49 protein-coding genes (1 of these 49 only partly in view) are annotated in these 57,081 nt (G+C 64.2%); 32 read left to right on the plus strand and 17 right to left on the minus strand.

What is annotated here, in order from left to right; translation table 11 throughout:
• Nucleotides 1-67 precede the first annotated feature (67 nt).
• Nucleotides 68-3,880, plus strand: coding sequence for a hypothetical protein (locus DTX69_RS12855; RefSeq protein ID WP_162917122.1), 3,813 nt, complete (start codon nt 68-70; stop codon nt 3,878-3,880).
• Between the two features lie 23 nt (nt 3,881-3,903).
• Here the strand turns inward: DTX69_RS12855 and DTX69_RS12860 are convergent, their stop codons facing one another.
• Nucleotides 3,904-4,836, minus strand: coding sequence for a Gfo/Idh/MocA family protein (locus tag DTX69_RS12860; RefSeq protein ID WP_119301945.1), 933 nt, complete (start codon nt 4,834-4,836; stop codon nt 3,904-3,906).
• Between the two features lie 247 nt (nt 4,837-5,083).
• On the opposite strand from DTX69_RS12860, the gene DTX69_RS12865 reads away from it, so the two are divergent.
• From DTX69_RS12865 to DTX69_RS12875, 3 genes are read left to right on the plus strand one after another with little or no spacing between them, the layout of a single operon-like run.
• Entirely contained in the window at nt 5,084-6,070 is a 987-nt protein-coding gene (locus DTX69_RS12865) for a sialic acid TRAP transporter substrate-binding protein SiaP (protein ID WP_119301946.1), read from the plus strand.
• Nucleotides 6,071-6,085: 15 nt separating this feature from the next.
• The gene (locus tag DTX69_RS12870; RefSeq protein WP_119301947.1) at nt 6,086-6,643 is read left to right on the plus strand and encodes a TRAP transporter small permease; all 558 of its coding nucleotides are present in this window, start codon (nt 6,086-6,088) and stop codon (nt 6,641-6,643) included.
• A 10-nt stretch (nt 6,644-6,653) separates the two neighbouring features.
• Nucleotides 6,654-7,934 carry a TRAP transporter large permease gene (locus tag DTX69_RS12875; protein ID WP_119301948.1) on the plus strand — a complete coding sequence of 427 codons (1,281 nt, stop codon included), beginning with the start codon at nt 6,654-6,656 and terminating at the stop codon, nt 7,932-7,934.
• A gap of 4 nt (nt 7,935-7,938) precedes the next feature.
• Here the strand turns inward: DTX69_RS12875 and DTX69_RS12880 are convergent, their stop codons facing one another.
• The 7 genes from DTX69_RS12880 to DTX69_RS12910 all read right to left on the minus strand — a co-directional run bounded on the left by DTX69_RS12880 (nt 7,939) and on the right by DTX69_RS12910 (nt 12,491).
• The gene (locus tag DTX69_RS12880; RefSeq protein WP_119302078.1) at nt 7,939-8,610 is read right to left on the minus strand and encodes a phosphoribosyltransferase; all 672 of its coding nucleotides are present in this window, start codon (nt 8,608-8,610) and stop codon (nt 7,939-7,941) included.
• Nucleotides 8,610-9,266: a dienelactone hydrolase family protein gene (locus DTX69_RS12885; RefSeq protein WP_119301949.1), complete on the minus strand. Its 657-nt coding sequence runs from the start codon at nt 9,264-9,266 to the stop codon at nt 8,610-8,612. The genes DTX69_RS12880 and DTX69_RS12885 overlap by 1 nt, the downstream gene beginning before the upstream one ends.
• Nucleotides 9,267-9,268: 2 nt before the next feature.
• Nucleotides 9,269-10,612 carry an erythromycin esterase family protein gene (locus DTX69_RS12890; RefSeq protein WP_119301950.1) on the minus strand — a complete coding sequence of 448 codons (1,344 nt, stop codon included), beginning with the start codon at nt 10,610-10,612 and terminating at the stop codon, nt 9,269-9,271.
• A gap of 99 nt (nt 10,613-10,711) precedes the next feature.
• On the minus strand, nt 10,712-11,464 hold the full coding sequence (fliP, locus tag DTX69_RS12895; protein ID WP_119301951.1) for a flagellar type III secretion system pore protein FliP: 753 nt from the start codon (nt 11,462-11,464) through the stop codon (nt 10,712-10,714).
• Entirely contained in the window at nt 11,461-11,763 is a 303-nt protein-coding gene (locus tag DTX69_RS12900; RefSeq protein WP_119301952.1) for a FliO/MopB family protein, read from the minus strand. The genes fliP and DTX69_RS12900 overlap by 4 nt, the downstream gene beginning before the upstream one ends.
• A gap of 18 nt (nt 11,764-11,781) precedes the next feature.
• Entirely contained in the window at nt 11,782-12,105 is a 324-nt protein-coding gene (locus DTX69_RS12905) for a hypothetical protein (RefSeq protein ID WP_119301953.1), read from the minus strand.
• A complete protein-coding gene (locus tag DTX69_RS12910; protein ID WP_119301954.1) occupies nt 12,102-12,491 on the minus strand; it encodes an EscU/YscU/HrcU family type III secretion system export apparatus switch protein in 390 nt (129 codons plus the stop codon). The genes DTX69_RS12905 and DTX69_RS12910 overlap by 4 nt, the downstream gene beginning before the upstream one ends.
• 221 nt (nt 12,492-12,712) lie before the next feature.
• Here DTX69_RS12910 and DTX69_RS12915 point away from each other — a divergent pair, with 221 nt between their 5' ends.
• The 10 genes from DTX69_RS12915 to DTX69_RS12960 all read left to right on the plus strand — a co-directional run bounded on the left by DTX69_RS12915 (nt 12,713) and on the right by DTX69_RS12960 (nt 23,610).
• Nucleotides 12,713-13,117 carry a flagellar basal body rod protein FlgB gene (locus DTX69_RS12915; protein WP_119301955.1) on the plus strand — a complete coding sequence of 135 codons (405 nt, stop codon included), beginning with the start codon at nt 12,713-12,715 and terminating at the stop codon, nt 13,115-13,117.
• 40 nt (nt 13,118-13,157) lie between these two features.
• The gene (gene flgC / locus DTX69_RS12920; RefSeq protein ID WP_119301956.1) at nt 13,158-13,565 is read left to right on the plus strand and encodes a flagellar basal body rod protein FlgC; all 408 of its coding nucleotides are present in this window, start codon (nt 13,158-13,160) and stop codon (nt 13,563-13,565) included.
• Between the two features lie 14 nt (nt 13,566-13,579).
• On the plus strand, nt 13,580-13,900 hold the full coding sequence (locus DTX69_RS12925; RefSeq protein WP_284735734.1) for a flagellar hook-basal body complex protein FliE: 321 nt from the start codon (nt 13,580-13,582) through the stop codon (nt 13,898-13,900).
• A gap of 15 nt (nt 13,901-13,915) precedes the next feature.
• Complete coding sequence (fliQ, locus tag DTX69_RS12930; protein ID WP_119301957.1) at nt 13,916-14,176, plus strand: flagellar biosynthesis protein FliQ; 261 nt, start codon at nt 13,916-13,918, stop codon at nt 14,174-14,176.
• Entirely contained in the window at nt 14,173-14,940 is a 768-nt protein-coding gene (locus DTX69_RS12935) for a flagellar biosynthetic protein FliR (protein WP_119301958.1), read from the plus strand. The genes fliQ and DTX69_RS12935 overlap by 4 nt, the downstream gene beginning before the upstream one ends.
• Nucleotides 14,941-14,955: 15 nt before the next feature.
• Nucleotides 14,956-16,026, plus strand: coding sequence for a flagellar biosynthesis protein FlhB (gene flhB, locus DTX69_RS12940; RefSeq protein WP_119301959.1), 1,071 nt, complete (start codon nt 14,956-14,958; stop codon nt 16,024-16,026).
• A gap of 127 nt (nt 16,027-16,153) precedes the next feature.
• Nucleotides 16,154-18,529 (plus strand): hybrid sensor histidine kinase/response regulator, encoded by a 2,376-nt coding sequence (locus tag DTX69_RS12945; protein ID WP_119301960.1) that lies wholly within the window; start codon nt 16,154-16,156, stop codon nt 18,527-18,529.
• Nucleotides 18,530-18,692: 163 nt separating this feature from the next.
• Nucleotides 18,693-19,766, plus strand: coding sequence for a recombinase RecA (gene recA / locus DTX69_RS12950; RefSeq protein WP_119301961.1), 1,074 nt, complete (start codon nt 18,693-18,695; stop codon nt 19,764-19,766).
• A gap of 250 nt (nt 19,767-20,016) precedes the next feature.
• Nucleotides 20,017-22,692 (plus strand): alanine--tRNA ligase, encoded by a 2,676-nt coding sequence (alaS, locus tag DTX69_RS12955; RefSeq protein ID WP_119301962.1) that lies wholly within the window; start codon nt 20,017-20,019, stop codon nt 22,690-22,692.
• Nucleotides 22,693-22,755: 63 nt separating this feature from the next.
• Nucleotides 22,756-23,610 (plus strand): hypothetical protein, encoded by an 855-nt coding sequence (locus tag DTX69_RS12960; RefSeq protein ID WP_119301963.1) that lies wholly within the window; start codon nt 22,756-22,758, stop codon nt 23,608-23,610.
• A 31-nt stretch (nt 23,611-23,641) separates the two neighbouring features.
• Here the strand turns inward: DTX69_RS12960 and DTX69_RS12965 are convergent, their stop codons facing one another.
• The 4 genes from DTX69_RS12965 to DTX69_RS12980 all read right to left on the minus strand — a co-directional run bounded on the left by DTX69_RS12965 (nt 23,642) and on the right by DTX69_RS12980 (nt 29,779).
• Nucleotides 23,642-24,457 (minus strand): isocitrate lyase/PEP mutase family protein, encoded by an 816-nt coding sequence (locus tag DTX69_RS12965; protein ID WP_119301964.1) that lies wholly within the window; start codon nt 24,455-24,457, stop codon nt 23,642-23,644.
• The gene (gene ogt / locus DTX69_RS12970) at nt 24,454-24,996 is read right to left on the minus strand and encodes a methylated-DNA--[protein]-cysteine S-methyltransferase (protein WP_119301965.1); all 543 of its coding nucleotides are present in this window, start codon (nt 24,994-24,996) and stop codon (nt 24,454-24,456) included. The genes DTX69_RS12965 and ogt overlap by 4 nt, the downstream gene beginning before the upstream one ends.
• Nucleotides 24,989-26,530, minus strand: coding sequence for a DNA-3-methyladenine glycosylase 2 family protein (locus tag DTX69_RS12975; protein WP_284735735.1), 1,542 nt, complete (start codon nt 26,528-26,530; stop codon nt 24,989-24,991). The genes ogt and DTX69_RS12975 overlap by 8 nt, the downstream gene beginning before the upstream one ends.
• A 90-nt stretch (nt 26,531-26,620) precedes the next feature.
• The gene (locus DTX69_RS12980; RefSeq protein ID WP_284735736.1) at nt 26,621-29,779 is read right to left on the minus strand and encodes an Rne/Rng family ribonuclease; all 3,159 of its coding nucleotides are present in this window, start codon (nt 29,777-29,779) and stop codon (nt 26,621-26,623) included.
• A gap of 467 nt (nt 29,780-30,246) precedes the next feature.
• On the opposite strand from DTX69_RS12980, the gene DTX69_RS12990 reads away from it, so the two are divergent.
• The 6 genes from DTX69_RS12990 (at nt 30,247) to DTX69_RS13015 (ending at nt 38,078) form a co-directional block, all read left to right on the plus strand.
• Entirely contained in the window at nt 30,247-31,518 is a 1,272-nt protein-coding gene (locus tag DTX69_RS12990) for an N-acetylmuramoyl-L-alanine amidase (protein WP_119301966.1), read from the plus strand.
• 215 nt (nt 31,519-31,733) lie between these two features.
• Complete coding sequence (locus DTX69_RS12995) at nt 31,734-34,439, plus strand: penicillin-binding protein 1A (RefSeq protein WP_119301967.1); 2,706 nt, start codon at nt 31,734-31,736, stop codon at nt 34,437-34,439.
• A gap of 101 nt (nt 34,440-34,540) precedes the next feature.
• A protein-coding gene (gene prfB / locus DTX69_RS13000) for a peptide chain release factor 2 (protein ID WP_119301968.1) occupies nt 34,541-35,657 on the plus strand; the annotation gives its coding sequence in 2 pieces (ribosomal slippage) (nt 34,541-34,609 and nt 34,611-35,657; 1,116 coding nt in all).
• Nucleotides 35,658-35,826: 169 nt separating this feature from the next.
• Entirely contained in the window at nt 35,827-37,134 is a 1,308-nt protein-coding gene (locus tag DTX69_RS13005; protein ID WP_162917123.1) for an ammonium transporter, read from the plus strand.
• Nucleotides 37,135-37,250: 116 nt separating this feature from the next.
• The gene (locus DTX69_RS13010; RefSeq protein ID WP_162917124.1) at nt 37,251-37,445 is read left to right on the plus strand and encodes a hypothetical protein; all 195 of its coding nucleotides are present in this window, start codon (nt 37,251-37,253) and stop codon (nt 37,443-37,445) included.
• Nucleotides 37,446-37,541: 96 nt separating this feature from the next.
• Nucleotides 37,542-38,078 carry a CPBP family intramembrane glutamic endopeptidase gene (locus tag DTX69_RS13015; RefSeq protein WP_119301970.1) on the plus strand — a complete coding sequence of 179 codons (537 nt, stop codon included), beginning with the start codon at nt 37,542-37,544 and terminating at the stop codon, nt 38,076-38,078.
• A gap of 11 nt (nt 38,079-38,089) precedes the next feature.
• Here the strand turns inward: DTX69_RS13015 and DTX69_RS13020 are convergent, their stop codons facing one another.
• Both DTX69_RS13020 and bcp read right to left on the minus strand, forming a co-directional pair.
• Nucleotides 38,090-38,884 carry a ferritin-like domain-containing protein gene (locus tag DTX69_RS13020; protein ID WP_119301971.1) on the minus strand — a complete coding sequence of 265 codons (795 nt, stop codon included), beginning with the start codon at nt 38,882-38,884 and terminating at the stop codon, nt 38,090-38,092.
• Nucleotides 38,881-39,363, minus strand: a complete 483-nt coding sequence (gene bcp, locus DTX69_RS13025; protein WP_119301972.1) for a thioredoxin-dependent thiol peroxidase — start codon at nt 39,361-39,363, stop codon at nt 38,881-38,883. Before bcp ends, DTX69_RS13020 begins: the two co-directional genes overlap by 4 nt.
• Nucleotides 39,364-39,482: 119 nt before the next feature.
• Between bcp and DTX69_RS13030 the strand changes: the two genes are divergently transcribed.
• Nucleotides 39,483-40,076, plus strand: a complete 594-nt coding sequence (locus DTX69_RS13030; protein WP_119301973.1) for a LysE family translocator — start codon at nt 39,483-39,485, stop codon at nt 40,074-40,076.
• On the opposite strand, the gene DTX69_RS13035 is transcribed toward DTX69_RS13030, so the two are convergent.
• Entirely contained in the window at nt 40,065-43,004 is a 2,940-nt protein-coding gene (locus tag DTX69_RS13035) for a bifunctional [glutamine synthetase] adenylyltransferase/[glutamine synthetase]-adenylyl-L-tyrosine phosphorylase (protein WP_162917125.1), read from the minus strand. The genes DTX69_RS13030 and DTX69_RS13035 overlap by 12 nt on opposite strands.
• Before the next feature lie 92 nt (nt 43,005-43,096).
• On the opposite strand from DTX69_RS13035, the gene DTX69_RS13040 reads away from it, so the two are divergent.
• On the plus strand, nt 43,097-46,303 hold the full coding sequence (locus tag DTX69_RS13040; RefSeq protein WP_119301975.1) for a YhdP family protein: 3,207 nt from the start codon (nt 43,097-43,099) through the stop codon (nt 46,301-46,303).
• Between the two features lie 8 nt (nt 46,304-46,311).
• Here the strand turns inward: DTX69_RS13040 and tyrS are convergent, their stop codons facing one another.
• Complete coding sequence (gene tyrS / locus DTX69_RS13045; RefSeq protein ID WP_119301976.1) at nt 46,312-47,565, minus strand: tyrosine--tRNA ligase; 1,254 nt, start codon at nt 47,563-47,565, stop codon at nt 46,312-46,314.
• Between the two features lie 84 nt (nt 47,566-47,649).
• On the opposite strand from tyrS, the gene DTX69_RS13050 reads away from it, so the two are divergent.
• Both DTX69_RS13050 and DTX69_RS13055 read left to right on the plus strand, forming a co-directional pair.
• Entirely contained in the window at nt 47,650-48,750 is a 1,101-nt protein-coding gene (locus DTX69_RS13050; protein ID WP_119301977.1) for an anhydro-N-acetylmuramic acid kinase, read from the plus strand.
• 73 nt (nt 48,751-48,823) lie between these two features.
• On the plus strand, nt 48,824-49,204 hold the full coding sequence (locus DTX69_RS13055) for a VOC family protein (protein WP_119301978.1): 381 nt from the start codon (nt 48,824-48,826) through the stop codon (nt 49,202-49,204).
• Here DTX69_RS13055 and DTX69_RS13060 read toward each other — a convergent pair.
• The gene (locus DTX69_RS13060) at nt 49,201-49,869 is read right to left on the minus strand and encodes an alpha/beta hydrolase (protein ID WP_119301979.1); all 669 of its coding nucleotides are present in this window, start codon (nt 49,867-49,869) and stop codon (nt 49,201-49,203) included. The two genes, DTX69_RS13055 and DTX69_RS13060, sit on opposite strands and share 4 nt — an antisense overlap.
• Nucleotides 49,870-50,079: 210 nt before the next feature.
• On the opposite strand from DTX69_RS13060, the gene cysE reads away from it, so the two are divergent.
• The 8 genes in view from cysE to hscA are tightly spaced (at most 38 nt apart) and all read left to right on the plus strand, a layout consistent with a single transcriptional unit that may run on beyond the window.
• Entirely contained in the window at nt 50,080-50,841 is a 762-nt protein-coding gene (gene cysE, locus DTX69_RS13065) for a serine O-acetyltransferase (RefSeq protein ID WP_119302083.1), read from the plus strand.
• Between the two features lie 36 nt (nt 50,842-50,877).
• The gene (locus DTX69_RS13070) at nt 50,878-51,396 is read left to right on the plus strand and encodes an Rrf2 family transcriptional regulator (RefSeq protein ID WP_119302084.1); all 519 of its coding nucleotides are present in this window, start codon (nt 50,878-50,880) and stop codon (nt 51,394-51,396) included.
• A gap of 38 nt (nt 51,397-51,434) precedes the next feature.
• On the plus strand, nt 51,435-52,562 hold the full coding sequence (locus tag DTX69_RS13075) for a cysteine desulfurase family protein (RefSeq protein ID WP_119301980.1): 1,128 nt from the start codon (nt 51,435-51,437) through the stop codon (nt 52,560-52,562).
• Nucleotides 52,563-52,580: 18 nt separating this feature from the next.
• Complete coding sequence (locus DTX69_RS13080) at nt 52,581-53,840, plus strand: IscS subfamily cysteine desulfurase (RefSeq protein ID WP_284735737.1); 1,260 nt, start codon at nt 52,581-52,583, stop codon at nt 53,838-53,840.
• A 36-nt stretch (nt 53,841-53,876) separates the two neighbouring features.
• A complete protein-coding gene (gene iscU / locus DTX69_RS13085) occupies nt 53,877-54,284 on the plus strand; it encodes a Fe-S cluster assembly scaffold IscU (protein WP_119301982.1) in 408 nt (135 codons plus the stop codon).
• Between the two features lies 1 nt (nt 54,285).
• Complete coding sequence (locus DTX69_RS13090; protein WP_407643982.1) at nt 54,286-54,708, plus strand: HesB/IscA family protein; 423 nt, start codon at nt 54,286-54,288, stop codon at nt 54,706-54,708.
• Nucleotides 54,709-54,720: 12 nt separating this feature from the next.
• Complete coding sequence (hscB, locus tag DTX69_RS13095; RefSeq protein ID WP_119301984.1) at nt 54,721-55,371, plus strand: Fe-S protein assembly co-chaperone HscB; 651 nt, start codon at nt 54,721-54,723, stop codon at nt 55,369-55,371.
• A protein-coding gene (gene hscA, locus DTX69_RS13100) for a Fe-S protein assembly chaperone HscA (RefSeq protein WP_119301985.1) crosses the window boundary here: on the plus strand, nt 55,368-57,081 show its 5' portion. The gene runs 218 nt beyond the window's last position; only the first 1,714 of its 1,932 coding nucleotides appear in the window; it begins with the start codon at nt 55,368-55,370; its stop codon lies beyond the right edge, outside the window. The genes hscB and hscA overlap by 4 nt, the downstream gene beginning before the upstream one ends.

A 57,081-nucleotide genomic window follows, 5' to 3' on the forward strand; every position in this document is an offset into this window, starting at 1 on the left:
ATTGTAATCTACGCTCAAGGGCGCTCGATTCTCCATGGGATCGGCGCCGCCACAATGTCGGGTGCGTATGAGCCGAACTCCTCGGCATCGTCTTCTGGCGGGCGTCGGCGCGGCCATAGCATTGGCGGGCCTGCCGCTGTTCGCCTTTGCCGAGGCCGAGATCTCCGCGCGCGGCTGGACCCATGACCGATTCGGCCGGCTCGTGTTCGATCGCGCCGCGCGATTGGCGACCAGCGCCGAGATCAAAGACCAGAAGCTGATCATCACTTTTTCCGAACCGGTCTCAGTCGACCTGTCCGGCGCGCTGCGCTTCCTGAACACCTACGTTGAAGGACCTAAGACCGCGCAGGGACGCAGGATTGAGCTGGACCTCGCGCAACCCGTGACGCTCTATCAGTGGATCGAAGAGGGTAAGTTTGTGCTCGATCTGCGGCCCACGGACGCGTCATCCGCAGAAGGGTTCCAGACTGGCGCTGGCACGGCGGCCAGCGAGGCGCCGACGGCCGAAGCCCCCAAGGCAGAAGCCCCCAAGACTGAAGCACCGCCGGCGCAAGAGCCAGGAATCATAAAGCCTGGTGTCGGCAAGACAGGGCCGGCGGCGACCAGTACGGGTTTGCCCCCGAAAATCATAGCTCGGCACGGCGATCACGGCACCTTCGTGCGTCTGGCAATCGACTGGCCGAGCCGGATCGGCTACCGCGTCATTCGCGAGGGCGATCGTATCGAGGTGGCGTTCACGGCTCCGGCAGACATCGACCTCGCGCGCGCGCGCAAGACTCTGCCGACGGAACTGGCCCAGATTGCCGCGGTCAACGATAACGTCGCGCGCATCTATTTGACTCTCGCGTCCGGGGCCAGCCTGCGCGATTTCCGGCTGGGCCGCACGGTCGTGCTCGACATTATGCGGCCGGTGAAGCAGGCGGGCGCCGCGCCGGCCTTACGCCTGCCGGAGACGGGATCCGAAGGGGAACAAGCCGCAGCTGTGCCGAGCCTCCCTGCGGCGCCGGAACCTGCACCCGAGACGCCGAAGAGCCCCGGCGCGATCGCGGTGCCGCCGGTTGCCGAGGCGCCTGCTGCCCAGCCGCCAAGGCAACAGCCCTTGGCAGAGAGTCCAGCGCCACCATCCTTGGCCGAGCCGCCGCAAGCGGAACCGTCGCCTCAGTTCGCATTGCGGACCTTGCCGGCGATGCCGGAGGCGGCGCCTCAGCCCGAGCCTGCGCCCGCAGCCCAGACCGGTCAAACGAGCCAGGCGGCAGAAGCCACGCAGCCGGCGCCGCCACCGATGCCTGCGATCGAACAGGCGACGCTGCCGCCGCGCGCACCGGTCGATGTCCAGATCAGGGTCGCGCCGACTGAGAACGGCACCAAGATCATGTTCGCTTGGCCCCAGGCCGTGGCCGCGGCCGCTTTCCGCCGCAACGGCGCACTCTGGCTTGCGTTCGATATGCCGTCGAACGACGTCAAGAACCTATTCGAGGATGCGCGTGTGGCGAGGCTTGGCAAGACAAGCAAGCTCGACATACCTGACGTCACCATCATCCGGATCGCGGAAACCTCGCCGCTCGGCGTCAGCATGACCGCGTCCGGCAAGTCCTGGATCGTCGACCTCACGCCCGGCGGGAAGCACGCACCGACTCAGACGATCGAGCAGCGGCGGGAAAGCCTCGCTGACGGCGCATCCAGCTTCTTGCTGCAGACCAACGGCCCCGGTCGCGTAGCGAGTGTGACCGATCCCGCCGGCGGCAATATCCATATCGTGCCGGTTCGCCCGTCAGGCCTCGGGATTGGCGAGCAAGTGAGCTGGCCGGAATTCCAACTCTTACCGAGCTACCAAGGTGTGGTGATCGCGAGCATAGGCGATTCCATCACCGTCGATTCACTGCCGCAGGGCGTCGTCATCACGACCAAGCCGCAAGTCGCGCTCGAGCCGATCGCGCAGACGCCGGCCAAAGGCGAGGAAGCGCAGGTGGCTTCCCGTGAGCAGGAGGCGGAGCCTCAAGCTGCGGCAAAGCCGCAGGCGCCCAAGGAAGGGGAGTCAATTCTCGCCAGTGTGCCGGGGCTGTTCGACCTGCCGACTTGGCGCCGCGGCGGCGAAGCGACGTTCAGGGCCGACCAACGCGGACTCCAGGAGGCCGTCACCGACGCGAGCGAAGCGGACGAGGCTGTCGCGCGCATGGCGCTCGGCGAGTTCTATTTCGCCCACGGATTGGTGGAGGAAGCCGACAGCGCCTTGGCGCAGATCGGCCGCGAAGGTCGCAGCCGGCTCGACCAGCGCCGCCTGGCATTGCTGGTGGGTGCCATCCAAACGCTCGATGGACAGCTGGAAAAGGCGCGGGCCACGCTGGCAGACAAGTCGCTCACTGGCGTCGCGGAAGCCAATTTGTTCCAGGGCCTGCTGGCGGCGCGCGAAGAGAAATGGGAAGAGGCGGCCAGGCATCTCGCCGATCCCTTGCCCAACGTCGCCGACTACCCCAAGCCGATCCGCGAGACGATTTATCTGTCGGCCGGGGAGGCGCTGAATAATGCCGGCAATCCGATTGCCGCGCGGCGCTTCGCGGACGCGCTCCGCCAGGATCAGCCGGATCGGAAAGCCCGTGATCGGCTGGCCTATCTTGATGGCCAGATCAAGCTCAAGGCCGGAGATCGCGACGAGGCTTTGCAGTTGTGGGCGCGCCTGGCTGACTCGTCGGTCGAGGACATCAAGGCGCGCTCGCAATTCGATCTGGTGGAAGAGCGGCTGAAAGGTGGCGAGCTGACGCCGGCGGAAGCGATTCGGCCGCTCGAAGCACTGCGCTTCGTCAATCGGGGCGGCCAATTCGAGTTCAAGCTGCTGCGCAAGCTGGGGACGCTCTATCTGGGCGAGAACCAGCCGCGCAAGGGCCTGGTGGCGTTGCGCCAGGCTGCGGCGAATTTCCCGAAACAGCAGGAAGCTAAGGAGGTCGGCGAGCAGATGTCGGCGGCGTTCCGCGAACTCTATCTGGAGGATGGCGCGGACCGGCTCTCGCCGTTGACCGCCGTGGCGCTCTATGACGAGTTCCGCGAGCTCACGCCGGCCGGCGCAGACGGCGACCGCATGATGTCGCTCCTGGCGGATCGTCTGGTGAATGTGGACCTGCTGGGCCGCGCGGCGGAGCTGCTCGATACCTTGGTGCAGAAGCGCCTGACCGGCCTCGACAAGGTGCATGCCGGCACACGCCTCGCGGCCATCCGCATGCTGGACCACAAGCCGGAGCTGGCGCTGAAAGCCTTGAAGGACAGCAAGGTCGATGACGTGCTGCCGCCGGATATGGCAGCGGAGCGCAAGCGCTTGGAAGCGCGCGCCACCTTCGACACCGGCGACACGCTCGGCGGCCTTCAGATGCTGTTGGGCGATGACAGCCTGGAGGCCAAATGGCTGCGCGCCGATATGCAATGGCGCACGCGCGAATGGTCCGCCGCCGCGGACGCGCTGGGCGAACTGATCGCGGGCGAAGAGCAGGTGATGGCGGATGAGCGTGCCGCACTGAAAGACGCCATGGACCCGTCGAAGAATCCGGCCGCCTCCGTGCGCAGCGCCGAAGCCGAAGCGGAACTGAAAGCCAAGCAGGAGCAGCACTTCAACGAGCGGGTTGCGCCTCTGCTGCTGAACCGCGTAGTCGCCTTGTCGCTGGCTTCGGATCGCCGCGGCCTGAAGGCGCTGGCCAACCAGTATGGCAAGCGCATGGAAGGGACGGGGCAAGGCAAGGCCTTCGCCATGCTGACGGCGGCAGACAATGGATTGCTGGAATCGGTGTCCGCCGAGATGGCGGGGGTCAACCGCATCGACGCTTTCGTGACCGACTATCGCAAGCGCCTGAAGAAGGCGAGCCTCAGCGCAGAGGCGAACCACAGCGGCAGCTGATCAGCTCCACCCGGCTCCTCGCCTTACCAGTGAAAGTCATCCGTTGTGAGCCGCCGTCCTAGGAGCATGGCATCTGCCACGATGCGGAGCGGAGCGGGGTTCACGTCGCTTCGACGCGTCTGAAGCAACTCGGCGAAGCGGCGATAGATGCGCTGATATTCTTCCATCGGCGCTTCGACGATGGTCTTGCCATCGACGCTGAGCGCAGTGCCGCCCTTGAACAGGCGTGCGGAACGTCCGTCAGCCAGCTCGATCGTCATGTGCCACTTCTCATCGCCCTTTTCGCGCCAGTCGAAGTCGGCTGTGAGGGCGGTGCCCTTCGCATCCGACATCACGAGCTTCACCCCAATGGGTGTCTGGCGGTTGGAAGGATAGGTAAGTTCCGCACTCTTCACGAACGGCACGTTGGGCAGGATGTGCGTCAGGATTGAGAGCGCGTTGATGCCCGGATCAAAGACGCCGAAGCCGCCCGGCTCCCACACCCAGTCCTGGCCAGGGTGCCATTTCTTCACATCCTCGCGCCACTCGATGCGCAGGGAACGAAGGCCGGCCTTGGCGATCAGTGCCCGTGCTTCGTCGACGGCCGGATTGAAGACGGAGTGCCAAGTCGCGAACAGCACGCGGCTCTTCGCCTTGGCGAAGTCCTCGAGATCGACCAGCTCCGACAAAGTCGTCGCCGGCGGCTTCTCCAGGAGCACATCCTTGCCCGCCGCGAGCGCCTCATGGGCAAGGGCATGACGCACGCCCGGCGGCGTGTTGACTGCCACCACACCGATCTCCGGCTTCGCGCGATAGAGGGCCGCTGGCGTCTTGAAGACCGGCACGTCGCCATGGCCAAGGCCTCGCGTACTCACGATTGCCGCCAACTCGAAGTGATCGCTTGCGCCGATCACCGGCACATGCTGGTCCTGCGAGATCTTGCCGAGGCCGATGATTGCGATTTTGCGTTTGGTCATGCCGGATACCTGTCTTCACGAAACGGGGCTGCCCGCCGGGCGCGCACCATACACTGATGACAGTGCGGGAGGTCAACCGGAGCATCATATGATGACTAGGCGTGCGGGGAGTTCTGCTTTTCACTGATATTGCGGGAAAAACTCTTGGCGCTTCCACGCGAGCGCAAATTAGGGGTCGACCTTGATAAGTTGTATGATAACATGACGACCAATAAGTAGGGCAGAAGCCCCATCCCGGGAGGAATAAATGACGATCGCGATCCGTGCTTACCTCGGCGTCCTAACAGCTTTTGTCGCAGCCATGATGGCGGGACCCGCCAGCGCGCAGACTGTCCTCAAATGGGCTCACGTCTACGAGGTCGGCGAGCCGTACCACACCGAAGCGCTGTGGGCGGCGGAGGAGATCAAGACGCGCACGAGCGGGCGCTACGAGATTCAGGTCTTCCCGGCATCCCAGCTGGGGAACGAGAACCAGATCAATGAAGGCCTGGGTCTCGGCACGGTGGACATCATCTATACCGGCGTCGCTTTTGCCGGTGCGACCCACAAGCCGATCTCCATCACCAACGCGCCCTATATCCTCCGCGACTTCAATCACTGGAAGGCCTACCGGGACAGCGCGCTGTTCGAGACGGTACAGAAGGGTTACGAGGAGAAGACAGGCCACGAGGTCCTCGCGCTGACCTACTACGGGCAGCGCCACGTGACGGCCAACAAAGCCATCATGAAGCCCGAAGACATGAAGGGGATGAAGCTGCGCGTGCCGCCCGCGCCGCTGTTCCTGATGTTCACGAAGTCCGTGGGCGCCAACGCAACGCCGATCGCCTTTGCGGAGGTCTATCTGGCCTTGCAGCAGGGCACGGTCGATGGCCAGGAAAATCCTCTCCCGACCATCATGGCGAAAAAGTTCTACGAGGTGCAGACTCATATCAATCTGACCGGCCACATCACCGAGTCATTGCTGACGATTGTCGGCGGTCACGTCTGGTCGAACCTCTCCGACGAGGACAAGCAGGTCTTCGCGGACGTTTTGAAGGAGGCGGCCTCCAAGGCTACCGAGTCCATCCGCGCCCAGGAGCAAAGGCTTGCGGACGAGTTCAAGCAGCTGGGCAAGACGGTGGTGGAACCGGATCGCGAAGCCTTCCGACAGGCGGCCATTCCGCACCACAATGATCCGGAATCCGGTGCAGGCTGGACCAAGGCAGAGTATGAAGAGCTGCAGGCGCTGAAGTAGTGACGGGATGGCGTGATGTCTGCAGGGACCGAGAACAACCGCGATGAGCACCTGATCCAAGTCGAGGAAGAAGAGATCAGGATCGAGCATCATCTGGAGGACTGGATCGCTTTCGGTCTGTTCTGGGCGCTCGCCTTCATTGTCTTCCTGCAGTTCTTCTCGCGCTACATCCTGAACGATAGCTTTGCCTGGACGGAGGAGATCGCGCGCTACGGGCTGATGTGGCTCGCTTTCATCGGCGGAGCGGTGGTAACGCGCCGCAAGTCGCACATCGCGGTGGAGCTCTTGTCGCACGTGCTACCGCACGGGCCGGTGCGGACCGGGCTCCAGATCTTCATCGAACTCGTCAAACTCGCCTTTCTCGGCCTGCTTGCCTATTTCTCGGTCACGATCATCGAACGCATGCACAATCAGCGCATGACGGTCTTCGATCTGCCGATGAGCGTCGTCTATGCTGGCATCGGGTTCGGCTGCTTCCTCATGTTCGGCCGACAGCTGCTGGGTGTCTGGCGCGGCGCGCGATCGGGGTGGCGCGCGCCGGAGAGCACCGCCGACCACACGCAGATCGACTAGCGGCCCCCCGATGCCTATCCTTATCTTCGTCTTCGTGGTGGTCCTGCTTGCCGGCGTGCCGGTATTCATAGCGCTGGCCGGCGCGTCGCTGCTCTATACCCACTTCATTGCCAAGCTGCCGGATTTCGTGATCCTGCACCGCATGGCGGGTGGGCTCGACAGCTTCCCTTTGCTGGCGATCCCGTTCTTTATCCTGGCCGGCAACCTGATGAATTCGGCTGGCATCACCAACCGCATCTACGACTTCGCTGCGGCCGCCGCGGGCTGGATGCGCGGCGGTCTGGCGCATGTCAATGTGCTCGGCTCCGTTATCTTCGCCGGCATGTCGGGCACGGCGATCGCCGATGCCGCCGGGATCGGCACCATCGAGATCAAGGCGATGAAGGATCACGGCTATTCCAAGGAATTCGCCGTCGGCGTAACAGCGGCCTCCGCGACACTCGGCCCGATCTTCCCGCCGTCCTTGCCGTTCGTCATCTACGGCATGGTTGCCAACGTCTCGATCGGCGCGCTGTTCCTGGGTGGTGTCGTGCCGGGCGTGGTGATGATGGCCTTCATCATGCTCTACGTGACCTATTGTGCCCGGCGGTACGGAATGGGGCGCGACCAGCTCTTCCGCTGGCGTGTTCTCGGGATGACCTTGGTCGCGGCCTTGCCGGCACTGCTCACGCCCGCCCTCATCATCGGGGGCATGACCTTCGGCTGGTTCACGCCCACCGAAGCGGCGATTGCCGCCTGCGCGTGGGCGCTCCTGCTCGGAATCGTGTTCTATCGCTCGCTGACCTGGAAGCAGTTCTACAAGGTGACGCTGGACACTATCGAATCGACCGCCGCGGTCCTGCTGATCGTGGCGGCGGCATCACTGTTCGGATGGGTGCTGACAACCACCCATGTCGCCGAGCAGGCGGCAGCGGCGCTGCTCACGATCACCGAGAATCCATACGTTATTCTGCTGCTTATCAACGTTCTGCTGCTGGTCGTCGGCTGTTTCCTGGAGCCGATCGCCGTCATCAGCATCCTGGTGCCGATTCTGATGCCGATCATTCTGCAGGTCGGAATTGATCCCGTTCACTTCGGCGTCATGATGACGCTCAATCTGATGATCGGCCTGCTGCATCCGCCGCTGGGCATGGTGCTGTTCGTGCTGTCGCGTGTCGCCAAATTGTCCGTCGAGCGCACGACCATGGCGATCCTGCCTTTCCTCATCCCGCTGCTTGCCGCTCTGCTCGCGGTGACGCTCATCCCCGAGCTGACCTTGTGGCTCCCGAAACTGGCAGGACTGGTGAAGTGACGCGTTAGTCGCTCCGGCGCTGCGCCTTCGCTTCCGCTAGCAGCGCCACGACCTCCTCGTCGGTGGTCTGCGAGAAATCGACATAGTGGCTGCCGACGGCGTTGAACCATTCCGGCGCGAACAGGCAGACGATCTCGTCGCATTTCTTCGCGAGGTCCTGGAGGGTGTCCGGTGGCGCGACGGGCACGGCGAGGATGAGCCGCTGCGGCTCATTCTGCCGTACGCCCCGCAGCGCCGCCTTCATGCTCGCGCCGGTCGCAATGCCATCATCGATGACGATCACCGTCCGTCCCTTGAGATCGGGCGGCGGCTCGTCGCCGCGATAGAGCTGTCGCCGTCGCTCGATCTCGGTGAGCTGCCGCTTCTGTTCGGCCTCGATATAGCCGGGCGGCGGCGCTGCATGCGCGATGATCTCGTGATTGAGGACCAGCTGCGGATTCTTCCCGTCAACCACCGCGCCGATCGCCAGCTCCTGGTGGCCCGGCGCGCCGATCTTGCGCACGAGCAGCAGGTCCAACTCGGCATCGAGGGCACGGGCCACCTCGAAGGCGACCGGCACGCCTCCGCGCGGCAGGGCCAGAATGACGGGCTTGTCGTCTTTGAACCGTTCGAGCGCGGCTGCCAGCCGCGATCCGGCATCCCGCCGATCATGGAAGGTGTCCGTCCTCAGGAACATCACCCCTCCTTCGCCGTCCCGCCCAGGTGGTTGCGGAACCAGCGCGTCGCATGCTGCACGACGATATCCAATGTGCCGGGCTCCTCGAACAAGTGGCTGGCGCCGGGCACGATGGCCAGTTCCGTCTTGCAGGTCAGCCGAGCCTGCGCTCGGCGATTGAGCCCGATCACCGGTTCATCAAGGCTGCCGACAATCAGGAGCGTGGGCGCGCGCACCCGCGGCAGCGCGTCACCCGCCAGGTCCGGGCGACCGCCGCGGGAGACCACCGCACGAACCTGGTCCGGCGTTTTGGCGGCCCCAACCAAGGCCGCACCTGCGCCCGTGCTGGCGCCGAAATAGCCGACCCGCAGCGCCTTAGCATCGGGATGCTGCGAGGCCCATTCGGTGGCGAGATTAAGGCGCGAGGCGAGCAGGGGGATATCGAACACGTCGGCGCGATCGAGCTCCTCCGACGGGGTCAGCAGATCGAGCAGCAGGGTGGCAAGGCCGGCTTTGCGCAAAGCGGCGGCGACATGGTTGTTGCGCGGGCTCAAGCGACCGCTGCCGCTGCCGTGGGCGAAGATGACCAGCCCGCTCGCATCGTTCGGCACACCCAACAGCGCCTGCAGCCCGAGGGTTCCGATCTCGACAGGTCGAACGTCCGTAGCAGTAACCATGGTTACAATCCGAACGGATAGGTTTCGGGCACGCCTTGCGGCCGCTCAGCCGGCAGCGGGGCTACCGCTTTCGTTTCCTCGAACCAGACATAGGCATCGAACTGCTCGGCGAGCACGGCCTCGAAATAATGGCTCATCAGTTCGCTCTCCGGACGATAAATCACGCCGATCGCCCGCTCCAGCATGGAGTCAAGCAGCGTGTCGCTCAGCGCCCGTCCGCCAGCCCCGTGCCAGGATGTCAGGCACCGCGCGATCCCGGTTTTCCGGAAGGCGTATTCGTAGCTGTCGTTCCGTGCCGGCCGCACGGTCATCACCTCCATCGGTTCGTCCCACGCGTGGGCGGCGGCGACTGTGCCGCGATCGGTCCCGAATCCGATCAGGATGGCGTCGTCGCCGTAAGCCACGTGGCACAATTCACCGATGTTGAACTCACCCTGCCAGCCCATCGCGGTCGCGGCGGCATTGCCGATATGGGAGTTGTGCGCCCAGACGATCGCCTTGGAATCAGGCCCGCGGCTTTCGAGCAGCGCCTGCAGCGTGTCGAACATATGCCGGTCGCGCAGGTTCCAAGACTCGCGGGAGCCGTGGTACATGACGCGGTAGTATTGCTCGGCCGAGCGGATGATCCGCGCGTTCTGGGCCGCGTCGAAGAACGTCTCGCCGTCCTCGCGCATATAGGTGAGGCGATTGGCCAGCAGATCGTTCAACTGTGCAACGATCTCATTTTCACAGGGGTCCTTGGTGCCTCGAAGCACCGCGCGGCCATAGCCCGCCGGCTCCTGCTGCCACGGGGTCAGGCAGCCGTAGCGTTGTTGCGCGACCTTAGCGGCCCTGGGATCGACGCGCTGCAGATACTCGAGCACGGCCTCGATCGACGCGCCGAGGCTATAGACATCAAGCCCATGGAATGAAGCGCGCCGCGCGGGTGGAAGCGACTCATTGTAGGCGCGCAGCCAGTCGGCGAATTCCATCACTTCGATATTGCGCCACATCCAGCTCGGGAAGCGCGCAAAGGACCTACCGCGCGCCGGACGAGGAGCGTGATGTCGCACGTAGCGGTCGATGCGAGTAGCATCCGGCCAGTCCGCTTCCACCGCGACGATATTGAAGCCGTGATGCTGGATCAGCCGCCGCGTGATCGCGGCCCGCGCCCGGTAGAATTCGGAGGTGCCGTGGGTGGCCTCACCCAATAACACCACGCGCGCCTCGCCGAAGCGGGCGAACAGCGCGCCAAAATCCTCGGCGCGCTCTGGCGCAGGCATAGGCTCTGCCGCGAGCTCCACGGCCCGGGTGATGGCAATCTGGGTGTCCTGGCGGGTAGTCTCTCGGACCCTGGTGTCAGCCATCGCGCAACTCCGCATCTGCTGACGTCAGCGCGGCGCTTGGCAACCCGCTTCTGCGCCGGCTCTCTCGCTCAAGAACCGCGCGGGTCGTGATCCGTTCCGTTAACCTCCGCCGAATGACCGCACCAGGCTCCCCGCCACCAGGTACCACCCGTCGACCAGCACGAAGAACACCAGCTTGAAGGGTAGGGCGATCATGACCGGGGGCAGCATCATCATGCCCATGGACATGAGGACCGAGGCCACCACCATGTCGATGATGAGGAACGGCACGAACAGCAGGAATCCGATCTCGAAGGCGCGGCGCAATTCGCTGATCATGAAGGCGGGGATCAGCACTTGCAGCGAGGTTTCCTCCGGGCCTTCGGCCGGCTCTGCGTTCGAGAGGTCCATGAAGAGCCCGAGGTCCTTCTCGCGCACCTGAGTGAGCATGAACAGCTTGAACGGCGTCGTCGAGCGGGTGAAGGCCTCCTGCTCGGTGATCTGTTCCGCCATTAGCGGCGCGATGCCCTCCTCATAGGCCTGCTGGAAGGTCGGCGCCATCACGAAGGCGGTCAGGAACATGGCGAGGCTGACGATGACCATGTTGGGCGGCGTCTGCTGGCCGCCCAGCGCCGCGCGCAACAGGGAGAGCACCACCACCACGCGGGTGAAGGAGGTCACCATGATCAGGATGCCGGGCGCCAGCGATAGTACCGTCAGCAGCGCGATGATCTGCAGGATGCGGCCGGTGCTGCTGCCGCCACCGACGTCGTCGCCTCCGAGGTTGATCGAGAAGCTTTGCGCCGAGGCGGCAAATGGGAGCAGGCAGAAGAGTGCGAGGCATAGAACCGGAAAGAGGCGGCGGAGCGTCATCGCTTCGTCTCCTCGGTGGCGAGGGTGCTGGCGAAGCTCGCTCCGGATCTAATTCCGCTTTCGATCACGGCCTCGCTGTTTGGGCCGACGACCACCAGATGCTCGACCTCGTCCCGGCGGATCAGCATCAGGCGATGCCGGGGGCCGAGCATCTGCACCTCGACGATGCCGAGGCGCCGGTTGCCCTTGGTCATTTTCACGCCCATCCCGAAGCGGCGCAGCAGCCAGGCGAGCAGGGCGATGAGCCCCAGAACCAGGATGAGTGCCAGGGCAAACCTGAGATAAAGATCGAAATCCATTGAAGTTGTTCTGTCGGCCTATCCGTCGGGCAGGATGTGTTTGCGCAGATGCTCGATGTTGAGCTGAATATGGACATTCTGCTTGCGCAGAATGGTCTCGAGCACCGCGAGCGCCTTGCTGAGATCGCGCAGCTCGCCGACCCAGGTGCCTGCCGCATCCTTGCCTGCGCCGCTCAAAGCGTCGCACAGCACGGTGATGCGCAGGGCGACCACGTCGAGGTCGATCAGTTGTCCGTCATTGGCGGCATCAACCGCGGTCACGATCTCACGATGCAGATCGATGATGCTGCGCCCCAGCGCGGATGCGCTATGCGTCTTGTCGCTTGCATTCGCTGTCGTCATGATTCAGCTCCGAACTCCTCGGTCGGCTCAGCACTCTGCTCTCCGCTCCACGTCCGATTGGCGCGATAGACGTAGGAAAGGATCTCCGCCACCGCGGCTAGCGCATCGATCGGAATCTCGGCATCGAGCTCCACCGCCGCCAAGATCTGCGCCAAGTCCGAATCCTCGCGCACCGGCACGCCCTTCTGAAAGGCGATGGCGAGGATCTGCTCGGCGACCGGCCCGCGGCCCGTCGCGACCACGCGCGGCGTCTTGGGGCGCGGCGAACCGTCCCGGCCTTTGGCGTCCAGCGCGACGGCAATCGGCTTCTTCTGGCCCGCGGTGGTTGAATCCGGACGGGACCATCTCGTGTGCTTGGCGCCGATTTCGTCCTTGCGCTCGGCCATACCGGAATGCTCCGCTTCGCAGAAAATCCAGGGAAACTCTGGACGATCATGCTTAATGAAGGATTAAGCGGGGATGCCTGCGACATTCGGCGCGAATTTGCGTGGCATTTTAGCAAATTAAGCCGGTGTTAATGAGTTGCGCTCAGGATGCCTCCCAAAGCGTCGGGACCACCGACTTATGGCGGCATCGACCGCAGCGTCAGGATGAAAGCGTCGGGCAGATGGATGTATTCCAGCTGAAGCTGTTTCAGCGCATGAGCGAGCGTATGGGCTGGCTCGGCGCGCGCCAGGGCGTCTTGGCGCAGAACATCGCCAACGCCGACACGCCGGACTACGTCCCGCACGATATGAAGGCGTTGAAATTCGTCGATCATCTGAACGAAGTCACGCCTGTCGTGCAGGCGCGCACGGACTCCATGCACATGAGCGGCACGACCACTCGTGCCGCCTCGATCGACGATCAGAAGACCAAGAAACAATATGAGACGGCACCGGTCGGCAATTCCGTGGTTCTGGAAGAGCAGATGACGAAGCTGGCGGATGCCCAGCATTCCTACCAGCTCATGACCAATCTTTATCGCAAGCATGTCGAAATGCTGAAGATGGCGCTGGGCCGCGGCGTGTAAGCGCAGCAGGCATTTTGAGCGCGTCGCCAGGAGGTGACAGATGGATTTGATGGAAAGCTTGATGATCTCCGCCGCCGGCATGCGGGTGCAAGGCCAGCGCCTGCGCGTGGTGGCGGAAAACATCGCCAACGCGAACTCGGTCTCGGAAGTTCCCGGCGGTGATCCTTATCGCCGCAAGACCATCAGCTTCAAGAACGCGCTCGACCGGGAGCTCGGGATGGCAACCGTACAGGTCAGCAAGGTTGGCGTCGATACCAGCGACTTCCGCATGAAATACGATCCCGGCAATCCCGCAGCCGACGCGAAGGGCTATGTCAAGTTGCCCAACGTCAACAGCCTCATCGAGATGAGCGACATGCGCGAGGCGCAGCGCTCCTACGAGGCCAATCTGCGCGCAATCGAAGTCGCGCGCACGATGCTTCAGCGAACCATCGATCTGATCCGCTAGGAGAGGCTTAGGATATGGCCAACGGAGTCGTCGCAGGTGCCGGCAGTGCGGTTGCCGCCTACAACGCCGCTCTCAAGCGGATGGGGGTACCGGGCATCGAATCGCGCGAGCAGGCGGGGCCTGGATTTTCCGAGGTGCTGCAGCAGCTCGCCCAGAACGCGATCGACACCACCCGCGGCGCCGAGAAGGCGTCACTGCAGGCGGTCGAAGGCAAGAGCGACCTTCAGCAGGTGGTGAATGCGGTAACGGCGGCGGAGCTGACGGTGCAGACCGTCACCGCGGTTCGCGATCGCGTGATCGCCGCCTATCAAGAAATCCTCCGTATGCCGATCTGAGGCGCTTAGAGTTACATGGATGAGGCAGTTCTCCTCGAGGTCGGCCGCGACGCGGTGATCGTCGCGCTCAAGCTCGGCGCGCCGCTGATGCTGATCGCATTGCTGATCGGCCTCACCATCTCGCTGTTCCAGGCGCTCACGCAGATCCAGGAGGTCACGCTGACCTTCGTGCCGAAGATCATCGTAGTGTTCATCTCGATGCTCCTGCTAGCGCCCTTCATGCTCCACACGCTCATCGACTTCACCGAGCGGATCATGCAGCAGGCGGCTGGATGAACCTGGAGCAGCTGGTCACCAGCAATCTTTTCCAGTTCTTCCTGGTGTTCGCGCGGCTCGGCAGTGCGATCATGCTGTTGCCCGGCTTCGGTGAGGCCTATGTGTCTCCCCGCATCCGCCTGGTGTTCGCGCTGACGGTCAGCCTTGCCTTGATGCCGATGATTTCCGATCGTTTGCCGCTCTTGCCGGCCGGCATGGGCGAGTTCGCCGGGTTGCTCGTGATGGAGATCGGGATCGGCCTCTTCTTCGGGATGATCGCGCGCCTCATCCTCCTGGGCGTGCAGACCGCGGGCAGCATCATCTCCTTGCAGATCGGCATCGCCAGCGCCCTGGTCGCCGATCCGACGACTCAGCAGCAGGCTGCGGTCACAGGCAACTTCCTGCTGGCCTTGACCATCGTGCTGATTTTCGCGACCGGCCTCGACCACATGACACTGAAGGGCCTGGTCGGGACCTACGCCATCTTTCCGCCCGGCCAGATTCCGCCGATGAGCGACGTCGCGGATCATGCTGCGCGCATCGTCGCCGACAGCTTCGCCGTTGCCATGGCGATGACGGCGCCGTTCCTGGTCTACGGAATCGTGTTCGCGACAGCGCTGGGACTGCTGGCGCGGCTCATGCCGACGCTGCAAGTCTTTTTCATCGCCATGCCGGCGCAGCTCCTTGCCGGCTTCGCGCTGATGGCGATCGCCCTGACGAGCATGATGCTCTACTTCCTATCGGCCTATGAGGAACGGATGTCGCTGTTCCTCGGCGGCGGCTGAGGCTGAGGACAAGCCATGGCCGAAGAGCAGGACGATTCCCAGAAAACCGAAGACCCGACTAGTCGGCGGCTTGATGAAGCGCGCAAGCGCGGTCAGGTCGCCAACTCCCGCGAGATCAACAACCTGCTGATGCTGACCGTGTTCTCGCTGTCGGTTCTGCTGTTCGGCGGAACAGCGGCGGGCGCGATCTACAAGTCGACCATGCCGTTCATCGAATCGCCGGACCTGATTCCGACGGATTTCGGACACCTGGTCGAGATCGGCTGGCAGCTGCTCGGCGCGCTGCTGATTGCCGGCATCATTCCACTGGTGCTCGCGCTCGCCGCGGCGGTCGGCGCCGGCTATCTGCAGTTCGGCCTTATCTTCTCGGCCGAGAGCATCACGCCGAAGTTCAGCAAGATCTCGCCGCTCGGCGGCCTCAAGCGGATGTTCTCCATGCGGTCGTTGGCGGAGTTCGTGCGCGGCCTGCTGAAGATCGCGGTGGTGGCGTCGGTCGCCTTGTTCCTGATCGTGCCGGAGGTGGTGCACTTCCACAAGCTGATCGGGATGGAGATGATCCAGCTCCTGTCCGAAGTCAGAGGGCTGCTCGCCAGGTTGATGATTGGGGTGGTGGCGATCGTTGCCGCCATCGCTACTCTCGACGTGATCTATCAGCGCATGCAGCATCTACGCGAGATGCGCATGTCGCGCCAGGAGATCAAGGACGAGTTCAAGGAGACCGAAGGCGATCCGCTGGTCAAGGGCCGTCTGCGACAATTGCGCATGGAACGCACGCGCCGGCGCATGATGGCCCAGGTGCCGCAATCGGACGTGGTTGTCACAAATCCAACGCATTATGCCGTGGCGCTGAAATACGACCCCGGCACGATGTCGGCCCCCAAGATGATGGCCAAGGGCGTCGACAAGATCGCAGAGAAGATCCGCGAAATCGCCAAGGAGCACGGCATCCCGGTGATCGAGAACCCGCCCTTGGCCCGCGGCCTATACGCGGCGGTAGAGGTCGACCAGGAGGTGACGCCGGAGTTCTATAAGGCAGTGGCCGAGCTCATCAGCTATATCTTCAGGCTGAAGGGCCGACGGCTGTAGGCTCTTGCACCGACGCGGCAAATTTCGGCTATGATGCGGGAAGTGGGGTTTGGGGGCCATTCTTGATGCACCGCTGTAGCGGAGCAGGCGTAGCGCAGGACGCGCCGCGGGTAAGGGATACCAGGGCATGACCTGGTCTTGGGAATTCGGCCTGCTGGCCGCGATTTCGGTGCTGGCCTTGGTGCTGGCCCTCATCGCGTGGCGTCGCCGCTACATTGCCGACCTGCTGGAAGCCAGCCTCAATGCGACCCATCAGGGCCGCCAGGTGGTGGACCGCACCGGCACGGTCAAGTTCGACAATAGCGCCTTCCGCCGCCTGTTCGGTGACGAGCGTACGCCGTTGAGCGTTATCCTGGAACGGCGGGCTTTCGACGCGGCGGCGCGCGCTTCGATCGAGCGGATCGAGCATGCGCTGGCGGAGCGGGGCGAGGCGCATGGCGATGTCGCGATCCTCAATGCCGACGGCAAGCGCGAGATCCTGGCGGTATTCGCCAATCGCTTGACGCGCTTTGGTGATCACGTCTCCTGGGGCGTCGAGGTCATCACAACTCAGCGCGAGATCGAGGAGTATATCCGCTCCGATCACGAGAAGTTCGCCGACCTGATCGAGAATGCGCCGGTCGGTTTCTATTCGGTCGATGAATCCGGCCGCTTCCTGTTCGTCAACTCGACACTGGCCCACTGGCTGGGGCTCGATGTCGAGGTCGAGGCCCAGCATCAGCTCCGGCTGCACGATCTGGTTTATCCGCGGCCGCCGGAATTGATCCCGGCCTTTTCGCCGTTCTCCGACCCGTCCTCGCGCAGCGGCGAAGTGATGTTGATGGGGCCGAACGGCCGCAAGCTGCTGGTTTACGTGCGGCAGGACGTGGTCAATGTGCAGGGCGTCGACCCGACCGGCAAGGCCGGCATCCGCACCCGCTCTATTGTCCATGACCTGACGCGTGAGCGCGAGTTCGAGCGAGCGCTGCAGACATCCGAACAATATTTCCAGCGCTTCTTCGAAGAGGCGCCGACCGGCATCCTGTTGCTTGATGCCGATCGCAAGGTCGAGCAGCTGAACTCGGCCTTCACCAACCTGTTCGGCGAGATGGTGCCGGTAGGCGCTGGCTTGGGTTCGCTGGTGGCGAATGAGGATCTGCCTCAGGCAGAGGAACATCTGCGCCGCGTCGCGGAGCTGGGCCGCGCCGTCCTGCCGATCACCGTGCGCCTCAAGGGCAAACGGCAGGCGAGCGTTATCATCTATGCCTCGCGGCGCGAGGATAAGGGCCAGACGGTCGGTTTCATCCTGCACTTGATCGACACGACCGAGCAGAAGCGCCTGGAGGCACAGTTCGCTCAGTCGCAGAAAATGCAGGCGGTCGGTCTGCTGGCCGGCGGCATCGCGCACGATTTCAACAACCTGCTGACGGCGATGATCGGTTTCTGCGACCTGCTGCTGCTGCGCCATCGCGCCGGCGATCAGTCCTTCGCCGACATCATGCAGATCAAGCAGAACGCCAACCGCGCCGCCAACCTGGTGCGCCAGTTGCTCGCCTTCTCGCGCCAGCAGACGCTGCAGCCGCGCGTGCTGCAGGTGACCGACGTGCTGGCCGAAGTCTCGCACCTGTTGCGGCGCCTGATCGGCGAGAACATCGAACTCGCCATGGTGCATGGCCGCGACCTCTCTCCGGTGCGCGTCGACCAGGGTCAGCTTGAGCAGGTCATCATCAACCTCGCGGTCAATGCACGCGACGCCATGCCCAATGGTGGCCGGCTGCGCATCCGCACCGAGAACGTGATCACCAAGGAGCCGATCCAGCGCGGTGCGGAGGTCATGCCGCCCGGCCGCTATGTGATGATCGAGATCACCGACGCCGGCACCGGCATCCCGCCGGAGATCATGGACCGCATCTTCGAGCCGTTCTTCTCCACCAAGTCGGTCGGTTCCGGCACCGGCCTCGGCCTCTCCACCGTCTACGGCATCGTACGCCAGACCGGCGGCTACGTTTTCGTCGACAGCACGGTGGGCGAGGGCGCGACCTTCCGCATCTATCTGCCGGAGCACCAGGCGGAAGCGGGGACCGTCCAGCGTCTCGATGGCAAGGAAGAAGCGGCCCGCGATCTGACCGGCATCGGCACGATCCTCCTGGTGGAGGACGAGGATGCGGTACGCCTGTTCAGCGCGCGCGCTCTGCGCAACAAAGGCTACCAGGTGCTGGAAGCACGCTCCGGCGAGGCGGCGCTCGAAATTGTCGGCGAGCACTTGAACGAGATCGACCTCATCATCAGCGATGTGGTGATGCCGCGTATCGACGGCCCGACCATGGTCAAGGAAGTGCGGTCGCGCCGCGCCGATCTGCCAGTGATCTTCATCTCCGGCTATGCCGAGGATGCGTTCCGGCGCCGAATCGATGCCGGCGAGGAGGTGAACTTCCTGCTGAAGCCTTTCACCCTGAAGCAACTCGCCGCCAAGGTGAAGGAAGTGCTCGAGCCGCATACCGAACGTCGGCGGGCGGCAAACTAACAAACTGGATACAAATGATAATTTTTGATTTGTTCTCGTTCTGATCTATTTCCTTTACAAGGAGAACAAAACGTGTATTTTGGCCCCCACGCACCAACGCCATGACGGCCCGGCTGCGGAAGATTTGGCAGTCCTCTCGATATGATCTAAGTGGGGGTAGGCAATGTCGCTGAATGTCGTGAAATTGGCCGATAAGGACGATATGGACAGGAACAAGGCGTTGGATGCCGCGCTCTCGCAGATCGAGCGGGCCTTCGGCAAAGGCTCGATCATGCGCCTGGGGCAGCGGGAAAATGCGGTCGATACGGAAGCCATTTCAACCGGCTCCCTCGGCCTCGATATCGCGCTCGGGATCGGCGGTCTGCCGCGCGGGCGCGTCATTGAAATCTACGGTCCGGAAAGCTCGGGCAAGACCACGCTGGCTTTGCATGTGGTGGCGGAGGCGCAGCGCCAGGGTGGTGCATGCGCCTTTATCGACGCAGAGCATGCGCTCGATCCCAGCTATGCGACCAAGCTCGGTGTCAATATCGATGATCTCCTGATCTCGCAGCCGGACGCAGGCGAGCAGGCGCTCGAGATCGCCGACACGCTGGTGCGCTCCGGCGCGATCGATGTGCTGGTGGTGGACTCGGTCGCGGCCCTGGTGCCGCGCGCGGAACTGGAAGGCGAGATGGGCGATGCCCATGTCGGCCTGCAGGCGCGCTTGATGAGCCAGGCCCTGCGCAAGCTGACCGGCTCGATCTCGCGCTCGCGCTGCATGGTGATCTTCATCAATCAGATCCGCATGAAGATCGGCGTGATGTTCGGCAATCCGGAAACCACGACCGGCGGTAACGCGCTCAAGTTCTACGCCTCGGTGCGCCTCGACATCCGCCGCATCGGCTCGATCAAGGACAAGGAGACGGTGGTCGGCAACCAGACCCGCGTGAAGGTGGTGAAGAACAAGGTCGCGCCGCCGTTCCGCGTGGTCGAGTTCGACGTCATGTATGGCGAAGGTATTTCCAAGAACGGCGAGTTGATCGACCTCGGCGTCGCGGCGAGTGTGGTAGAGAAGTCCGGAGCCTGGTTCTCCTATAACGGCCAGCGCATCGGCCAGGGGCGGGAGAACGCCAAGGCTTTCCTCAGGGAGAACCCGCAGGTTGCGAACGAGATCGAGCAGAAGATCCGCGCCAATGCCGGCTTGGTCGCCGGCTCCATGATGGACAAGGTCGGCGGGGCCGAGGATTCCGCAGAGTAAGCCTCCCAGGAGAACCCCAGAGAGCTCACCCCCCGAGCTCTCCCTTCGGGCGCGCTGATCCCCCGTCAGTGCGCCCGCACCTTTTCTGGGCTGTGCGAGCCGCATCAGGCGCATAGGTGCCCTGGCAAAAGCCCATATCCGGCAGGGCTTCCGCCCTTGCCGCCGCCCCTGAAACAATAAATATTACCGGAGTGGTGCCGCCGGCCGGAAACCCCGGTTTGCGGCGTGTTTTCGCGTGATTGGACTTTTTATGCAGACCGCCAACGACATACGCCGCCTGTTCCTGGACTACTTCAAGCGCGAAGGGCACGAGATCGTGCCCTCGAGCCCGCTGGTGCCGCGCAACGACCCGACCCTCATGTTCACGAACGCCGGCATGGTGCAGTTCAAGAACGTCTTCACCGGCCAGGAGAAGCGGGACTATGTCCGCGCCGTGACCGCGCAGAAGTGCGTGCGCGCGGGCGGCAAGCACAATGACCTGGAGAACGTCGGCTATACTGCGCGCCACCACACCTTCTTCGAGATGCTCGGCAACTTCTCGTTCGGCGACTACTTCAAGGATCGCGCCATCGAGCTCGCCTGGCGTCTAGTGACCCAGGAATACGGGCTCGCCAAGGGGAAGCTGCTCGTCACGGTCTTTTCCGAGGATGACGAGGCGTTCAACCTGTGGCGCAAGATCGCCGGCCTGCCGGAGTCGAAGATCATCCGCATCCCGACCTCGGACAATTTCTGGGCCATGGGCGATACCGGCCCCTGCGGACCCTGCTCGGAGATCTTCTACGATCATGGCGAGGGCATCCCCGGCGGCCCTCCCGGCAGCCCGGATGCGGAGGGCGATCGCTTCATCGAGATCTGGAACCTGGTCTTCATGCAGTACGAGCAGGTGACCAAGGAGCAACGGGTCAACCTGCCGCGCCCATCGATCGACACCGGCATGGGGCTGGAGCGCCTCGCGGCCGTCCTGCAGGGCAAGCACGACAATTACGACATCGACCTGATGCGCGCGCTGATCGAGGCTTCGGCCGAGGCGTCGAAGACCGATCCGGACGGCCCAGACAAGGTCTCGCACCGCGTGATCGCGGATCACCTGCGCTCCTCGGCGTTCCTGATTGCGGACGGCGTGCTGCCGTCGAACGAAGGCCGCGGCTACGTCCTGCGCCGGATCATGCGCCGCGCCATGCGCCATGCGCACCAGATCGGCTGCACCGAACCGCTGATGTGGCGCCTCGTGCCCGCGTTGGTGCAGCAGATGGGCCAGGCCTATGAGGAACTGGTCCGCGCGCAGCCCGTGATCACCGAGACGCTGAAGCTGGAAGAGACCCGCTTCAAGCAGACCTTGGGCGCCGGCCTCAAGGAACTGGAGGCAGCGGTTTCCAGCGGCAGCGGCCTCACCAAGGACGGCAAGCTGTCCGGCGCCGTGGCGTTCCAGCTGAGTGACAGCCGCGGCTTCCCGCTCGATCTCACGCAATCGATCCTGCGCGACCGCGGCATCGAGGTGGATGTCGACGGCTTCAATGTCGAGCTGGAGAAGCAGCGCGAACGTTCGCGCGCGGCCTGGGCCGGCTCGGGCGAGGCGGCGACCGAAGCCGTCTGGTTCGACCTGAAGCAGCGCCTCGGCGCCACCGACTTCCTCGGCTATGCAACGGAGCAAGCGGAGGGCCAGGTCACCGCGCTGCTGAAGAGCGGCGCGGAAGTGCAGTCCGCGAAACAGGGTGACGAGATCGCCATCATCACCAACCAGACGCCGTTCTATGGCGAAGCGGGGGGCCAGATCGGCGACACCGGCGCGTTCGTGTCCGCGACCGGCGCCATCATCGAGATCGCCGACACGCACCGCAAGGTTGGGGACCTATTCGTCCACTACGGCAAGGTCACCAAGGGCGAGATCAAGGTCGGCGATGCGGTCGAGATGAAGGTGGACGGAAAGCGCCGCACCACGCTGCGTGCGCACCACTCGGCGACGCACCTGCTGCACGAGGCGCTGCGCCGCCAGCTCGGCGCGCACGTGACGCAGAAGGGCTCGCTGGTCGCACCCGATCGCCTGCGCTTCGACTTCAGCCACACCAAGGCGATGACGCCGGAGGACATCGCGGCTGTGGAGCGCGAGGTCAATGACCGCATCCGCGCCAACGCGGCGGTGGAGACGCACTTGATGACACCGCAGGCGGCGATCGAGGCCGGCGCGATGGCCTTGTTCGGCGAGAAATACGGCGACGAGGTGCGTGTGGTCTCGATGGGCGGCAAAGTGGCCAATGAGAACAAGGTGTTCTCGACGGAGCTCTGCGGCGGCACCCATGTGCGCCGCACCGGAGATATCGGCCTGTTCAAGATCGTGAGCGAAGGTGCCGTCGGCGCCGGCGTGCGCCGCATCGAAGCGGTGACCGGCGCGGCCGCAGAGGCCTACGTGGCGGAGCAGCAGCGCCTGCTCAACGAAGCTGCGAGCGCGCTGCGGACTCTGCCGTCCGACCTGACGCAGCGCATCGCTTCGCTGCTCGAAGAGCGCAAACGCCTCGAGCGCGAATTGATGGAAGCGCGCAAGGCCGCTGCGGCAGGCGGGGCTGGAGCAGGTCCCGCCTCCAAGCAGATCAACGGCGTCACGCTTGCGGCGCGATTGCTCGACGGCGTCCCGGCCAAGGAGCTGAAGGGCATGGCGGACGAGATCAAGCGCCAGATCGGCTCCGGCGTGGTGGCCCTGGTGGCGGTCGCGGAGGGCAAGGCCTCGCTGGTGGTCGGTGTCACCGACGATCTCACCAAGCGCCTCAACGCGGTCGAGCTGGTAAAGGTCGGCAGCGCGGCGCTGGGCGGGCAGGGCGGCGGCGGCCGCCCCGACATGGCCCAGGCCGGCGGCCCCGACGCCTCGCGCGCCAACGAAGCGCTCGCCGCGATCGAGCGCGCCATCGGCGCGGGCGCGAAGGCGGCGGAGTAGCAAGCGGCAAGTTCGCGGTTTCATGATCCTGGGACCATCAAACGTTCGAGGTCCCAAGGGGGTATGGTCGTCCCGTTCCAAGGCTGGTTTGGGGGCAGCATGAATGAGGGGGTTATCGCGCTGGCGCCGGCGCGGTTTTCGATCGGCGGCGCGCTCGGAGACAGCTTGAGGATCTTCGGACGCAATTTCGTCAGCTTCGGCGTCCTCGCGATGGTCTTGCAGTCGCCGTGGCTTCTTGCACCACTAATCGATGACGGCATTCCCACTTCGGCGCCCGCCGATTTCGACTGGTCGAGTGAAGTGTTCAGGCCGCTGTTGGGGCTTCTTTGCGCGGCCTTCACCCAAGCCGCCATCGTTCTGGGTGTGCGTCAGAATCTGCGCGGCCGCAAGGCGACCATGGGCGACACCATGCGCGGCCTTCCCTTCGTTATTCCTATCGTTGCCGCGAGCGCCATCTGCTACCTGCCGAGCTTCATGCCTGCCATCGTCGAGCACGGGCTGCGGGCGCCCACGTTGGTAGTCGGTGCGGCGAGCCTGGTGTTCGGCATCCTCTATTTCGTCCTGCTAGTGATTTGCTGGATCACTGCTCCTGTCATTGCAATCGAAAAGGCAGGGCCTATCGCCGGATTGGCGCGTGCCATGGAACTCAGCAAAGGCTGTCGCTGGACGATTTTCGGTCTCCTGCTCATTCTTGGTGCCGCGCTCTTTTGTATCATGATCCCAGCCTGGGCACTGGGGGGCGTCGATCGCTCAGGATTCTTGCTAAGCGGGCCATCAGCCGTTGTCGGCTTTGCGGCATATGTGGGGTCCGCCCTTTTCTCCGCATTCAATGCCGTCGCCATGACCGTCACGTACCATCGCATCCGCGCGGAAAAGGAAGGCGCCGGCGTGGAGGACGTGGCTGATATCTTTGATTGAGACTAGATGTGCGATCGGCCGTGGCCGCTTTTCAACGCTGTTCAAATAACGCGTTGATGTCGGCGTATCCCATCGCGCCTTCGCCGAGCGGGTCGGACTTACCCGATTTCAGGAAATCCGTGGCCAGCGCGGCGGCCTTGCCCCAGAGCGCCTGCGCAACGCCCGATCCCGCGCTGAGGCGGCGCACGCCCAACCGTGCCAGGTCGGCTGCCGCCGGCAGGCCGGGCCAGGCCATGACGTTGAGCGGCAAGCCGGCCTCGGCGGCAATGGCGCGGATCTCTTCCGCATCGCGCAGCCCGGGGACGAACAAGCCGCTGGCACCGGCATTGCGGTAGAACCGGGCGCGCTCCAGGGTTTCGGCGACCCGCTTGCCTGCCGGAACAAGGCCACGCAGATAGACATCGGTGCGGGCATTCACGAACAGATCGACATCGAAATGCTCTCCTGCGCGCACCGCGCGCTCGATCTTCAGGCACAGCAGGTCCGGCGGGTTCGACCCGTCCTCCATGTTGATGCCGACCGCGCCCGCCTCGATCGCCTTAGCAACCGTCTCCTCGACCACCGATGGATCGTCGGAATAGCCGCCCTCGAGATCGATGCTGAGCGGCACGCGGATGGCACGGGCGATGGTCGCGACCGTTGACAACAGCAGCCGGACCGGCAGGGCATTGCCGTCGGGGTAGCCGTGGGTCCAGGCGACGCCGGCGCTGGTGGTCGCAACCGCCTTTGCGCCCAGGCTTTCCATCAGGCGCGCGCTGCCGGCATCCCACGCATTCGGCAGCAGCAGCGGCTCCGGCCCTTCATGCAGCTGATGAAAGGTGGCGGCGCTCTCAAGCTTCGCACTCATTCGCGGCTCCGTTTTGCAGACTTCCCCATGCGCTCATGCGCCAGCAGCCAGCGCTTCCGCTCGATGCCACCGCCATAACCGGTCAGCGACCCGTTGGTTCCAATGACACGGTGGCACGGCACCACGACGCTGATCGGGTTATCGCCGTTGGCACTGCCGACGGCGCGCACTGACTTCGGCCGTCCAATGTGTTCCGCTAACCTGGCGTAGGAGATTGTCTCGCCGCACGGGATCGCGCGCAACGCCTTCCACACGGTTTTCTGGAACTCGGTGCCGCCAGTCGCGACTTTCAGTCTGTCGATCGCTGTCAACTCGCCATCGAAGTAGGCGCGCAATGCGGTGTTGAGTCCAGCCGGATTGCGGGCCGATCTCAATTCATAACCGTCCTTCCCGTAATGCAGGCGTAACGAGTCATGCATGTGGTGCTCGTGATCGGTCCATTCGACCGCACGCAAAGCGCCGTTCTCATCGGCCACGATGCCAAGCTCGCCGATCGGTGTCTTGATCCGATCGATAAGAAGTTGGAGGGGCTTAGCCATGTGCCGCCGCGTCCGCCGCCCACAGATGCTGCGCGGCATAGGCACGCCATGGCCGCCACGTCTCGGCGCGATCCTGCAAAACGGCCGGGCTCGGCCGCGTGCCGACGTGGATCGCGGCACCCCGCAGCAGGCCGATGTCGCTCGCCGGGAAAGCATCGGTCTCGCGCACCGCACGCAAGGCGATGTAGTGCGCCGTCCACTCGCCGATGCCACGGATCGCGCGCAGCCGCGCCACGGTCTCCTCGACGGTGCCCTGCGGTTGGAACAGAGACGGGTCGCTCAATGCCGCTTGCGCGATTGCCATCAGTGCCTCCTTCCGTGCGTTCGGCATGCCAAAACCAGAGAGGTCTGCCCGCGCGACTTGCGCCGCACTTGGGAAGGCGAGGCACAGTTCCGGCCGGCTGCGCTGTCCGGGTGGCAGACTCGTGCCGCAGATCTGCGTGAGGCGCGAGCCGAGTTTGCAGGCCGCTTCGATGGACACCTGCTGGCCGAGCACGGCGCGCACCGCGAGCTCGAATCCGTCCCAGCCGCCTGGCGCGCGCAGGCCGGGACGCTCGGCGATCAAGGGGGCCAGCCAGGGATCCTGCGCCAGATGCGCGCCGATCGCCGCCACATCGGCGCCGAGATCAAACACCCGCCGGATGCGGCCCACGATTGCGGGCAAAGCACGGACCGATGGAAAACGGATGGTGGCGCTGAAGCTGGTTTGCCCTGGTAGATGTCTGATCTCGACAGTCCCGGTCAGGCCGTCCTGCAGGACGGTCCTGCTGTACACGTCGCCACCAATCCATTCGACTCCTTCGATCGCTCGCGCTCTGAGAAAGGCAAGCATCGCGTCCCAATCGTAAGGCGGGCGGTAGGAGAGGCGCACCGTCACGCCGATCTCACCGACCGAACCCTCGGGCAGCGCCGATATTGCTCGTCGACGCAGGGCACTCGGTGGACGGCGGAAGAGCTGCTGAAACGTCTCGTTGAAGCGGCGGACGCTGCCGAAGCCAGACGCCATCGCAATTTCCGCCATCGGCAGGCGCGTATCATGGATGAGCTGCTTGGCGAACAACACACGCCGCGTCTGCGCGACGGTGATGGGAGAGGCGCCGAGATGCTGCTGGAACAGCCGCCGCAATTGCCGCTCGCCGATGCCGAGCCGCTCGGCCAAGGCATCGACGCTCGCCTCTTCGCCGTCGAGCGCGCCCTCCCCGATCAGCGCGAGGCCGCGCGAAACCGTGTTTGACGTGCCGCGCCAGGAGCCAAGGTCGGGGGCGGTTTCCGGCCGGCAGCGCAGACATGGGCGGAAGCCCGCTTCTTGTGCCGCCGCCGCACTCGGGAAGAAACGGCAATTCTCGAACTTGGGGGAACGGGCCGGGCAGATCGGCCGGCAATAGACACCGGTCGAGGTAACGCCGACGAACAAGCGTCCGTCGAACCGCGCGTCGCGGGTTTTCAGGGCTCGGTAGCAAGGTTTCGGGTCAAGCTGTTCCATGCCGGCGATGATGCCACCCTCCGGCCGCCGACGCTCGCGGTTTTCGGACATGGACATGAATAGCCATGGCGCAGATGTGAATATCCCCTCCCCAAGCCGGGGAGGGGACATCCAGTCCTGAGAATAGACGGCGTCGCGCGGCTACTCGATCAACCGGCGCCACCAGCCGCGCTTGCGCTGGCCTTCTTCGCTGGCGGCCTGTTGTTGGCCGCCAACCTCGATGATCTGCACCGTGCCGGTCTGCTCCGTGGCTGCACGCTGCTCGCGGCTTTTGGGCGCGACGTCGATCGCTTCGGCCGGCGGGGCCGCGGCCTCCTCTTCACGGCGGCGTGGCCGTCGCTGGCGTTTGCGCGTCTGCGGTTCTGCCGCTTGTGGCTCGCCATTGTTCCCTTCAGCAGCGGCCTCCGTCTCGGAAGGCTCACGGCCTTCGCTGGTGACCGGTGCCACGCGCTGTGCCCACTGCTCCGGCATCTCCGGGAGTTCCGGTTGATCGCCGAGTCCCGGGATCGGCTGTTCGGCCGCTTCGCCGGCCTGCGGGCGGTCCTCCCAACCCTCGGGCTGTGCCTGCACTTCTCCCGCCGGTTGGCCGCGCTCCGGTCGACGCGACCGGCGCCTTCCGCCACGGCGACCACGGCGCCGGCGACGGCGCGGCTGGTCGCCTTCTACGCCAGCAGCCTCTTCGCCTTCGCGGCCGCGAGCAGCTTGCGCGCCTTCAGTATCCTCTTCGTCTTCGTCGCCCTCGATCTCGTCCTCAGTCTCCTCGGACCGGGCCGCCATGGGCGTCGGCGCTTCTGGCTGCTCTCCGGAAACGGCTGGCGCCTGCGACTCTTCGCTGGCCTCGCCTTCGGTGAACTCGTCGGCGCGGAACTTGCCGCTGCGGCCACGCCGGCGGCGGCGCCGCCGGCCGCCGCGCTCGCGCTCGCCGGAGGCAGCGGTCCGTTGTTCTTCCGCCTCTTCGGGCGCCTCTGCCTCGGCCGCCTCTTCGGGTTCCTCCGGCAGGATATCCTCCGGTTCCTCCTCGATCGCTGGCGCGGCCTGAGGCGCACGCGGCTGGACCTCTTCACCCGGACTGAGCTGCTTGATCCGATCCAGCCTGTATTCCGGCGGCGTCAGCTCATCATCGGCCTGCAAATAGACGCGGACGCCACGCCGCTGCTCGATTTCCTCGATTGCGCGGCGCTTGTGATTGAGCATGAACAGCGCAACCGCGCTCGGCACAAAAATCGTGACGCCGGGGCTGAAGCTGCGGGCGATCTCTTCCTCCGCCATGCGCAGCACGTGCAGTGCCGTCGATTCCACCGAGCGCACGCGCCCCGTTCCATGGCAATGGGCGCAGGCTTCGGTGCTGGCCTCGACCAGGCTGGGATGCAGCCGCTGGCGCGACATCTCCAGGAGGCCGAAGGTGGAGATCCGCCCGATCTGGATGCGCGCGCGGTCGTTCTTCAGCGCCTCCTTGAGGCGCCGCTCGACCTGGGCGTTGTTGCGGTTCTCCTCCATATCGATGAAGTCGATGACGATGAGGCCCGCCAGGTCACGCAGCCGCAGCTGGCGCGCGATCTCCTCCGCCGCCTCGATGTTGGTCCGCAGGGCCGTCTCTTCGATGTTCCGCTCGCGCGTCGCACGGCCGGAATTGACGTCGATCGCGACCAGGGCCTCGGTCTGGTTCAAGACGATGTAGCCGCCTGACTTCAGATGAACGACAGGCTCATGGATCGCGGCGATCTGGCTCTCGATCTGATGGCGCTGGAACAGAGGCTGCGAGTGATCGCGATAAGACTGGACCCGCCGCGTATGGCTCGGCGTCAGCGTGTGCATGAACGCGCGCGCATTCTGATAGGCGTCTTCGCCGGCGACGATGATGTCGCCGATGTCGCGCGTATACAGATCGCGGATCGAGCGCTTGATGAGGCTCGCCTCTTCGTAGATCAGCGCTGGCGCCGTCGATTTCAGCGTCACTTCGCGAATCTCGTCCCACAGCCGCAGCAGATATTCGAAATCGCGCTTGATCTCCTGCTTGTTGCGCTCCATGCCGGCGGTGCGCACGATCACCGCCATGCCTTCCGGCGCGTCCAGGTCGTCGACGATGGATTTCAGGCGCTTGCGGTCATTGACGCTGGTGATGCGGCGAGAGATGCCGCCGCCGCGGTCGGTGTTGGGCATCAGCACACAATAGCGGCCGGCCAGCGACAGATAGGTGGTGAGGGCCGCACCCTTGTTGCCGCGCTCTTCCTTGGTCACCTGCACCAGCAGAATCTGCCGGCGCTTGATGACCTCCTGGATTTTGTAGCGGCGCAGGTTGCGTTGCCGGCGGCGGCGCGCCTGCTCCTCATCGACCTCGGGGTCGTCCTGTGACGCCGGCTCTTCGCCGCCGATCACGTCCACGACCTCCGGGGTGTTCTGCACCTCCACCAACTCCGCTTCGGCGGGCGCCGGCAGATCGCCGTCGGCATTGCCGGGCTCTGCCGGCATCTCGGCTGGCCGGACATCCGGCGCATGCTCAGCCGGCGCCTCTGCTTCCTGCGAGACCTCGACGCTGCTCCGCAGGTCGGACTCGGCGGGCGCCGCCGTCGGAACCTCTTCCACCGGCGCACTGCGCAACTCGAACCGGGGCGTTTCAAGTGCGGCGCTGCTTGCACTCGGCTCGGGCTGCTCCCACGGCGACACCAGTTCCTCTGACGCGCGAGCGGGCAGGGGTGCGGGCTCTCCTTCCTGGCTTGCGCTGGCCGCCTCCTCGACCGGGGCGACTGCCGCTCCGGCTCCCGGCTGCGCCTCTTCTCCCTGCGCGATCGAGGCTGCCCGCGTCTCGCTGGCGTGTTGCCAGATGTTGTCCGTCGTGCCGCTATCCTCGCTCGGCGCAACTGCCGCGCCGGCATCGGATGTCTCTTCTTCAAACGACGCTTCGCTCGCTCTGCTGCCTTCAGCCGCCGTCATGGCGTCATCGGTGTGCTCGCCTGCACGATCGTGGAATTGCTCGGCGCGTTCGCCTTCGACGACTTCATCATCCTCGTCTTCCTCGGCGGCAGCTTCGCGCAGCAGCTTTTCCCGGTCGGCGACCGGGATGCGGTAATAGTCGGGATGAATTTCGCTGAAAGCCAGGAAACCATGGCGGTTGCCGCCATATTCGACGAACGCCGCCTGCAGCGACGGTTCGACTCTGGTTACCTTTGCGAGATAGATGTTGCCTTTGAGCGGACGACGGCTCGCGACCTCGACGTCAAATTCTTCCAGCTTCCTTCCGTCCACCACCGCGACCCGGGTTTCTTCCGGGTGGGTGGCGTCGATCAACATGACCTTTGCCATTGTGGGTAGACTCCTCAACGCGCCAAACGTCGCCCGTATCGATTGCGGACGGCGGCGCGAAACTCGCAGTTGAATTCCAGGTGTACGACATGACTACCTGTGGCTAACGGGCATCCGGCCGGCGCCTTTCTCTCTCGATGAAAGTGCGATGACAGGGCACCCAACGTTCCGGGCCATCGTGTCCGATGCCGGCTCCATTGTAGAGCGCCATCGAAAAGTGACGGGAACCGAAACCCAGTGACCCAGCGAACCTAAGCGCTTTGGGTTTACCTTTCCTTAAGCCTAAGAAGGGCTTAATGACCGCAAAGCGACTCTCAGCCGGGCCGGCCGCAGCATAAGCGGCGAGCGTCGGCGTGACAACGCCAATCAACGCGTCTCTCCCGAGTTCCCGAGTCGATCTGGAAAAGCGTTGATTCGCAGTGTCTTACAGGTATATATTGCGGTTGATTCACCGGAGTCGGTCGTAAATGCGCATAATTGGCTGGATTCTCGGCCTGCTGCTGTTGCTGGGGGGAACTGCAGAAGCAGTCGCCAAGCCGGCCATTACCGATGCACGCCTGGGTGTCGAGCCTGAGCTCACGCGGGTCGTCATTAGCCTTACGCAGCGCAGTGATTTCCGGGTGTTCACCCTGGCTGACCCGTACCGTGTTGTCATCGACCTGAGCGAAGTCGACTGGAAGGTGCCGAGCGGGACCAAGCTGCGCGGGCAGGGTCTGGTGGCCGGCATGCGCTACGGCTTGTTCAAGGCGGGCACCTCGCGCGTCGTCCTGGACCTGATGGAGCCTTCGGAGGTTGCGCGCGCCGAACTCCTGCCGCCGGAGAATGGCGAACCGCTGCGGCTGCTGGTCGACCTGCGGCCGGTTTCCGACACCCAGTTCCGCGCCCAGCTCAAGACCTCCGGCGTGACCTACAGCGCCATCGCCTCGATTGCACCAGTCACCAAGCCGACGGCCAAGATTTCGAGCGGCGCGGGAAGCGGCGCCGGCGCGAGCGCTGGTGCCTTGGGCGGCAGCGCGGCCAAGCAGCCGACCGAGGAGCCCAAGCGCGGCAAGCCCGTGATCGTCATTGATCCCGGCCACGGCGGCATCGATCCCGGGGCGATCGGTTCCACGATCAGCGAGAAGCAGCTGACACTCGCGGTGGCCAAGGTGCTCAAGGAAGAGCTGGAGGGCACAGGGAAGTTCCGCGTCCTGCTGACCCGCAGCCGCGACGTCTATATTCCGCTGCGGGAGCGGTTCGGGCTGGCGCGCGAGAAGAGCGCCGACCTCTTCATCTCATTGCACGCGGATTCCCACAACAACCCGCTGACCCGCGGCGCCTCCGTCTACACCTTGTCGGAAAAGGCCTCCGACGCGGAAGCAGCGGCTCTGGCGGCCAAGGAGAATAAGTCCGACGTCATCGCCGGCGTCGATCTCAGCAATCAGAGCAACGTCGTCAGTAACATTCTCATCGATCTGGCGCAGCGCGACACCAAGAACATGTCGACTCGTTTCGCCAGCCTGCTGGTGCGCGAGCTGAAGGAGCAGACGCTGCTCCTCGGCAACACCCATCGTTTCGCAGGCTTTGCCGTCCTGAAGGCGCCGGACGTGCCCTCGGTGCTTGTCGAGATGGGATACATCACCAGTAGCAAGGATGAGGCGCTGCTGAGCAGTTCCGGCCACCAGAAGAAGCTGGCCCGGGCCGTTCGGAAGGCGGTCGAGAATTATTTCTCCTGGCAGGAGCTGGTCCGCCGTAGCTGAGCCGGAACGCGGTGCCGGTGCAGATGTTTTAACCAGGGTCTGTATTTCCCGCGCCGGTGTGTCACAAGTGCTTGCGTTGCCATAATTTAACCTTGATCTTGGATCATGCCTTGGACTAAGGCGGATGCATCCGAAGGGGCGCTGGCGAGAGGCCGCGCCCGGTTGCATTTGCCGCACCGTATTGAACAATAAGGGGGCCCCGGGCCGGCCCGATCATGCGATTGACCAGAATTCTCTCTTTCCTGTTCGGCACGCTGCTGTTTCTGGGTGTCGTGGGGGCAATCGCAGCGTGGCTGGTCTACGAGCATTTCTCGCAGGACCTGCCAGACTATTACCAGCTTGCCAGCTACGATCCGCCGGTGGTCTCGCGCATCTATGCTGGTGACGGCAGGCTGCTCGCGGAATATGCCGCCGAGAACCGCGTCTTCGTGCCGATCAGCGCAATGCCGAAGCGCGTCATCAATGCGTTCCTGGCGGCGGAGGACAAGACCTTCTATACCCACCCGGGCGTCGATCTGCCGGGCGTCATCGCCGCAGTGTGGACCAACATCAAGAACTACGGTGATCGCAGGCCGGTCGGTGCTTCCACCATCACGCAGCAGGTGACCAAGAACTTCCTGCTGTCGAACGAGCTTTCCTACAAGCGCAAGATCCGCGAAATGATTTTGGCGCTCAGGATCGAGAAGGCCTTCACGAAGAACCGGATCCTCGAGCTCTATCTCAACCAGATCTATCTCGGGGCGGGCAACTACGGTGTCGCGACTGCGGCGCTGAACTATTTCAACAAGTCGCTGGACGAGCTGACGATCGGCGAAGCGGCTTATCTGGCCGCGCTGCCGAAGGCGCCGAACAACTACAACATCGTGCGCGATCACAAGGCGGCGGTCGATCGCCGCAACTGGGTGATCGAGCGTATGCGGGAGGACGGCCACATCACGGCCGAAGAGGCCGCTGCCGCCAAGGTCGAGCCGCTGGAGCAGCACAGGCGCGCCGAAACCGAGCATGTGGTGGCCGACTACTTTGCCGAGGAAGTGCGGCGCGAGATCGTGCATCGCTTCGGTGAGGCCGGGCTCTACAAGAAGGGCCTTGCCATCCGCGCCACCATCGATCCGCGACTGCAGGAGATCGCTGATCGCGTGCTGCGCCAGCACCTGGTCTCTTATGACAAGACGCAGGGCTATCGCGGTCCGCTGCAGCATGTCGATAGTGCCGACGATTGGCAGAAGACGCTCGAGGCCCTGCCGCCGATGCCGTGGCTCTATGATTGGCAGCCGGCGATCGTCATCGAAGCCACCAAGGCGGTGGCGAAGATTGGCTTCAAGGACGGCAGCACGGGCGAGATTCAGGTCGCCGACCTCGGTTGGGCGCATCCCCGTTCGCCCGACGGGCGCATCGGACCCTCTCCGACGGCCACCACCGACGTGCTGAAGGTCGGCGACATCATCGCGGTGGAGCCGCTGGTCGAAGAGGGCAAGGTGATCGAGGGCCGCTTCGCCCTGCGCCAAGTGCCGGAGATCAGCGGCGCGCTCGTCGCGATGGATCCGCATACCGGCCGTGTGCTGGCGATGACGGGCGGCTGGTCCTACCAGCAATCGGAATTCAACCGCGCGACCCAAGCCAAGCGCCAGCCGGGTTCATCGTTCAAGCCGCTGGTCTATCTCTCGGCGCTCGAAGCGGGCTTCACGCCCTCAACCATGATCCTCGATGCGCCGATCGTGATCGATCAGGGGCCTGGCCTGCCGCTGTGGCGGCCGGAGAACTATGCGCAGGACTTTCTCGGCGCGGCCACGATGCGCCGGGGGCTCGAGAACTCGCGCAACCTGATGACAATCCGCATGGCGCAGACCATCGGCATGGCCAGAGTGGCGGAGATGACTGCGCGCCTCGGCGTCATCGACAACATGCAGCAGACGCTCGCCATGTCGCTGGGCGCGGGCGAGACGACGGTGCTACGCCTGGCCGGCGCCTACGCCGAGATCGTCAACGGCGGCAAGAAGATTCAACCAACCTTGATCGACCGCGTGCAGGACGCCAACGGCTGGACCATCTATCGCCACGACGGTCGGCCGTGCGATGGCTGTCAAATGTCGAGCTACAATGGCGAGCCGCCGCCGGAAATCCCCGACATGCGCCAGCAGGTGCTCGATCCGGCCACCGCGTATCAGATGGTGTCGATGCTGGAAGGCGTGGTGCAACGCGGCACCGGCACGGCAGTGAAGGTGGTTGGCAAGCCGATCGCGGGCAAGACCGGCACCACCAATGAAAGCCGCGATGTCTGGTTCATGGGCTTCTCCCCCGATCTGGTGGCCGGCGTCTATCTCGGTTTCGATCAGCCCCGCTCACTCGGTGCGAAGGCAACCGGCGGTCGCTATGCTGCGCCCATCTTCCGCGACTTCATGATAGAAGCCTTGAAAGACAAGCCCGCAACGCCGTTCCGCGTGCCGCCGGGAATCCGGCTGGTGCGGGTCGACTACCAGTCCGGCCAGCGTGCTTTTCCGGGCGCCGACAAGGTGATCCTCGAGGCCTTCAAGCCCGGCACCGAACCGTCGGGGCAGCAGAATGTCATCCAGGGAATTGCCAATTACGGCCAGGATGCCGGCTATGGTTCCATCATCCCGCTGGGGACTGCCGGTGACACGGGCCAGGGCGGCACTACGATTATCGATTCAACAGGCGCCTATCAGCAGCCCTCGGGCGCACCCAATGCGGCGAGCGCGGGCCGGCCGGTGATCACCGGCGAGCCGACCGATGATCAGCCCAACCTGCTGCCGCCGGGCATCACGCCTCGGGAAGAGGATGAGCAGGTGCCGGCCGTACAGCCGCCGCTGCAGGGTCCAGCGTTGGGCGAGGCGCCACCGCCGCCGCCGGTGCAGCCTGCTCCCTCCGCGCCCGCGACCGACAGCAGCGGCGGCATCTACTAGAGAATCAGCGTTTTCGCCGGCGCGGGCGGCTTGACCGCGCCGCGCCGATTGGCCATGTTCGCGGCCCGTTCACGAAATGCGCCCACGGAAGAGGCAAGATCATGCGTGCCGAGATTGAAGCATTGGCGGGGGAGATCCGCTCCTCCCTGGCCCTGCTGAGGAGGCATCTTTGACTGGGACAATGCGCTGCGTCGTCTCGACGAACTGAACACGTTGGCCGAGGACCCGCAGCTCTGGGAAAAGCCCGAGAAGGCCCAGAAGACGATGCGGGAACGCACTCATCTCGCCAACGCCATCGAGGCCTACCGTGTCATGGAGGGCGAGCTCGATGACGCGCTGACTCTCGCCGAGCTGGGCGAAGCGGAAGGCGACACCAACTCCGTGGATGAAGCGCAGGCGCAGCTGACCGCACTCCAGATTGAGGTGGCCAAGCGCGAACTCGAATCCCTCCTGTCCGGCGAAGCGGATCAGAACGACTGCTATCTCGAGGTCCATGCCGGCGCGGGCGGCACCGAGGCGCAGGATTGGGCGGAAATGTTGCTGCGCATGTATACGCGCTGGGCCGAGCAGCACGGCTACAAGGTGGAGTGGCTGGAGGAAAGCCCGGGCGAGGAAGCGGGGCTCAAATCCGCGACCATCGAGGTCAAAGGGCCCAACGCCTATGGCTGGCTGAAGTCCGAGTCAGGCGTGCATCGCCTGGTGCGCATCTCGCCCTACGATTCCAATGCCCGTCGGCACACCAGCTTCTCCTCGGTCTGGGTCTATCCGGTCATCGACGACAACATCGAGATCGAAGTGCTGGACAAGGATCTGAAGGTCGACACGTTTCGTGCATCCGGCGCCGGCGGCCAGCACATCAACAAGACGGATTCGGCCGTCCGCATCACGCATGTCCCGACGGGGATCGTGGTTGCGTGCCAGGCTGACCGATCGCAGCATCGCAACCGCGCGATGGCGATGCAGATGCTGAAGGCCCGCCTCTATGAGGCGGAGCTGAAGAAGCGCGAAGAGGCTGCCGCGGCGCAGGAAGCACAGAAGAGCGATATCGGCTGGGGCCACCAGATCCGCTCGTATGTTCTGCAGCCGTACCAGATGGTGAAGGACCTCAGGACCGAGGTCGAAACCAGCGACACGCAAGGCGTGCTGGATGGGGATATCGACCGATTCCTGAGCGCCTCGCTCGCCGCCAAAGTTCATGGCGGCGCACCGACCGCCTAACCGCCTCCCTGCCCAAGAAATAGGCGTTCTCGACAAAGCTGCTCATGGTTTATGCGCGGCTCCGTCATGCAACGGTGATGTTCCGCAGGATTCCCCGTCACTTCGCGGTTGGCACGCGCGATGCAGTGCTGCGCCCGGATTGTCAGACTTGTTACAAAAGGGGGCAGGAATGCTTCGTTTGGGTTTGCGTCGAGGATTGACAGGAATCATCGCCGCGCTGGCGGGAACCCTGGCTGCTGTGCCGGCACTGGCGCAGGAACCGACGATCGATAGTGGTGCCACTGCCTGGATGATGACGTCGACGGCCCTGGTGCTGTTGATGACCATTCCAGGCCTTGCGCTCTTCTATGCGGGCATGGTCCGCAAGATGAACGTGCTGGCCATCGTCATGCAGTCCTTCGCGATCTGCTGCCTCGTGACCATTCTCTGGATGGTGGTCGGCTACAGCATCGCCTTCTCGGAAGGGACCGCGTTCTTCGGCGGGCTCAGCAACCTTTTCTTGAAGAACCTCGAGGTGGGCTCGGTCTCGGGCTCCATTCCAGAATCGGTCTTCATGATCTTCCAGATGACCTTCGCGATCATCACCCCGGCGCTCATCACCGGCGCCTTCGCCGATCGCATGAAGTTCAGCGCCATGCTGATCTTCATCTCGGCCTGGTCGGTGCTGATCTACGCGCCGCTCACCCACATGGTGTGGGCCGGCGGCGGCCTGATGTTCGACTGGGGCGTGCTCGACTTCGCCGGCGGCACCGTCGTGCACATCAGCAGCGGCGTCAGCGGCCTGGTCGCGGCCCTCATGATCGGCAAGCGCAACGGTTATCGGAAGATTCCGTTCGTGCCGCACAACCTGGTCTACACAGTCATCGGCGGCTCGATGCTGTGGGTCGGCTGGTTCGGCTTCAATGCGGGCTCGGCGCTCGCCGCGTCGCCCAACGCGGGCATGGCCATGGTGGTGACGCAGATCGCGGCGGCCGCGGCGGCTCTGGCCTGGATGTTCTGCGAGTGGGGTGCGAAGGGCCAGCCATCGATCCTCGGCATCGTGTCCGGCGCGGTGGCAGGCCTGGTGGGTATCACGCCGGCCTCCGGCTTCGTCGACCCGACCGCCGCCCTGGTCATCGGCGCGGCGGCGGGCGTCGGATGCTTCCTCGCCTCGACGGCGATCAAGAACGCCCTTGGCTATGACGATGCGCTCGACGCATTCGGTGTCCACGGCGTCGGCGGCACCATCGGCGCGATCCTGACCGGCGTGTTCGCGACGATGGCGGTCACCGGAGCGTCGGACCCGGTCGGCATGATCGACGGCAATGCCGGTCAGATTCTGACCCAGATCCTTGGCGTTGTGACGACTGTGGTCTTTGTGGGAATCGGCACGGCGGTTATTCTCAAGGTCGTCGACCTCACCGTTGGCCTGCGCGTCTCGGAAGAGGTCGAGCGCGATGGTTTGGACCTTGCGTTGCATGGTGAAGCTGTCCAATGAGTTGACATCGCTGCGGTAGGGGCGGACAGCGTCTCCATTGCTCCACAGGGCGCTTCGGTTCGGCCGGGGCGCCCTGCCCAATTCAAAAAATGCCAAACGATCAGGAGGGCCATTCGATGCAGCAGTGTCAGACCAGCACGCAGGATTCTGCGGTGAAGCGCGTTTCCGTCCGCACCGGCGGCGCGGGGCATGCGCATTCGGGTGTGAAGGAGCCGGCTCGCGTCAACGGCAACATCGCCGTAGCCGGATCGGATGGAGAAGCGACGGTGTTCAGGTCCAGCAGCAATATCGTTGTCAGGCTCGGAACCTAACGCGGGGGTTCCACGATCGTTCACGTAAACCATCCGTATTTCGATCGAACCTGGGTGCACGGCCCAAGCGCACCAAATCTCCAGATCGTGCGCCTCATGCAAGACAGCCCAGAGGGCTGGCTGATTATCGACTATATCATGAGGGCATCGGTCCTTGGGCTTCTCGCGCTTTCTCCAATGCGCGTAGCAGTGTTCCAGTACGAAGCGCTGCGGGGTACGCGCAGCCGGGTCGTCGGCTGGTCCTTGGCAGCAGGTGCCGCTGCATTCCTGACTGTAACGCTGGGCTTGGCGTTTTGGGACGCCGTGCCGAACTGGAACCTAGGCGAATATCCGAATACCACTGGCTGGGTTCGTCGGTTCGACCTGACGTTTGGTCTGGCGCTTGTCGCTCTGCACGAAGAACTGTTCTTCCGACGGTTCGCGCGGCTCGTCTTTAGTCGGTTAGGTGATGGCATTGCAACGGTCGCAGCAACATCACTTGTTTTTGCCCTGTATCATTGGTGGGCCGGCCTGCCCAACATTCTGATCACAGGACTGATTGGGGTGGTGCTGATGTTGCTCTACCGAGCAGTGGGCGTGCTGTGGCCCGCAATTGTGATTCACTATTTCTTGGACGTCTACGCTTTCTCTTAAGCGTCCTGCGCTCACGCCGACAACGGCCGATAGAACTCCGGATCGAACCCCGCATCCTTGCGTGCTTCGTCGTTGAAGGGCGGCTTCAGCGTGCCTTTGAAGTGGCGGCGCACGCGGTCTTGCCAGGCTTGCTTAGGGTTGAGGCCGGCTCTTTCGGCGAAATGCTGGAACCAGCGCATGCCGGCGGCCACATGGCCGATTTCGTCGCGGTAGACGCGATCCAGGATGGATGCGCTCTGCTCGTCACCGGCGCGGCGGAAATCGGCGATGGTCGCGGGGGTCACATCGAGGCCGCGTGCCTCCAGCACCAGCGGAACGACGGCGAGGCGCGCAAGTAGGTCGTGCGATGTTTCCTCGGCCGCGAGCCAGAGACCGTCATGGGCGGGCAGGTCGCCATAGTGCGCGCCGAGCTCGACCAAGCGGGCCTGCAACAGCGAAAAGTGGATCGCTTCTTCCTCGCCGACCTTGATCCAATCATCGAAGAAGCCGCGCGGCGTATCGGCGGTGCCGAAGCGCGCGATGATGTCCCAGGCGAGATCGATGGCATTGAGCTCGATATGCGCGAGGGCGTGGAGCAGAGCGATACGCTTCTGTTGGCCGCCGCCCGCGCTACGCTTCGGCATAGCGCGGGGCGGCAGTAAAGGCGGGCGCTCCGGCCGTGCCGGGCGCGCGGGGGGATCGGCCGGCCTCACGAAAGCCGCGTGCTGCTGCTTCCAATCCGCCGCCAGCGCCAGGGCACGCGTCACCTTATCCGCCGGCTCGGCCACCCGCAGGATCTCGCACGCCGCTTGCGCCAGGTCGATCACGCCTCCACCTTCTCCGCCAGCTTCTTCACTTCCTTGAGCACCTCGTCGACATGGCCGGGCACTTTCACCTTGCGCCAGATGCCGCGGATGATGCCCTTGGCGTCGATCAGGAAGGTGGAGCGGTCGATGCCCATATATTTGCGGCCATACATGCTCTTCTCGACCCACACGCCGTAATCTTCTGTCACCTTGCCGGTTTCGTCGGAGCCGAGCGTGAAGTTCAGCTTGTGCTTCTGCTTGAACTTGTCGTGGCTTTCCACGCTGTCGCGCGACACGCCGACTACCGCCGCGTCGATCTTGCCGAACTTCGGCAGGGAATCGCGGAAGCCGCAGGCCTGCGCGGTGCAGCCAGACGTATCATCCTTCGGATAGAAATACAGCACCACGGTCTGCCCCTTGAGCTGAGACAGCGAGACTTTGCCCCCGCCATCGGTCTTCATCGAAAAAGCCGGTGCCTTGTCGCCCACCTTCAATGCCATTGCGTGCTTCCCTTCCCAAAAATGGCGCAACGATGCCACCCCCCGCACGAACGTTCAAGACGCGGCGGGAACTTTCAGGGTGACATTGGCCTGCTGCCATCGGCTGACAGGACAAGAGATTGGACGGTTTGCTCGGCTTCATCCTGGCGGGATTGGCGCTGGCCGGCAGCCCCGGCCCGGCGACGCTCAGCCTCGCCGCCACCGGTGCCGCCTTTGGCGCGCGCCGGGGCATCGGTTACATGACCGGCATTAATCTCGGCATGGTGGCGGTGATGGCGATCACGGCCTCGGGCGTCGTCGGGCTGCTGCTGGCGCTGCCCGGCGCCACGCCCATCGTGATCGGCCTCTCCAGCGCCTACTTTGCCTACCTGGCGTATCGCATCGCCACGGCACCGCCGTTGGCGGAGGGTGGCGATCACGGCCGCCGACCATCCTTCGCGGGCGGCATTTTCCTATCGCTGGTCAATCCGAAAGGCTATGCGGCGATGGCGCCCTTGTTCTCCAGCTTCGTGCTGATCCGCGAACGGGTCGCGCTGGACGTCACCGCGAAGATCATCGTGCTCGCGGTCATCATCGCCTTGGTCAACATCGCCTGGCTGATCGCCGGCTCGGCGCTCACGCGGTTCTTTCGGGAGCCACGCAGCAATCGGATCGTCAACGTGTCGTTCGCCGTGCTGCTGATCGCCTCCGTAGGTCTTGCGCTACTTTTCTGAGGCGAGACCAAACACCGTCCGAAAGTCCTCGTACACGATCTCAAAGCGATCCGTGATCAGCCCCTTGAGGGTCGAGAAGTCGGGACAGTCGGCGACCTTCGCCAGATGGCGCTCGGTGGCGGCGCGCAGCTTGCCTTCGTTGACCTGCTCGCCGACCAGCAGGCGCGTCATCTGCTGCAATTGGCGCCACAGATTAACCGCGTCGACCAGGCGTCCGGCCATTGCGCGATCGATGAGGCCTGTTTCGGCAAGCCGCGCCAGCGCGGCGGACGGATTGCGGCGCAGCACATCGGGATGCTCGTGCGCGTGACGGAGCATCAGGTATTGCGCGATGAAGTCGATATCGACCAGGCCGCCGCGCCGATGCTTGAAGTCCCAGATCGAATCCCCGCGATGCTGCTGCGCCATGCGCTCGCGCATCTCCAGGACATCCTTGCGCAGCTTCGCCGGATCGCAGTTCGCCGTCAGGATGCGCCTCAAGCTCAGTTCGACATGGCCGATGAGACTGGGGTCGCCGGCCATGGGCCGTGCGCGCGTCAGCGCCATGTGCTCCCAGGTCCAGGCCTCGTTGAGCTGATAGCGCTCGAAGGGCTGCAGGCCGCTCGCGATCGGGCCCGCATTGCCCGATGGGCGCAGGCGCATGTCGACGTCATAGAGCTTACCGTCGCCGGTCTGAGCAGTGAGGGCAGTGATCACGCGCTGCGCCAGCCGCGCGTAGTACTGGATGGGCGCGAGCGGCTTGGGTCCGTCCGACCGCAGATGATCCCAGCCTTCGACATCCTCCGGAATATCGTAGATGAAGATGAGGTCGAGGTCGGAGGTCACCGTCATCTCGCGGCTGCCGAGCTTTCCCAGTGCGACGATCGAAAGGCCGCGCCCCGGCAGCTTGCCGTGCAGCTTCTCGAACTCGGAAGTGACGGCTGGGAACAGCTCGCCGATTACGGCGTCGGCAACATCGGAGAGCTCGCCGGCCGCGACATTGCCCTCCGCAGCGCCCTTCAGCAGGCGCACGCAGATCTGGAACTGCCGGTCCTTGGTCCAGCGGCACATCAGGCTGAGGCGATCCTGGAAATCGTCGACGAAGGAGAGCTGGCGGCGCAGGTCCCGTGACATGGCAGGACGGTCCGGCACCTTCTCGAAAAAGCCCGCCGTCAGGACGCCATCGAGCAGCATGGGATAGCGGCTGAGATGATCCGCGAGCAGCGGCGCGCTGCCCATCACGTCGGCGATCAGGTCCAGCAGCCCGGGATTCGAATAGAGCAGGGAGAAGAGCTGCACGCCGGCCGGCAAGGAATGCATGAAGCTGTCGAAGCGCTTGAAAGCCGTATCGGGGTCCGCGGTGCGGGAGAGAGCCTCCAGCAGCTTCGGCATCAGCTCCGTCAGCAGTTCGCGCGCCCGCGCGCTGCGGGTCGCACGATAGCGCCCGTGGTGCCAGGCGCGGACCATCGCAGACACCGTGCTGCCGTCGGGAAAGCCCATGCGCTCCAAAGTGGCGACCGTCTCTGGATCGTCCTCGGTGCCTGTGAAGACGAGATTGCCCTGGCCGCCCAGAGCAGGAGCTTCCTCGAACAGATCGGCATAATGATCCTCGACCTGGCCCAGGTGATGCATCAGCGTTTCGCTGAACTCCATGGTGTTCGCGTGGCCGCAGAACAAGGCGAGGCGATCCAGATCCGGCCCGGCGGGCGGCAGAGTCTGGGTCTGGTGATCGTCGATCATCTGCAGGCGATGCTCGACATGGCGCAGATAGCGATAGGCCGCAATGAGGTCGTCGGCGGCCTGGCGGCTCGTGCGGCCGAACGCGACCAACTGCTCGATCGCGGTGCAGGTCTGGCGCAGGCGAAGGTCTGGATTGCGACCGCCCCAGATCAACTGCTGGGTCTGTGCGAAGAACTCGATCTCGCGGATGCCGCCGCGGCCGATCTTGATGTTGTGGCCGCCGACGGCGATCTCGCGATGGCCTTTGACGGCGTGGATCTGCCGCTTGATCGAGTGGATGTCCTGAATGGCGGCGAAATCGAGATGCTTGCGCCAGATGAAGGGGCGCAGGTTGCCGATGAATTCCTCGCCGGCCGGCACGTCGCCGGCAATGACGCGCGCCTTGATCATGGCGGCGCGCTCCCAGTTCTGGCCCATGCCCTCGTAATAGGTCTCCGCCGCGATTGTCGACATGGCGAGCGGGGTAGAGGCAGGGTCCGGGCGAAGCCGCAGATCGACGCGCAGGACATAGCCATCCTGCGTCGCATCCTGCAGCAGCTTCACGAGCCCACGCGCCAGCTTGACGAAGCATTCGCGCGCAGTGCGCTTGCCCCGGTAGCGGACCCGATCGAGATCGAACAGGACGATGAGGTCGATGTCGCTCGAATAATTGAGCTCACGCGCGCCCAGCTTGCCGAGGCCGAGGATGATGAGGCCGCTTTCCAGCGCCGGATTGTCCGGGTGGGGCAGATCGAGCTCTTCGCTGTTATGAGCCTGGCGGAGCAGGAAGGCGGTGGCAGCTGCGACCGCCGAATCCGCGAAATCGCTCAATGCTGCGGTGACCCGTTCGAGATTCCACGCGCCAACGATATCGGCGATGGCGATGGTCAGATGGGCACGCCGCTTGGCGACACGCAGCTCGCGCATGAGGCTGGTTTCGTCCGGTTCGCCAAGTGCCAAGCCCGCGAGATCGTTCAACAATTTGTTAAAGACAGAGTCCGGCCCGTCCGCTAATACTGAGTAAAAATGGGCCGCTTCACTGACGATCAGGTGGCTAACATAAGGACTGTTGCCAAAAACTGCGGTCAGCAGCGCCTGTCTTTCTGCCGCGCCGGGGAGCCCCGTCTCGTCGGTCTGACACCACAAAGCTGCGAGACGATCCAGCTCGATCTGCGCCTGGCGCAGATCATAGGGCTTCGGCAGCTTTGCGGGGTCGATGGCCAGGGGCATCGGAGTGTGAACAGGGCTCGTTGGGCCCGCAGACTGCGGCATGCGACGACGGGGGTCAAGCCAAGCGCCGCTCTCCTGCTGCGAGGCGCGCGATGATCGTGCGCGTCAGCAAGATCATGCTGGAGGTGCTCGGCGCCCTGCTCGCCGGCGTCGCGATCATCGCGGGCTTCATCGCCTACCGGTTGGCCTATGAGGGTCCGATCCATCTCAGTTTCCTGAAGCCGTATGTGGAAGAGGCGCTGAACCGCCCGGAGGCGGATTTCCAGTTCGTGATTCAGGATACGGTGCTGGCCTGGGCCGGGTGGGAGCGCACGCTCGACATCCGCGGGGTGGGCGTCCAGATCAAGGATTCCACCGGCCAGGATCTGGCCTCGGTTCCCGAAATCGGCTTTGGCCTGAGCGGAACGGCCTTGTTCCGCGGCCTGGTGGCGCCGTCGCGGATCGAGTTGTTCCGCCCCGATCTCACGCTTGTGCGCAACGAGGATGGCGACTTTCAATTCGGGGCAAAGCTGATCTCGGGCACCGAGGGTACCGGTGCCGCCACTACCACGTCGCAATCCGGCCTGGTCAGCGCCCTGGTGCGGGAGCTGCTGGAGGCACCCGACCCCGGCAAGCGCACGGGATACCTCACCGAAGCAGCGATCTATTCCGGCACCATCAGCATCGATGACCGCCATGCCGGCAATGTCTGGAAGGCGGAGAATGTCGAAATCAACTTGGCGCGCGGCGACCGCGGTCTCGCAGGCAGCTTCAGGGTCAACGTTCCGCAGTTCGGAGACCCGGCGCGGCTCAGCGGCAACGTATTCCTTCCCTCGGGCGGCGACCGGTTCGAAATCGACGCTCGGCTGCAGCGTTTCGCGGCACCATCGATCGGCTTGATAGAGACCGGCCTTGCGATCCTCGCCAATGCCAACGTCTTTCTCGAAGGCGAGGCACAGACCACTATTTCCATGACGGGCAAGGTGGGCCTCACGGAATTCTCGCTGACCGGCAGCGATGGCGAACTAGCCCTGCCCGAGATCATGAAAGCGCCGCTGCCGATCAAGACGCTGGCGGCGAAAGGACGCGTCGACCCGGACCAGGATCTGATTGTGCTCGACCGCTTGGCGCTCGACATCGATGGGCCGACCTTCGAACTGAGCGGCCAGGGCGATGGCTTCCTGAGTGGCCGCGCGACAGATGACGGCGCGCCGGTGTTGACCGCGACCCTGAACGGCACTGGCATCGACTGGCAAAAGGTCGACGGCTGGTGGCCCGAGACGGTCGCCAGCGATGCGCGTGGCTGGCTCATCCCCAACATCACCACCGGCATCGTCGAGGATCTCGAGGCCAAGACCAAGATCCGCTTCCCACAAGGCGAGAAACCATCAGCGGCGGTGGAGGAGCTCGGGGGTACGTTCAAGGCGCATGATTTGACGGTGCACTATCTGCGCCCGATGCCGCCGATCGAGCATGGCGTCGCGACAGCAAGCTTCGATGCCACGAAGTTCACGGCCAAGATTCAGGGCGGCGGCGTCGGTCAGATCAAGCTCGGCCAGGGCGACCTGCTGATCACCGGTCTCGATCAGGAGGACCAGTTCATCAGCGTCGGCGGTAATATCACCAGTCCGATGAAGGATGCGCTGGCGCTGCTGGACCACAAGCGTCTCGGGTACACCTCCAAGCTGGGCTTGAAGCCGGAGAACGCCTCCGGTGATGCGGCAACCCATATTCAGTTCGATTTTCCAGCGGAGAAGGATCTCACCTTCGCCCAAGTGAAGATCGGCGTCAGCGCCACCATGAGCAATGTCGGCCTGAAAAAGGCGATGTTCGAGCAGAACGTAACCGATGGCAACCTCGAGCTCGCGCTGACCCAGAACGGCATGCGCATCAGCGGGCCGCTGAAGTTCGGCGGCATTCCGCTTGATCTGCAATGGCTCGAGAACTTCTACGACGGTGCTCCGTTCGACCAGCAGATCCGCGCCGTCGGCACCGTCAATGCGGAGCAGCGCGCCGCCTTCGGGTACGACACGCGGCCTTTCTTCGACGGTCCCAGCCTGACGGACCTCACTTACATCAGCTATCCCGACGGTCGCGGCCGGATTGACGTTACCTTCGACCTGACCCAGTCCGCCTTGGCTTTCGACTTTGCGAAATGGTCGAAGCCAGCCGGCGAGCCGGGGCGAGGCAAGCTGGCGGTGGAAATGCGCGACAAGCGGATTCGGAGCATTCCGCTGTTCGACGTCACGGCCGGCAATCTCAAGACTGCGGGCAAGATCGATTTCGACCAGAGCGGCACGCCCACCAAGGTCGCGATGCCGAGCCTGAAATACGGCCGGAACGCCCTCAGCAACGTTGGCGTGGCCTTCAAGGGCGACCTGATCGAGGTCGGGATCGGCGGCGGCGACGTCGACGTCGAGCCGTGGATGGATAACGATGAGCCGCCGAAAGATGACGCCACCTTGGCGCGCGAGGAGAACGAGCCACAGCGTCCATTCCGCTTGGCCGCTCCGTCCTTGAACTCGGTGCGCATCGGCGAAGGCCGGGTATTGCAGAACGTGAAGGTCGAGCTCTACCACGATCCGATGTGGTGGGACGTGATCGATGTGTCAGCCACCCTGCCCGGCGGCGCGCCGATGACCCTCGTCTATCGGCCTGGTGAGCCGGGGTCCGGCAAACACCACCTGTCGGCCGAGACGACCGATGCCGGAGCGGCGCTGCGCGCGCTCGACATCTATGATTCCATCAAGGGCGGAACGCTCAAGATCACCGGCGAGGTGAAGGATGATGAGCCGCGGCGGCCGTTGCGCGGCCGGATGGAGTCGAGCTCGTTTCGGCTGCTCAATACGCCGTTCTTCGTGCGATTTCTCTCAGTGGCGGCGCTGACCGGACTAATTGATGTGCTGAGCGGCGAAGGCTTCTATTTCGACGGCGCGAGCGCGCGCTTCACCAAGACCATGGGCACGATCGAGGTCCGGAAATTCCGCAGCGCGGGCCCATCCATCGGTCTTACCTCCAATGGCAAGATCGATCTTGATCGGCAGAAGATCGACCTCGAAGGCGTGATCGTGCCCGCCTACGCGATCAACAGCATTCTTGGAAACATCCCGATCCTCGGCAATATCCTGCAAGGCGGGCCAGGCGAGGGCCTGTTCTCCGCATCCTACAAGATCATCGGCGATCTGCCGGAGCCGAAAATCGACGTCAATCCATGGACGGCGCTCGCTCCCGGCTTCCTGCGCGACATCTTCACTGGAGATATCGACGCAGGCCAAGGCGGCGCTGCGCCGCCCAAGCCGCCGACCGGCAGCCACAAATAGCCGCGATCCTATTTGGCGCGCAGCACCGCGTGCTTCTTCTTGCCGAAGGATAGCTTCAGCACCCCATCGGAATCGAGATCGGCGATGCTGATCTTGCGGTTCTCGTCCTCGATCACCGCGTCGTTCAGGCGCGCGCCGCCGCCCTTGATCAGGCGCCGTGCTTCGCCATTGCTGGCGGCCAGCCCGCAGCGCCGCAGCAGCTCGTATGCCGGAATGCCGGTTTCGAGCTCGGCGCGGTCGATCTCAAGCACTGGCAGATCCTGACCGAGGCCTCCTTCCACGAAGGTGCGGCGCGCCGTCTCCGCCGCATTACGCGCGGCCGCGGCTCCGTGACACAGCGTCGTCGCTTCGTTGGCGAGCGCGATCTTGGCGTCGTTGATCTCCGCACCCTGGAGCTTTTCCAGCCGGGCGATCTCATCCATCGGAACGTCGGTGAACAGCTTCAGGAAGCGGCCGACATCGGCGTCTTCCGTGTTGCGCCAATATTGCCAGTAGTCGTACGGGCTGAGGCGATTTGGATTGAGCCACACCGCGCCGGCCGCCGTCTTGCCCATCTTGGCACCGGACGCCGTGGTGATGAGCGGTGCGGTGAGGCCGAACAGCTCCCTGTTGTCGATGCGGCGACCGAGCTCGGTGCCGTTCACGATGTTGCCCCATTGATCGGAGCCGCCCATCTGCAGACGGCAATCATGCCGGCGCGCCAGCTCCAGGAAATCGTAGGCCTGCAGGATCATGTAGTTGAATTCGAGGAAGCTCAGCGGCTGCTCGCGTTCGAGGCGCAGCTTCACGGAATCGAAGCTCAACATGCGATTGACCGAGAAGTAGCGGCCATAATCGCGCAGGAACTCGATGTAGTTCAGCGTGTCCAACCAATCGGCGTTATTGACCATGAGCGCGTCGGTCGTGCCGTTGCCGAACGTGAGATAACCCGTGAAGCTGTCCCGGATGCTCTCGAGGTTCTTGTTGATGTCATCGACCGTCATCAGCCTTCGGCTCTCGTCCCGTCCGGACGGATCGCCAATCTTGGTCGTGCCGCCGCCCATCAGCGCGATGGGCTTGTGCCCGGTCTGCTGCAGCCGCCGCAGGAGCATGATTTGCACCATGCTGCCGACATGGAGGCTATCGGCGGTCGCGTCGAACCCGATGTAAGCTGCGACCGACTGCTTCGCCATCAGGGCGTCCAACCCTTCCCAGTCGGTGCATTGGTGGAGATAGCCCCGCTCCAGGATGACTTTCAGGAATTCAGATTTCGGCGTGGACATGATCTAACGGCGGTTCTGCAGCTTTGCTTTCGGTGGGCGGTGATGTAACACATCGGTGGGAAGGGCGTAAACCGGCGGGATTCCATGGATTCCAAGGCAAGAGCGGAGGGGGCCGTGTGGGCGATCGGCCTGATGAGCGGCACCTCGTGTGACGGCATTGACGCCGCCTTGATCCATACCGACGGCACGTCGATCGACGATTTCGGGGCGACCCTGACGCTGTCCTATGACGGCGCCTTCCGCGCGCGATTGCAATCCTGCTTCGGCGGCAAAGGGCCGGTTGCGGCGGTTGAACGCGAGCTGACGGAACGCCACGCCGAGGCGGTGCGGCAGCTCCTGGCACTCGCGAAACGCCAGCCTTCGGAGATCGCAGTCGTCGGCTTTCACGGGCAGACCATTCATCATGCGCCGGCCCATAGGCAGACAGTGCAGATCGGCGATGGCGCACTGCTGGCGAAGCTCAGCGGCATCGACGTGGTGAACGACTTCCGTAGCGCTGATGTGCAGGCGGGCGGGCAGGGTGCGCCCCTGGCCCCGGTCTATCATCTGGCGCGCGCGCAGGGGCTTGCCAAGCCGATTGCCGTGCTCAATCTGGGCGGTGTCGGCAACGTGACCTGGATCGGCGATGACGGAATGCTGCTGGCGTTCGACACGGGACCAGCCAACGCGCTGCTGGACGACTGGGCGTTGCGCCACACCGGCAAGCCTGTCGATGTCGGCGGCACGCTCGCGGCCGGCGGCCGCCCATCCGACGCTGCTCTGGCGAAGCTCAAATCCGATCCCTATTTCGCGCTGCCTGCGCCGAAGTCGCTCGATCGGCAGCACTTCAAGGCGCTCGCCGATGCGGCCTTGAGCGGCCTCGGCGCCGCCGATGGTGCCGCGACCTTGGTTGCCTTCACTGCCTGGTCAGCCGCTGAAGCGACGCGCGTATTTCCGGCGCAGCCACGGGAATGGCTGGTGTGTGGCGGCGGCCGCCATAACCCCGCGATCATGCAGGCGTTACGCGCATTCTTGCCCTGCCCCGTGCGCTCGGTCGACGAGATAAGTTGGGACGGCGATGCGCTGGAAGCCCAGGCCTTCGCCTTCATGGCGGTACGCTCGCTGCGCGGTCTTCCGCTCAGCTTTCCCGGCACAACCGGCGTGCCAAAGCCGATGCCAGGCGGCAAGCTCCATCGAGGGGCTTAGTCTCTCCTTGTAACGAGGGGCATGCGCACCAGGTATTGATTCGAGAGCGCTTTTCAGGGGAGGACCATTCACCATGGCCGTCCGGCTGAACCACACCATCGTTGCCGCGCGCGACCGCGACGCCTCAGCGGGATTCCTCACCGAGATACTGGGGCTCCCGGCGCCCACGCGTTTCGGCCCCTTCGCCGTGGTACAGCTTGGCGACACATCGCTCGACTTCATGGAATCGCGTGGCGAGATCGCGTCCCAACACTATGCGTTCCTTGCGAGCGAGCAGGAGTTCGACGAGATCTTCGGACGCATTCGGATGCTCGGGCTCGCCTATTGGGCCGATCCCTATCGACAGAAGCGCGGCGAGATCAACAGCTGGGACGGCGGACGCGGCGTCTACTTCGAAGATCCCAACGGGCACCTGTTGGAGGTCATTACGCGGCCGTACGGCACCGATGACTAACGTGAGGCGCGGATCTTCGCTGCCGTCTCCGGAATCGCGGTGGTCAGGTAATCGTCAACAGTCTTGCTGAGCTGATCGAGATGCTCGGTGTAGAAGTGCGTCGCGCCAGGAATGATCTGGTAGGTGATCTTGATCCCCCGCTGATGGCTGAGCTTGGCGACCAACTTGGCGACTGCGTCCTGCGGCACCACCGTATCCTGATCACCCTGGACGACGAGGCCTGAGGACGGGCAGGGAGCCAGGAAGCTGAAATCGTAGATGTTGGCCGGCGGCGAGACCGAGATGAAGCCGCTGATCTCCGGCCGGCGCATCAGGAGCTGCATGCCGATCCAGGCGCCGAACGAAAAGCCCGCGATCCAGCATTGCGGCGCATTGGGGTTCCAGGTTTGCAGCCAATCGAGGGCCGCCGCCGCGTCGCTCAATTCCCCCTCGCCGCGGTCAAACTTGCCCTGGGAGCGGCCGACCCCGCGAAAGTTGAAGCGCAGGACGGAAAAACCCTTCCGCTGGAAACACTGATAGAGCTGGTAGACCACCTTATTATTCATGGTCCCGCCATGCTGCGGATGCGGATGGAGCAGCAGAGCGATGGGAGAATTCGGCTCACCGTTCTGGTTGTAGCGGCCTTCCAGCCGGCCCTCTGGGCCATTCATGATCACTTCAGGCATAGAGGGGGGCTCCGGAAAGTCCGCTTATCCAAGAATGGGACATGGTTATTTTAGACGCCCCGGCAATGGATTGCGGGGCATAAACTTGACTGGGGTAGTGGGACATACTATATCGACTGCGAGAGCGCTCTTTGCCGCGACCTGTGCCGCTAAAGTTGACTAGCTCAGTCAATTAAGGGCAGCGGGGCGGTAGTAAACACGATGGCCGCCATGAATTTCAAGCATTTCGCTGAGGACATCGATTCGATCATCGCGCGCGATCCGGCCGCAAAGTCGCGTCTGGAAGTGGCGTTAACCTATCCAGGATTCCATGCGGTCCTGACCCATCGCCTGTCCCATGCCCTTTACATGCGCGGTTGGCACGTGCTGGCGCGATTTATTTCCCAAACCGCGCGGTGGCTGACTGGGATCGAGATCCACCCGGGCGCGACCATTGGTCGCCGGCTGTTCATCGATCACGGCATGGGGACGGTAATCGGCGAGACCGCCGAGATCGGCGACGACGTCACCATGTATCAGGACATCACCCTGGGCGGGACCTCGCCCTCGGTGAATTCCGCAGCCCAGAAGAACAAGAAGCGCCACCCGACCCTGAGTGATCGCGTAATCGTCGGCGCCGGCGCTCAGGTTCTGGGTGCCATCACGGTCGGTGCGGGCGCCAAGGTCGGCGCCAACGCGGTGGTCGTGAATGACGTGCCTGCTGGCGCCATGGTGGTCGGCATCCCGGCCAGGATCGCGGCGCCGCGCGGGGCTGATGCGGGCGATTTCGCGGCCTATGGCCTGCCGAACGGCGTACTGCCCGATCCAGTCGCGCGGGCGATCGAGAGCCTGATCGAACAGGTCAATCGGCTGCAGGGGCGTGTCGCGATGTTGGAAGGCGAGCTGAACGGCAAGGTGGTTCAGCCGGGCGCCGATACGAGACTAGGGGCGGAGAGTGATGAAGCGAGGCGGTCTGACGTCGCGGCGGAATGAGCGCCGGGCCTGGCCCGAATGTGATGGAGGTTGGTCGTGAGATTGAGCACCAAAGGACGTTATGCGGTTATGGCCCTGGTTGACTTGGCGTCGCACAGCAATGGCCGCCCAGTGGCGCTGGCGGATATCTCGCAGCGGCAGGAAATCTCGCTCTCTTACCTGGAGCAGCTCTTCGCCAAGTTGCGGCGCAACGGCCTGGTGAAGAGCGTGCGCGGCCCGGGCGGCGGTTACCTGCTTGCACGCAGTGCGGAGGATACGCGGATTTCCGACGCCATCATGGCGGTGGATGAGCCGATCCGCGCCACCCGGTGCAAGCCGAACACCGGGTCGGGCTGCCAGAGTGACAAGAGCCGCTGCCTCACCCACGACCTGTGGGAGGAGCTGACGCATCAGATCCACCTGTTCCTGAGCTCGGTTTCGCTCGCGGACGTGGTGAACCGGCGCATTCTCGGCAAATCGCAGCTGGGTCAGCCGCTGGAGACCGACGGCGCGACGCCGGCGCCGGTCAACGATTCGGCCAGCGAGCCGGTGCGCACGACCGTGGCAGCAGAGTAAGGCCAACTTTTAAATCGACCGTCATTAAATCAACCGTCATGAGCAACGCGATCTATATGGATGCGAATGCGACCACGCTGCCCAGCGCCTCGGCGCTGGCGGCGATGGAAGTGGCGTTGCGCACGGCCGGCAATCCATCGTCGGTCCATGGCTTCGGCCGCGCGACGCGCGCGCTGGTCGATCGCGCGCGTGCCCAGGTCGCTCAGCTCGTCGCTGCGAAAGCGGAGAACGTGATCTTCGTCTCGAGCGGAACCGAGGCCAACAATCTGGCTTTGGCAAGCGGCGGGGGCCGGCCGCTGATCGTCTCCGGCATCGAGCATGATTCGGTGCTGAAGCCGGCTCAGCTCGCCGGTGCACGCGTTCTGCAGGTACGGCGCACCGGACAGGTCGATCTCGATGATCTCGCGGCTGCGCTACGTGAAACAGGGCGGCCCGCGTTCGTGTCGATCATGCTGGCGAACAACGAGACCGGCGTGATCCAGCCGGTGCGTGAGGCTGCGGATCTGGTGCATGAAGCCGGCGGCCTGCTGCATTGCGACGCATCGCAGGCGCCAGGCCGCATTGCTCTTGATCTGAGCGCGCTGGGTGCTGACCTCTTGAGTCTGTCGGCCCACAAGATGGGCGGCGCCTTGGGTGCCGGCGCTCTGGTGTTGAAGCGTGACATCGCGGTCAATCCGATCTTGCTCGGTGGTGGCCAGGAAAGATTCCGGCGCGCCGGAACGGAGAACGTTCCAGCCATCGCAGGCTTTGGCGCCGCGGCGGAGGAAGCGCGGACCGCCGTTCATGCGACGCGGCTCGCGGCTTTGCGAGATCGGCTCGAATCGAAGCTTGCCGGCGTCGACATAGCGATCATCGGCGGTGAGGCGCCACGTCTGCCGAACACATCGTGCATCGTCGTTGCCGGCAAATCGAGCGAAACGCTGGTGATGGCGCTGGATCTCGCGGGGTTTGCGGTCAGTGCGGGCTCTGCCTGCTCATCCGGCAAGGTCCGGCCGAGCCACGTGGCGCTCGCGATGGGCTACGGTGAAGAGGTCGCGCGCTCCGCGATCCGCATCAGCCTCGGCTGGTGGAACAGCGAGTCGGAAATCGACCTGCTTGCGACGCGGTTGGCTGATTTCGCCGGCCGGAAGGTTCATACGCTGCCGGACATGCAGCCGGCAGCCTGATGTAAAGGTGCGCATGACATGAGTTCATTGCAGGATATGAAGATCGCGACCGAAGGCCAGAACCGTCCGAAGACGCCGATCTATCTGGATTATCAGGCGACGACGCCGACCGATCCGCGCGTGGTGGAAGCGATGCTGCCTTATTTCACCACCTATTTCGGCAATCCGCATTCGCGCAACCACGCCTACGGCTGGGATGCGGAGAAAGCGGTCGAGAAGGCGCGCGCGCAGGTTGCTTCCATCATCGGCGCGGACGAGAAGGAGATCATCTTCACTTCCGGCGCGACGGAATCGAACAACCTCGCGCTCAAGGGCGTCGCGCATTTCCACAAGGGCAAGAAGAATCATGTCATCACCGTGGTAACCGAGCACAAATGCGTGCTCGATTCCTGCCGGCATCTTGAGCTGGAGGGCTTCGAGGTCACCTATCTGCCGGTGCAGAAGAACGGCCTCATCGACCTGGAACAGTTGAAGGCGACAATCCGGCCGGACACCTGCATCGTCTCTGTGATGGCGGTGAATAACGAGATCGGCGTGATCCAGCCGCTGGCGGAGATCGGCAAGATCTGCCGCGCGGCCAAGGTCTATTTCCATACCGACGCGGCGCAGGCAGTGGGCAAGATCCCGCTCAACGTCGAGGAGATGAACATCGATTTGATGTCGATCTCCGGCCACAAGATCTACGGGCCCAAGGGCCTCGGCGCCCTTTATGTCCGCCGCAAGCCGCGCGTGCGCCTCGAGGCGCTGATCCATGGCGGCGGCCAGGAACGCGGCATGCGCTCCGGTACGCTGCCGACGCCGCTATGCGTGGGCCTGGGTGAAGCCTGCGCCATCGCGCAGCGTGAAATGGGCGCGGAGGCGGAGCGGCTAAAGACGCTGCGCGACCGCATGTATAACAAGATCAGAGAACAGCTGCCGGAGGTGTATCTCAACGGCGATCTCGACAGCCGCATTCCGGGCAATCTCAATCTCTCCTTCGCCTATGTGGAAGGCGAGGGGCTGATGATGGGCGTCAAGGATATCGCGGTCTCGTCGGGCTCGGCCTGCACCTCGGCGTCGCTGGAGCCGTCCTACGTGCTGCGCGCGCTGGGCGTCGAGGAGGAGTTGGCACACACCTCGCTGCGCATCGGGCTCGGCCGCTTCACCAGCGAGCAGGACGTCGACTATGCCGTCGAACATATCGTGCAGGCGGTGCAGCGTTTGCGGTCCATGAGCCCGCTGTGGGAGATGGCGCAGGAAGGGATCGATATCAAATCGATCCAGTGGGCAGAGCATTGAGCTTCGACCATTGCGATCGAATTCAGGAGAGCACACATGTCGTATAGCGAGAAACTGATCGAACACTACGAGAACCCGCGCAATGTCGGCGCGCTGGACAAGAGCGACACCAGCGTCGGCACCGGCCTCGTGGGAGCTCCGGCCTGCGGCGACGTCATGAAGCTGCAGATCAAGGTCGGTGCCGATGGCCGCATCGAGGATGCGAAGTTCAAGACCTTCGGCTGCGGGTCGGCGATCGCCTCGTCCTCGCTCGCGACAGAGTGGGTGAAGGGCAAGACTCTGGACGAGGCCGAGCAGATCAAGAACACCATGATCGCGCAGCATCTGTCGCTGCCGCCGGTGAAGATCCATTGCTCGGTGCTGGCTGAGGACGCAATCAAGGCAGCGATTCGCGACTATCGCGAGAAGCATGGCGAGAAGCCAGCCGAACAGGCTGCGGAGTAACATGAGGATTATGGACACCGGCACCAACATTTCGGACAACGCATCCCCCGTTGCCGCGCAAGACGTTAAGCCGAAGCGCGTACCACGCGCGCGGCCGGCGGCGATCAACCTGACGCCGGCTGCTGTCGCGCGCGTCAAGGCACTGCTGGAAAAACGAGGCAAGCCGTCCGCCGGCGTCCGCATCGGCGTGAAGACCAAGGGCTGCTCCGGCCTCAGTTACACGCTGGAATTCGCGGACGAGAAGGGGCCGATGGATGAAGTGGTGCAGCAGGATGGCGTGACGATCCTGATCGACCCGAAGGCGACCTTGTTCATCCTGGGCACCGAGATGGATTACATTGAAGAGAAGATCCAGTCCGGCTTCGTCTTCAAGAATCCCAACGAGAAGGGCCGCTGCGGCTGTGGCGAATCCTTCCACGTCTGATGTGGCATAACGATGCCGACTCAAGCGGACGACACGCGCGCCGCGCGCGCTGGCTTTGTTTCGTGCTGGTCCTGCAAGGGACCGGTGGCGGCGCAGGCCCTGTTCTGCCACACTTGCGGGGCGATTCAGCCGCCGACGCAGCTTGACCATTTCCGGCGGCTCGGCCTCGAGCCGGCATTCGACGTCGACCTCGACGTGGCCGAAAAGCGCTATCTCGGCTTCCAGCGCGCCATCCATCCCGACCGTTTCGCCTCTAAGCCGGCCAAGGAGCGGGCCTTCGCGGAAGCGCAGGCCGTCGCGCTTAATCAGGCCTACGAGACGCTCAAGGACCCGCTGCGCCGTGCCGCTTATCTGCTGAAGCTCAATGGCATCGAAGCGTCCGTTTCCAGGGACGAAACAGTGCGCGATCCCGAACTGTTGATGGAAGCGATGGAGGCCCGCGAAGCCCTGATGGAGGCAACCAGCCTCGAGAAGGTGGAGAAGCTGCAGGCCAAGGCCGGTGCCGACGCCATCGCCATCCTGGCCGATCTCTCCAAGGCCTTCGCGAGCGACGATTTGAAAGCGGCGAACCGATTGGCCACACGGCTGAAGTATCTGCGCAAGTATCTCGACGAGACGCGCGCGCGCCGCATCGCGCTGGAGCAGGCGGAAGGGACCGCATGACCGCTCTTCTGCAGATCCACGAGCCGGGCGAGACGCCGGAACCGCACGCCGAGGAGCGCGGCATCGCCATCGGCATCGACCTCGGCACCACCAATTCCGTGGTCGCCGTGGTGGATGGAGAGCAGCCGGAAGTGCTGCGCGATGCGCATGGCGACGGTCTCATCCCTTCGGTGGTCGCGCTGATGCAGGATGGCGTGATCGTCGGGCGCGAGGCGCAGGACCTGCGCGCCAAGCACCCGGATCGCGTGGTGAGTTCGATCAAGCGCCTGATGGGCCGCGGCGTGCACGACGTGAAGGCGCTGGCGGGCGTGCTGCCCTACAAGATCGCAGCCAGCGGCGATTCCGTCGGCATGGTGCGGCTGGAAGTGGCCGGCCGATCGGTGACGCCGATCGAGATCTCGGCCGAGATTCTGAAGGCGGTGAAGGCGCGCGCCGAACAATCGCTCGGCCAGGATGTCATCAAGGCGGTCGTGACGGTGCCGGCCTATTTCGACGATGCTGCGCGCAGCGCCACCAAGGATGCGGCGAAGCTCGCTGGCCTCGACGTGTTGCGCCTGGTGAACGAACCGACCGCCGCCGCGCTGGCCTATGGCCTCGATAGCGGCGCGGAAGGCGTCTACGCGATCTACGATCTGGGCGGCGGCACCTTCGACATTTCCCTGCTGCGCCTGCAGAAGGGCGTCTTCCAGGTACTGGCGACCGGCGGCGATTCCGCCCTCGGCGGCGATGATTTCGATCATGTGCTGGCCGAACGGGCCATCGCCACGAGCGGGCTCGAAAATCTCAACGAAGCCGGCGCTGCTGCCTTGCTGCTTGCCGCACGCGCAGCCAAGGAGCAGCTGACACAACAGGACCGCGTGAAGCTCACCGCGGAGATCGGCGGCAAGAAGATCGATGTCACCATCTCGCGCCGAGAGTTCGAGGCGCTGATCGATTCTCTGGTCCAGCGTACCGTACGCGCCTGCCGCCAAGTGCTGGATGACGCGCGGATCACGCCGAAGGAGATCCAGGGCGTCGTGCTGGTGGGCGGCTCGACGCGCGTGCCACTGGTCCGCCGGCGCGTCGAGGAGTTCTTCGGACGCGCGCCTCTGGCCGACATCGATCCGGACGAAGTGGTCGCAGTTGGCGCCGCGTTGCAAGCGAAGGCGCTGACTCGCGGCAGCGACACGCTGCTGCTCGACGTCATTCCGCTTTCTCTCGGCATTGAGACCATGGGCGGCATCGTCGAGAAGGTGATCGACCGCAACACACCCATCCCGGTCGCCAAGGCCCAGGACTTCACCACCTATCAGGACGGCCAGACCGGCATGCTGATCCACGTGGTGCAGGGCGAGCGCGAGACCGTCGATGCCTGCCGCTCCCTCGGCCGGTTCGAGCTGCTCGGCATTCCGCCGATGGTGGCCGGTGCCGCGCGCATCCAGGTCACCTTCGCGGTCGATGCCGACGGGCTGCTCACCGTCTCGGCAATGGAAAAGACAACCGGCATTCGAGCTGAAATTGCGGTGAAGCCGAGCTATGGCCTGACCGACGCCGAGATGGCGGACATGCTGCGGGACAGCTTGGTCCACGCGCGTGAGGATATGGAGCAGCGCCTGCTGATCGAGGCGCGGGTCGAGGCGGAACGGGTGCTGCTGGCGCTGGACGCCGCGCTGGCGGCCGATGGCGCGCTGCTGTCGGAGGAGGAGCGGGCCGCGATCGATTCCGCAATCG

The organism is Dongia deserti, assembly GCF_003574735.1.
Lineage (GTDB): Bacteria > Pseudomonadota > Alphaproteobacteria > Dongiales > Dongiaceae > Dongia_A > Dongia_A deserti.

What these genes read in the sequence shown, in the direction of transcription:
- DTX69_RS12990 (WP_119301966.1), top strand. Translation starts at nt 30,247, where the DNA reads ATGCGCATAATTGGCTGGATTCTCGGCCTGCTGCTGTTGCTGGGGGGA.
- DTX69_RS12900 (WP_119301952.1), bottom strand. Translation starts at nt 11,763, where the DNA reads ATGGATTTCGATCTTTATCTCAGGTTTGCCCTGGCACTCATCCTGGTT.
- DTX69_RS13075 (WP_119301980.1), top strand. Translation starts at nt 51,435, where the DNA reads ATGAGCAACGCGATCTATATGGATGCGAATGCGACCACGCTGCCCAGC.
- recA (WP_119301961.1), top strand. Translation starts at nt 18,693, where the DNA reads ATGTCGCTGAATGTCGTGAAATTGGCCGATAAGGACGATATGGACAGG.
- DTX69_RS13040 (WP_119301975.1), top strand. Translation starts at nt 43,097, where the DNA reads ATGATCGTGCGCGTCAGCAAGATCATGCTGGAGGTGCTCGGCGCCCTG.
- DTX69_RS13035 (WP_162917125.1), bottom strand. Translation starts at nt 43,004, where the DNA reads ATGCCCCTGGCCATCGACCCCGCAAAGCTGCCGAAGCCCTATGATCTG.
- tyrS (WP_119301976.1), bottom strand. Translation starts at nt 47,565, where the DNA reads ATGTCCACGCCGAAATCTGAATTCCTGAAAGTCATCCTGGAGCGGGGC.
- DTX69_RS12945 (WP_119301960.1), top strand. Translation starts at nt 16,154, where the DNA reads ATGACCTGGTCTTGGGAATTCGGCCTGCTGGCCGCGATTTCGGTGCTG.
- flhB (WP_119301959.1), top strand. Translation starts at nt 14,956, where the DNA reads ATGGCCGAAGAGCAGGACGATTCCCAGAAAACCGAAGACCCGACTAGT.
- DTX69_RS13090 (WP_407643982.1), top strand. Translation starts at nt 54,286, where the DNA reads ATGAGGATTATGGACACCGGCACCAACATTTCGGACAACGCATCCCCC.
- DTX69_RS13010 (WP_162917124.1), top strand. Translation starts at nt 37,251, where the DNA reads ATGCAGCAGTGTCAGACCAGCACGCAGGATTCTGCGGTGAAGCGCGTT.
- DTX69_RS13050 (WP_119301977.1), top strand. Translation starts at nt 47,650, where the DNA reads ATGGATTCCAAGGCAAGAGCGGAGGGGGCCGTGTGGGCGATCGGCCTG.
- DTX69_RS12905 (WP_119301953.1), bottom strand. Translation starts at nt 12,105, where the DNA reads ATGACGACAGCGAATGCAAGCGACAAGACGCATAGCGCATCCGCGCTG.
- DTX69_RS13015 (WP_119301970.1), top strand. Translation starts at nt 37,542, where the DNA reads ATGCAAGACAGCCCAGAGGGCTGGCTGATTATCGACTATATCATGAGG.
- DTX69_RS12980 (WP_284735736.1), bottom strand. Translation starts at nt 29,779, where the DNA reads ATGGCAAAGGTCATGTTGATCGACGCCACCCACCCGGAAGAAACCCGG.
- alaS (WP_119301962.1), top strand. Translation starts at nt 20,017, where the DNA reads ATGCAGACCGCCAACGACATACGCCGCCTGTTCCTGGACTACTTCAAG.
- DTX69_RS13005 (WP_162917123.1), top strand. Translation starts at nt 35,827, where the DNA reads ATGCTTCGTTTGGGTTTGCGTCGAGGATTGACAGGAATCATCGCCGCG.
- DTX69_RS12865 (WP_119301946.1), top strand. Translation starts at nt 5,084, where the DNA reads ATGACGATCGCGATCCGTGCTTACCTCGGCGTCCTAACAGCTTTTGTC.
- flgC (WP_119301956.1), top strand. Translation starts at nt 13,158, where the DNA reads ATGGATTTGATGGAAAGCTTGATGATCTCCGCCGCCGGCATGCGGGTG.
- DTX69_RS13055 (WP_119301978.1), top strand. Translation starts at nt 48,824, where the DNA reads ATGGCCGTCCGGCTGAACCACACCATCGTTGCCGCGCGCGACCGCGAC.
- DTX69_RS12965 (WP_119301964.1), bottom strand. Translation starts at nt 24,457, where the DNA reads ATGAGTGCGAAGCTTGAGAGCGCCGCCACCTTTCATCAGCTGCATGAA.
- DTX69_RS13060 (WP_119301979.1), bottom strand. Translation starts at nt 49,869, where the DNA reads ATGCCTGAAGTGATCATGAATGGCCCAGAGGGCCGGCTGGAAGGCCGC.
- DTX69_RS13080 (WP_284735737.1), top strand. Translation starts at nt 52,581, where the DNA reads ATGAGTTCATTGCAGGATATGAAGATCGCGACCGAAGGCCAGAACCGT.
- DTX69_RS12925 (WP_284735734.1), top strand. Translation starts at nt 13,580, where the DNA reads ATGGCCAACGGAGTCGTCGCAGGTGCCGGCAGTGCGGTTGCCGCCTAC.
- DTX69_RS12885 (WP_119301949.1), bottom strand. Translation starts at nt 9,266, where the DNA reads ATGGTTACTGCTACGGACGTTCGACCTGTCGAGATCGGAACCCTCGGG.
- hscB (WP_119301984.1), top strand. Translation starts at nt 54,721, where the DNA reads ATGCCGACTCAAGCGGACGACACGCGCGCCGCGCGCGCTGGCTTTGTT.
- DTX69_RS12890 (WP_119301950.1), bottom strand. Translation starts at nt 10,612, where the DNA reads ATGGCTGACACCAGGGTCCGAGAGACTACCCGCCAGGACACCCAGATT.
- DTX69_RS12935 (WP_119301958.1), top strand. Translation starts at nt 14,173, where the DNA reads ATGAACCTGGAGCAGCTGGTCACCAGCAATCTTTTCCAGTTCTTCCTG.
- fliQ (WP_119301957.1), top strand. Translation starts at nt 13,916, where the DNA reads ATGGATGAGGCAGTTCTCCTCGAGGTCGGCCGCGACGCGGTGATCGTC.
- iscU (WP_119301982.1), top strand. Translation starts at nt 53,877, where the DNA reads ATGTCGTATAGCGAGAAACTGATCGAACACTACGAGAACCCGCGCAAT.
- DTX69_RS12880 (WP_119302078.1), bottom strand. Translation starts at nt 8,610, where the DNA reads ATGTTCCTGAGGACGGACACCTTCCATGATCGGCGGGATGCCGGATCG.
- cysE (WP_119302083.1), top strand. Translation starts at nt 50,080, where the DNA reads ATGAATTTCAAGCATTTCGCTGAGGACATCGATTCGATCATCGCGCGC.
- DTX69_RS12960 (WP_119301963.1), top strand. Translation starts at nt 22,756, where the DNA reads ATGGTCGTCCCGTTCCAAGGCTGGTTTGGGGGCAGCATGAATGAGGGG.
- DTX69_RS12855 (WP_162917122.1), top strand. Translation starts at nt 68, where the DNA reads ATGAGCCGAACTCCTCGGCATCGTCTTCTGGCGGGCGTCGGCGCGGCC.
- bcp (WP_119301972.1), bottom strand. Translation starts at nt 39,363, where the DNA reads ATGGCATTGAAGGTGGGCGACAAGGCACCGGCTTTTTCGATGAAGACC.
- DTX69_RS12910 (WP_119301954.1), bottom strand. Translation starts at nt 12,491, where the DNA reads ATGGCCGAGCGCAAGGACGAAATCGGCGCCAAGCACACGAGATGGTCC.
- fliP (WP_119301951.1), bottom strand. Translation starts at nt 11,464, where the DNA reads ATGACGCTCCGCCGCCTCTTTCCGGTTCTATGCCTCGCACTCTTCTGC.
- DTX69_RS12975 (WP_284735735.1), bottom strand. Translation starts at nt 26,530, where the DNA reads ATGTCCGAAAACCGCGAGCGTCGGCGGCCGGAGGGTGGCATCATCGCC.
- DTX69_RS12860 (WP_119301945.1), bottom strand. Translation starts at nt 4,836, where the DNA reads ATGACCAAACGCAAAATCGCAATCATCGGCCTCGGCAAGATCTCGCAG.
- DTX69_RS12995 (WP_119301967.1), top strand. Translation starts at nt 31,734, where the DNA reads ATGCGATTGACCAGAATTCTCTCTTTCCTGTTCGGCACGCTGCTGTTT.
- DTX69_RS12875 (WP_119301948.1), top strand. Translation starts at nt 6,654, where the DNA reads ATGCCTATCCTTATCTTCGTCTTCGTGGTGGTCCTGCTTGCCGGCGTG.
- ogt (WP_119301965.1), bottom strand. Translation starts at nt 24,996, where the DNA reads ATGGCTAAGCCCCTCCAACTTCTTATCGATCGGATCAAGACACCGATC.
- DTX69_RS12915 (WP_119301955.1), top strand. Translation starts at nt 12,713, where the DNA reads ATGGATGTATTCCAGCTGAAGCTGTTTCAGCGCATGAGCGAGCGTATG.
- DTX69_RS12870 (WP_119301947.1), top strand. Translation starts at nt 6,086, where the DNA reads ATGTCTGCAGGGACCGAGAACAACCGCGATGAGCACCTGATCCAAGTC.